The sequence below is a fragment of the uncultured Algibacter sp. genome, from assembly GCF_947495675.1.
Taxonomy (GTDB): domain Bacteria; phylum Bacteroidota; class Bacteroidia; order Flavobacteriales; family Flavobacteriaceae; genus Algibacter_B.
Window position 1 is genome coordinate 115,344 of sequence record NZ_CANLZX010000005.1, and the last position, 57,671, is coordinate 173,014.

General features: G+C 32.3%; 63 protein-coding genes (2 of these 63 cut by a window edge). 44 read left to right on the forward strand and 19 right to left on the reverse strand.

Features of this window, described 5'->3' with window-relative positions; all coding sequences use genetic code 11:
- From Q0842_RS05405 to Q0842_RS05415, 3 genes are all read right to left on the reverse strand, one after another.
- On the reverse strand, positions 1 to 1,006 hold the 5' end (the start) of the coding sequence (locus Q0842_RS05405) for a M3 family metallopeptidase (RefSeq protein WP_298495191.1). The gene continues 1,028 nt to the left of window position 1, outside the view; the window shows 1,006 of its 2,034 coding nt (coding positions 1-1,006); it begins with the start codon at positions 1,004 to 1,006; the stop codon falls past the left edge of the window.
- Positions 1,007 to 1,155: 149 nt separating this feature from the next.
- Positions 1,156 to 1,638, reverse strand: a complete 483-nt coding sequence (purE, locus tag Q0842_RS05410) for a 5-(carboxyamino)imidazole ribonucleotide mutase (RefSeq protein WP_298495195.1) — start codon at positions 1,636 to 1,638, stop codon at positions 1,156 to 1,158.
- A 2-nt stretch (positions 1,639 to 1,640) separates the two neighbouring features.
- Positions 1,641 to 2,795, reverse strand: coding sequence for a 5-(carboxyamino)imidazole ribonucleotide synthase (locus Q0842_RS05415; protein WP_298495197.1), 1,155 nt, complete (start codon positions 2,793 to 2,795; stop codon positions 1,641 to 1,643).
- A gap of 138 nt (positions 2,796 to 2,933) precedes the next feature.
- Here Q0842_RS05415 and Q0842_RS05420 point away from each other — a divergent pair, with 138 nt between their 5' ends.
- From Q0842_RS05420 to Q0842_RS05430, 3 genes are all read left to right on the forward strand, one after another.
- Positions 2,934 to 4,043 carry an adenylate kinase gene (locus Q0842_RS05420; RefSeq protein ID WP_298495200.1) on the forward strand — a complete coding sequence of 370 codons (1,110 nt, stop codon included), beginning with the start codon at positions 2,934 to 2,936 and terminating at the stop codon, positions 4,041 to 4,043.
- Between the two features lie 160 nt (positions 4,044 to 4,203).
- Positions 4,204 to 5,202, forward strand: coding sequence for a GTPase ObgE (obgE, locus tag Q0842_RS05425; RefSeq protein WP_298495202.1), 999 nt, complete (start codon positions 4,204 to 4,206; stop codon positions 5,200 to 5,202).
- Positions 5,203 to 5,316: 114 nt separating this feature from the next.
- Positions 5,317 to 5,838: a DUF4136 domain-containing protein gene (locus Q0842_RS05430; RefSeq protein ID WP_298495204.1), complete on the forward strand. Its 522-nt coding sequence runs from the start codon at positions 5,317 to 5,319 to the stop codon at positions 5,836 to 5,838.
- Position 5,839: 1 nt separating this feature from the next.
- On the opposite strand, the gene Q0842_RS05435 is transcribed toward Q0842_RS05430, so the two are convergent.
- The 3 genes from Q0842_RS05435 to Q0842_RS05445 all read right to left on the reverse strand — a co-directional run bounded on the left by Q0842_RS05435 (position 5,840) and on the right by Q0842_RS05445 (position 13,950).
- The gene (locus Q0842_RS05435; protein ID WP_298495207.1) at positions 5,840 to 7,261 is read right to left on the reverse strand and encodes a M64 family metallopeptidase; all 1,422 of its coding nucleotides are present in this window, start codon (positions 7,259 to 7,261) and stop codon (positions 5,840 to 5,842) included.
- An 89-nt stretch (positions 7,262 to 7,350) separates the two neighbouring features.
- A complete protein-coding gene (locus tag Q0842_RS05440) occupies positions 7,351 to 7,851 on the reverse strand; it encodes a hypothetical protein (protein WP_298495209.1) in 501 nt (166 codons plus the stop codon).
- Positions 7,852 to 7,866: 15 nt separating this feature from the next.
- Complete coding sequence (locus Q0842_RS05445; protein ID WP_298495211.1) at positions 7,867 to 13,950, reverse strand: MG2 domain-containing protein; 6,084 nt, start codon at positions 13,948 to 13,950, stop codon at positions 7,867 to 7,869.
- 209 nt (positions 13,951 to 14,159) lie between these two features.
- Here Q0842_RS05445 and Q0842_RS05450 point away from each other — a divergent pair, with 209 nt between their 5' ends.
- Together Q0842_RS05450 and Q0842_RS05455 are read left to right on the forward strand one after the other, a co-directional pair.
- Positions 14,160 to 15,110 (forward strand): tetratricopeptide repeat protein, encoded by a 951-nt coding sequence (locus Q0842_RS05450; RefSeq protein ID WP_298495214.1) that lies wholly within the window; start codon positions 14,160 to 14,162, stop codon positions 15,108 to 15,110.
- Between the two features lie 209 nt (positions 15,111 to 15,319).
- Complete coding sequence (locus Q0842_RS05455; protein WP_298495216.1) at positions 15,320 to 16,675, forward strand: Mur ligase family protein; 1,356 nt, start codon at positions 15,320 to 15,322, stop codon at positions 16,673 to 16,675.
- Positions 16,676 to 16,677: 2 nt separating this feature from the next.
- On the opposite strand, the gene Q0842_RS05460 is transcribed toward Q0842_RS05455, so the two are convergent.
- The 5 genes from Q0842_RS05460 to Q0842_RS05480 all read right to left on the reverse strand — a co-directional run bounded on the left by Q0842_RS05460 (position 16,678) and on the right by Q0842_RS05480 (position 20,128).
- A complete protein-coding gene (locus Q0842_RS05460) occupies positions 16,678 to 17,214 on the reverse strand; it encodes a hypothetical protein (protein ID WP_298495219.1) in 537 nt (178 codons plus the stop codon).
- 1 nt (position 17,215) lies between these two features.
- Complete coding sequence (locus Q0842_RS05465; protein WP_298495222.1) at positions 17,216 to 17,941, reverse strand: hypothetical protein; 726 nt, start codon at positions 17,939 to 17,941, stop codon at positions 17,216 to 17,218.
- A 34-nt stretch (positions 17,942 to 17,975) separates the two neighbouring features.
- Complete coding sequence (locus Q0842_RS05470; protein WP_298495225.1) at positions 17,976 to 18,452, reverse strand: hypothetical protein; 477 nt, start codon at positions 18,450 to 18,452, stop codon at positions 17,976 to 17,978.
- 158 nt (positions 18,453 to 18,610) lie between these two features.
- A complete protein-coding gene (locus Q0842_RS05475; protein WP_298495228.1) occupies positions 18,611 to 19,498 on the reverse strand; it encodes a dienelactone hydrolase family protein in 888 nt (295 codons plus the stop codon).
- A 36-nt stretch (positions 19,499 to 19,534) separates the two neighbouring features.
- Positions 19,535 to 20,128, reverse strand: a complete 594-nt coding sequence (locus Q0842_RS05480; RefSeq protein ID WP_298495230.1) for an FMN-binding negative transcriptional regulator — start codon at positions 20,126 to 20,128, stop codon at positions 19,535 to 19,537.
- Between the two features lie 88 nt (positions 20,129 to 20,216).
- Here Q0842_RS05480 and radC point away from each other — a divergent pair, with 88 nt between their 5' ends.
- From radC to Q0842_RS05500, 4 genes are all read left to right on the forward strand, one after another.
- The gene (gene radC / locus Q0842_RS05485; protein WP_298495233.1) at positions 20,217 to 20,915 is read left to right on the forward strand and encodes a DNA repair protein RadC; all 699 of its coding nucleotides are present in this window, start codon (positions 20,217 to 20,219) and stop codon (positions 20,913 to 20,915) included.
- Positions 20,915 to 22,216, forward strand: a complete 1,302-nt coding sequence (locus Q0842_RS05490; protein WP_298495235.1) for a polysaccharide deacetylase family protein — start codon at positions 20,915 to 20,917, stop codon at positions 22,214 to 22,216. Before radC ends, Q0842_RS05490 begins: the two co-directional genes overlap by 1 nt.
- Positions 22,206 to 22,895 (forward strand): YjjG family noncanonical pyrimidine nucleotidase, encoded by a 690-nt coding sequence (locus Q0842_RS05495; protein ID WP_298495238.1) that lies wholly within the window; start codon positions 22,206 to 22,208, stop codon positions 22,893 to 22,895. Before Q0842_RS05490 ends, Q0842_RS05495 begins: the two co-directional genes overlap by 11 nt.
- Before the next feature lie 71 nt (positions 22,896 to 22,966).
- The gene (locus tag Q0842_RS05500; protein ID WP_298495241.1) at positions 22,967 to 23,818 is read left to right on the forward strand and encodes a hypothetical protein; all 852 of its coding nucleotides are present in this window, start codon (positions 22,967 to 22,969) and stop codon (positions 23,816 to 23,818) included.
- 116 nt (positions 23,819 to 23,934) lie between these two features.
- Here the strand turns inward: Q0842_RS05500 and Q0842_RS05505 are convergent, their stop codons facing one another.
- A complete protein-coding gene (locus tag Q0842_RS05505) occupies positions 23,935 to 25,218 on the reverse strand; it encodes a replication-associated recombination protein A (RefSeq protein ID WP_298495243.1) in 1,284 nt (427 codons plus the stop codon).
- Positions 25,219 to 25,409: 191 nt separating this feature from the next.
- On the opposite strand from Q0842_RS05505, the gene Q0842_RS05510 reads away from it, so the two are divergent.
- Entirely contained in the window at positions 25,410 to 26,141 is a 732-nt protein-coding gene (locus Q0842_RS05510; protein ID WP_298495245.1) for a rhomboid family intramembrane serine protease, read from the forward strand.
- A gap of 24 nt (positions 26,142 to 26,165) precedes the next feature.
- On the opposite strand, the gene rlmB is transcribed toward Q0842_RS05510, so the two are convergent.
- The 7 genes from rlmB to Q0842_RS05545 all read right to left on the reverse strand — a co-directional run bounded on the left by rlmB (position 26,166) and on the right by Q0842_RS05545 (position 38,312).
- Positions 26,166 to 26,903 carry a 23S rRNA (guanosine(2251)-2'-O)-methyltransferase RlmB gene (rlmB, locus tag Q0842_RS05515; RefSeq protein ID WP_298495248.1) on the reverse strand — a complete coding sequence of 246 codons (738 nt, stop codon included), beginning with the start codon at positions 26,901 to 26,903 and terminating at the stop codon, positions 26,166 to 26,168.
- 137 nt (positions 26,904 to 27,040) lie between these two features.
- The gene (locus Q0842_RS05520) at positions 27,041 to 30,238 is read right to left on the reverse strand and encodes a PA domain-containing protein (RefSeq protein ID WP_298495251.1); all 3,198 of its coding nucleotides are present in this window, start codon (positions 30,236 to 30,238) and stop codon (positions 27,041 to 27,043) included.
- Positions 30,239 to 30,401: 163 nt separating this feature from the next.
- Entirely contained in the window at positions 30,402 to 31,265 is an 864-nt protein-coding gene (locus Q0842_RS05525; protein ID WP_298495254.1) for a hypothetical protein, read from the reverse strand.
- A 26-nt stretch (positions 31,266 to 31,291) separates the two neighbouring features.
- The gene (locus Q0842_RS05530; RefSeq protein WP_298495257.1) at positions 31,292 to 32,161 is read right to left on the reverse strand and encodes a hypothetical protein; all 870 of its coding nucleotides are present in this window, start codon (positions 32,159 to 32,161) and stop codon (positions 31,292 to 31,294) included.
- A gap of 13 nt (positions 32,162 to 32,174) precedes the next feature.
- Complete coding sequence (locus Q0842_RS05535; protein ID WP_298495260.1) at positions 32,175 to 33,611, reverse strand: SusD/RagB family nutrient-binding outer membrane lipoprotein; 1,437 nt, start codon at positions 33,609 to 33,611, stop codon at positions 32,175 to 32,177.
- 12 nt (positions 33,612 to 33,623) lie between these two features.
- On the reverse strand, positions 33,624 to 36,776 hold the full coding sequence (locus tag Q0842_RS05540; protein ID WP_298495263.1) for a SusC/RagA family TonB-linked outer membrane protein: 3,153 nt from the start codon (positions 36,774 to 36,776) through the stop codon (positions 33,624 to 33,626).
- 117 nt (positions 36,777 to 36,893) lie between these two features.
- Positions 36,894 to 38,312, reverse strand: a complete 1,419-nt coding sequence (locus Q0842_RS05545; RefSeq protein WP_298495266.1) for a hypothetical protein — start codon at positions 38,310 to 38,312, stop codon at positions 36,894 to 36,896.
- 452 nt (positions 38,313 to 38,764) lie between these two features.
- Here Q0842_RS05545 and rpsL point away from each other — a divergent pair, with 452 nt between their 5' ends.
- From rpsL to carA, 34 genes are all read left to right on the forward strand, one after another.
- Positions 38,765 to 39,139: a 30S ribosomal protein S12 gene (gene rpsL, locus Q0842_RS05550; RefSeq protein ID WP_019386263.1), complete on the forward strand. Its 375-nt coding sequence runs from the start codon at positions 38,765 to 38,767 to the stop codon at positions 39,137 to 39,139.
- A 21-nt stretch (positions 39,140 to 39,160) separates the two neighbouring features.
- Entirely contained in the window at positions 39,161 to 39,637 is a 477-nt protein-coding gene (rpsG, locus tag Q0842_RS05555) for a 30S ribosomal protein S7 (RefSeq protein WP_144115510.1), read from the forward strand.
- Positions 39,638 to 39,640: 3 nt separating this feature from the next.
- Positions 39,641 to 41,767, forward strand: a complete 2,127-nt coding sequence (fusA, locus tag Q0842_RS05560; protein ID WP_298495274.1) for an elongation factor G — start codon at positions 39,641 to 39,643, stop codon at positions 41,765 to 41,767.
- Positions 41,768 to 41,778: 11 nt separating this feature from the next.
- The gene (gene rpsJ, locus Q0842_RS05565) at positions 41,779 to 42,084 is read left to right on the forward strand and encodes a 30S ribosomal protein S10 (protein WP_007650482.1); all 306 of its coding nucleotides are present in this window, start codon (positions 41,779 to 41,781) and stop codon (positions 42,082 to 42,084) included.
- 123 nt (positions 42,085 to 42,207) lie between these two features.
- Positions 42,208 to 42,825, forward strand: a complete 618-nt coding sequence (rplC, locus tag Q0842_RS05570; RefSeq protein WP_298495277.1) for a 50S ribosomal protein L3 — start codon at positions 42,208 to 42,210, stop codon at positions 42,823 to 42,825.
- Positions 42,825 to 43,454 (forward strand): 50S ribosomal protein L4, encoded by a 630-nt coding sequence (rplD, locus tag Q0842_RS05575; RefSeq protein WP_298495279.1) that lies wholly within the window; start codon positions 42,825 to 42,827, stop codon positions 43,452 to 43,454. The genes rplC and rplD overlap by 1 nt, the downstream gene beginning before the upstream one ends.
- Positions 43,455 to 43,459: 5 nt before the next feature.
- Positions 43,460 to 43,750 (forward strand): 50S ribosomal protein L23, encoded by a 291-nt coding sequence (gene rplW, locus Q0842_RS05580; RefSeq protein ID WP_040288013.1) that lies wholly within the window; start codon positions 43,460 to 43,462, stop codon positions 43,748 to 43,750.
- Between the two features lie 10 nt (positions 43,751 to 43,760).
- Positions 43,761 to 44,588 (forward strand): 50S ribosomal protein L2, encoded by an 828-nt coding sequence (gene rplB, locus Q0842_RS05585; protein WP_298495285.1) that lies wholly within the window; start codon positions 43,761 to 43,763, stop codon positions 44,586 to 44,588.
- A 3-nt stretch (positions 44,589 to 44,591) separates the two neighbouring features.
- On the forward strand, positions 44,592 to 44,870 hold the full coding sequence (gene rpsS / locus Q0842_RS05590) for a 30S ribosomal protein S19 (protein ID WP_034043300.1): 279 nt from the start codon (positions 44,592 to 44,594) through the stop codon (positions 44,868 to 44,870).
- Positions 44,871 to 44,876: 6 nt separating this feature from the next.
- Entirely contained in the window at positions 44,877 to 45,284 is a 408-nt protein-coding gene (rplV, locus tag Q0842_RS05595) for a 50S ribosomal protein L22 (RefSeq protein WP_298495287.1), read from the forward strand.
- Between the two features lie 7 nt (positions 45,285 to 45,291).
- On the forward strand, positions 45,292 to 46,011 hold the full coding sequence (gene rpsC / locus Q0842_RS05600) for a 30S ribosomal protein S3 (protein WP_092847748.1): 720 nt from the start codon (positions 45,292 to 45,294) through the stop codon (positions 46,009 to 46,011).
- Between the two features lie 21 nt (positions 46,012 to 46,032).
- On the forward strand, positions 46,033 to 46,452 hold the full coding sequence (rplP, locus tag Q0842_RS05605) for a 50S ribosomal protein L16 (RefSeq protein ID WP_298495288.1): 420 nt from the start codon (positions 46,033 to 46,035) through the stop codon (positions 46,450 to 46,452).
- A 12-nt stretch (positions 46,453 to 46,464) separates the two neighbouring features.
- Positions 46,465 to 46,656 carry a 50S ribosomal protein L29 gene (rpmC, locus tag Q0842_RS05610; RefSeq protein WP_298495424.1) on the forward strand — a complete coding sequence of 64 codons (192 nt, stop codon included), beginning with the start codon at positions 46,465 to 46,467 and terminating at the stop codon, positions 46,654 to 46,656.
- Positions 46,657 to 46,668: 12 nt separating this feature from the next.
- Positions 46,669 to 46,926: a 30S ribosomal protein S17 gene (gene rpsQ, locus Q0842_RS05615; protein WP_019386276.1), complete on the forward strand. Its 258-nt coding sequence runs from the start codon at positions 46,669 to 46,671 to the stop codon at positions 46,924 to 46,926.
- A 2-nt stretch (positions 46,927 to 46,928) separates the two neighbouring features.
- The gene (gene rplN, locus Q0842_RS05620; RefSeq protein WP_069831953.1) at positions 46,929 to 47,297 is read left to right on the forward strand and encodes a 50S ribosomal protein L14; all 369 of its coding nucleotides are present in this window, start codon (positions 46,929 to 46,931) and stop codon (positions 47,295 to 47,297) included.
- A 15-nt stretch (positions 47,298 to 47,312) separates the two neighbouring features.
- Positions 47,313 to 47,624, forward strand: coding sequence for a 50S ribosomal protein L24 (gene rplX / locus Q0842_RS05625; RefSeq protein WP_298495289.1), 312 nt, complete (start codon positions 47,313 to 47,315; stop codon positions 47,622 to 47,624).
- Between the two features lie 2 nt (positions 47,625 to 47,626).
- Entirely contained in the window at positions 47,627 to 48,178 is a 552-nt protein-coding gene (gene rplE / locus Q0842_RS05630) for a 50S ribosomal protein L5 (RefSeq protein ID WP_298495290.1), read from the forward strand.
- A gap of 3 nt (positions 48,179 to 48,181) precedes the next feature.
- Complete coding sequence (rpsN, locus tag Q0842_RS05635; protein WP_040278732.1) at positions 48,182 to 48,451, forward strand: 30S ribosomal protein S14; 270 nt, start codon at positions 48,182 to 48,184, stop codon at positions 48,449 to 48,451.
- A 68-nt stretch (positions 48,452 to 48,519) separates the two neighbouring features.
- Positions 48,520 to 48,918, forward strand: a complete 399-nt coding sequence (gene rpsH, locus Q0842_RS05640) for a 30S ribosomal protein S8 (RefSeq protein ID WP_298339312.1) — start codon at positions 48,520 to 48,522, stop codon at positions 48,916 to 48,918.
- 17 nt (positions 48,919 to 48,935) lie between these two features.
- Positions 48,936 to 49,478 carry a 50S ribosomal protein L6 gene (gene rplF / locus Q0842_RS05645; protein WP_298495299.1) on the forward strand — a complete coding sequence of 181 codons (543 nt, stop codon included), beginning with the start codon at positions 48,936 to 48,938 and terminating at the stop codon, positions 49,476 to 49,478.
- Between the two features lie 10 nt (positions 49,479 to 49,488).
- Entirely contained in the window at positions 49,489 to 49,845 is a 357-nt protein-coding gene (rplR, locus tag Q0842_RS05650; protein ID WP_298495302.1) for a 50S ribosomal protein L18, read from the forward strand.
- Between the two features lie 6 nt (positions 49,846 to 49,851).
- Complete coding sequence (gene rpsE / locus Q0842_RS05655) at positions 49,852 to 50,376, forward strand: 30S ribosomal protein S5 (RefSeq protein ID WP_298495305.1); 525 nt, start codon at positions 49,852 to 49,854, stop codon at positions 50,374 to 50,376.
- A gap of 11 nt (positions 50,377 to 50,387) precedes the next feature.
- Positions 50,388 to 50,567 carry a 50S ribosomal protein L30 gene (rpmD, locus tag Q0842_RS05660; protein WP_019386285.1) on the forward strand — a complete coding sequence of 60 codons (180 nt, stop codon included), beginning with the start codon at positions 50,388 to 50,390 and terminating at the stop codon, positions 50,565 to 50,567.
- 15 nt (positions 50,568 to 50,582) lie between these two features.
- On the forward strand, positions 50,583 to 51,035 hold the full coding sequence (gene rplO, locus Q0842_RS05665; protein WP_298495310.1) for a 50S ribosomal protein L15: 453 nt from the start codon (positions 50,583 to 50,585) through the stop codon (positions 51,033 to 51,035).
- 14 nt (positions 51,036 to 51,049) lie between these two features.
- Complete coding sequence (gene secY, locus Q0842_RS05670) at positions 51,050 to 52,405, forward strand: preprotein translocase subunit SecY (protein WP_298495312.1); 1,356 nt, start codon at positions 51,050 to 51,052, stop codon at positions 52,403 to 52,405.
- 9 nt (positions 52,406 to 52,414) lie between these two features.
- Positions 52,415 to 52,630 carry a translation initiation factor IF-1 gene (gene infA, locus Q0842_RS05675; protein WP_007094967.1) on the forward strand — a complete coding sequence of 72 codons (216 nt, stop codon included), beginning with the start codon at positions 52,415 to 52,417 and terminating at the stop codon, positions 52,628 to 52,630.
- Positions 52,631 to 52,634: 4 nt separating this feature from the next.
- On the forward strand, positions 52,635 to 52,751 hold the full coding sequence (ykgO, locus tag Q0842_RS05680; RefSeq protein WP_013305171.1) for a type B 50S ribosomal protein L36: 117 nt from the start codon (positions 52,635 to 52,637) through the stop codon (positions 52,749 to 52,751).
- Positions 52,752 to 52,753: 2 nt separating this feature from the next.
- Positions 52,754 to 53,128: a 30S ribosomal protein S13 gene (gene rpsM / locus Q0842_RS05685; RefSeq protein ID WP_298495314.1), complete on the forward strand. Its 375-nt coding sequence runs from the start codon at positions 52,754 to 52,756 to the stop codon at positions 53,126 to 53,128.
- A 100-nt stretch (positions 53,129 to 53,228) separates the two neighbouring features.
- Positions 53,229 to 53,612, forward strand: coding sequence for a 30S ribosomal protein S11 (rpsK, locus tag Q0842_RS05690; protein ID WP_298495317.1), 384 nt, complete (start codon positions 53,229 to 53,231; stop codon positions 53,610 to 53,612).
- 194 nt (positions 53,613 to 53,806) lie between these two features.
- Positions 53,807 to 54,412, forward strand: a complete 606-nt coding sequence (gene rpsD, locus Q0842_RS05695; RefSeq protein ID WP_298495319.1) for a 30S ribosomal protein S4 — start codon at positions 53,807 to 53,809, stop codon at positions 54,410 to 54,412.
- Positions 54,413 to 54,506: 94 nt separating this feature from the next.
- Positions 54,507 to 55,499: a DNA-directed RNA polymerase subunit alpha gene (locus Q0842_RS05700; RefSeq protein ID WP_042505212.1), complete on the forward strand. Its 993-nt coding sequence runs from the start codon at positions 54,507 to 54,509 to the stop codon at positions 55,497 to 55,499.
- A gap of 59 nt (positions 55,500 to 55,558) precedes the next feature.
- On the forward strand, positions 55,559 to 56,029 hold the full coding sequence (gene rplQ / locus Q0842_RS05705; protein ID WP_298495326.1) for a 50S ribosomal protein L17: 471 nt from the start codon (positions 55,559 to 55,561) through the stop codon (positions 56,027 to 56,029).
- Positions 56,030 to 56,126: 97 nt separating this feature from the next.
- Positions 56,127 to 56,852 carry a hypothetical protein gene (locus Q0842_RS05710; protein WP_298495329.1) on the forward strand — a complete coding sequence of 242 codons (726 nt, stop codon included), beginning with the start codon at positions 56,127 to 56,129 and terminating at the stop codon, positions 56,850 to 56,852.
- An 87-nt stretch (positions 56,853 to 56,939) separates the two neighbouring features.
- Positions 56,940 to 57,671, forward strand: the 5' portion of a protein-coding gene (carA, locus tag Q0842_RS05715) for a glutamine-hydrolyzing carbamoyl-phosphate synthase small subunit (protein ID WP_298495332.1). 372 nt of this gene lie beyond the right edge of the window; the window shows 732 of its 1,104 coding nt (coding positions 1-732); it begins with the start codon at positions 56,940 to 56,942; the stop codon falls past the right edge of the window.

The following is a 57,671-nucleotide window of genomic DNA, read 5'->3' on the forward strand; positions in this document are numbered from 1 at the left end:
AGCCATCCCATTTCTGTAACTGATCAATACCATCTAACTCTTTAGCGAATTTTTCTAGGTTTTTAAATTCCCTTTTAGCGGCTGGTTTTGCTTTTTCTAGTAACTCATTTGAAAATTTAAGAACCTTTTCTGGAGTTTCTGCCATACGTTCTTCAAGAACAAAATGCGCATGTGTTTTATAACCTAAAAGTTTAGCGCGATAATGCCTTAGTTTTGTTATCTCTAAAACGTTAGCTTGGTTGTCTAAATCATTATTATTAAATGCTTTACTGCCTGCAGCTAAAGTCATTTTTTTTCTTAAAGCTCTATTGTCTGCATATGTAACAAAAGGTATATAGCTGGGGTAGTCTAATGTAAATAACCAGCCTTCTTTTTCTTTTGATTCAGCAACTTGTTTTGCCGCTTCTATGGCTCCATCAGGTAATCCAGATAAGTCATCTTCATTAGTAATTAGCATTTCAAACTTGTTAGTTTCTGCTAATACATTCTCGCCAAATTTTAATTTTAACTGACTTAGTTTTTTGTCAATCTCTCTAAGTTTAATTTTTTTCTCTTCAGGCAGGTTTGCACCATTTCTAGAGAAACTTTTATATTTTTTGTCTAGAAGTGTTGATTGTTCGGTGGTTAAATTTAATTTGTTTTTAGAGTCGTAAACTGTTTTTACACGTTTAAACAAATCTTCATTTAAAGTTATATCATTGCTAAATTCTGATAATAATGGTGATACTTCTTGAGCAATTTTTTGAATTTCTTCATTAGTTTCAGCAGAATTTAAATTAAAGAAAATACTAGAAATTCTATCTAACTGTTCACCAGAGAAATCTAGTGCTTCAATGGTGTTTTCAAAAGAAGGTTTATCAGGATTATTAACTATGCTGTCAATCTCTGCTTTTGCCATTAAAATTGCTTCCTTGAAAGTAGGTAAATAGTCTTCTGTTTGAATTATTCTGAATGGAGCGGTGTTATAATTCGTTTTAAATGGTGTTTTTAGCTTTTTTTTTATCATTCTTTCAAATAATGTGTTAAAGTTTAAATTTACTATGTATGCATAATAGATTTTGTTATATTTTTGCAGCCGATAATACTAAGAGTGACTAACTCATGAGAATTATTTGTTAATAGCTGAAAAGCCCTGAATAACTTCAGGGCTTTTTTTCATTTTAAATCTTTTGCAGATTCATTTACTTTTATTTTCAAGCCTTCTTTATAAGCAACAATTTTGTCGAGCACACATTTATCGCTCGAGCCAATAATCTGAGCTGCTAAAATACCTGCGTTTTTTGCACCGTTTAGCGCTACAGTAGCAACAGGTACACCACCAGGCATTTGAAGAATAGATAAAACAGAATCCCACCCGTCAATAGAGTTACTACTCTTTACTGGCACACCTATTACAGGTAGTGGAGATAAAGAGGCAATCATGCCAGGTAAATGAGCTGCACCACCAGCACCAGCTATAACAACGGCAAATCCTCTTATATGTGCATGCTTACCGTAATCAAATAGTTTTTCTGGTGTTCTGTGTGCAGAAACAATGTCTACTTCTACTTCAATATCAAAACCTTTTAAGATGTCTATAGCATCTTGCATAACAGGAAGATCACTTTTACTTCCCATAATTACTCCAACTTTGCTCATATTTATTCGCTTATAACTTTAATACTTTTCTTTACTTCTTCAGCGACACGTCTTGCTTCATTTAAATCTTCATTCACAATAGTTACATGTCCCATTTTTCTAAACGGTCGTGTTTGTTTTTTACCATAAATGTGAGGTGTTACACCTTCCATTTTCATAATATTTTCTATGTTTTTATAAACCACATTTCCTGTATAACCTTCTGCACCAACTAAATTTACCATAACGCCTCCAACTTTGCTATCTGTTCGTCCTAAGGGTAAATCTAAAATGGCTCTAATGTGCTGTTCAAATTGACATGTAAAACTTGCTTCAATAGTTTGATGACCAGAATTGTGAGGTCTAGGAGCTACTTCGTTTACTAAAATCTCGTCTTCTTTAGTTTGAAACATTTCAACAGCTAATAAACCAACATGATTAAATGCCTTGGATGCTTTTAATGCTACTTGTTCTGCTTTTTTAGCAACATCATTAGGTATTCTAGCAGGACAAATAACATATTCAACTTGGTTAGCTTCAGGATGAAACTCCATTTCTACAACAGGATACGTTTTCGTTTCGCCAGATACACTTCTTGCAACAATTACCGCTAATTCATTTTTAAATGGTATTAGATCCTCTGCAATACATTCACCTTTTGGTAAGCCTTCTAAATCTGTTAAAGTTCTAACCACTTTTACGCCATTACCATCATACCCAAATTGAGCTGCTTTCCAAACAAAAGGGAACTCTAATCCACCATTAGTAATCGCATCTTCAATTTCAGAGAGGTATGCAAAACGAGTAAAATCTGATGTTGGAATATTGTTATCGCGATAAAATAATTTCTGTTTTGCTTTATTTTGAATTCTTCTTAATGTTTTTGAAGCAGGATACACTTTTATGCCTTCTTTTTCAAGGGTTTCTAGTGCATCAACATTAACATTTTCAATTTCAATAGTTAAGACATCTACTTGTTTACCAAAATTATAAACAGCATCATAATCCATCAAATCACCTAAATGAAACTCATTACTAGCAATTTTACAAGGCGCCTCATTACTTGAGTCTAGAACCGACGTATAAATATCAAATTTTCGGGTGTTATACAGTAACATTTTACCTAATTGACCACCGCCAAGAATACCAAGTTTAAAATTTGAAGAAAAGTAATTCATTTAAATGCTTTTAATTAAACTTATGCATATGCTTGGCAAAAATACACTTAAATCTTAAATTAGTCCATAAATCATAAATCAAAAAATGGGTATTACTTAATCTATTGATTATCTTTGCTTTTTTAAAATTTATTACCCTTGATAAAGTTACACGACAAATATTTCAAACCTTTTGTTTCTGCAAAGGAAATTGATAACGTCTTAGAGCGTTTAGTAAATGAAATAGCGAAAGATGTTGGTGATGAAATTCCAGTATTTATTGGTATTTTAAATGGTTCGTTTATGTTAACCAGCGACTTTGTTAAAAAATATCCTAAACCATGTGAAGTAACGTTTATTAAATTAGCGTCTTATGAAGGTTTAAAATCTACTGAAGATATTCAAAGGTTAATTGGTATAACGCAAGACCTAACTGATAGAACAGTAATAATCTTAGAGGATATAATAGATACAGGTAATACTTTAAAAGAAGTTCACAGGATTTTTAAAAACGAAAAGGTTAAATCACTAAAAATAGCCACACTTTTTTATAAACCTGAAGCTTATAAAAAAGATTTTAAATTACATTATGTTGGTATTGAAATTCCTGATAAATTTATAGTAGGTTACGGCTTAGATTATGATGGTTTGGGAAGAAATTTACCAGAAGTATATCAAATAAAAGAAACTCAACACATGACAAACTTAGTATTATTTGGCCCTCCAGGAGCAGGTAAAGGAACACAAGCAGAATTTTTAAAAGAGAAATATAATTTAGTGCATATTTCTACTGGCGATGTTTTTAGATTCAATATGAAAAATGAAACTGCTTTAGGTACATTGGCTAAATCTTATATTGAAAAAGGCCAACTTGTACCAGACCAAGTAACTATTGATATGCTTAATGCTGAAGTAGAAAAAAATGCTCAAGCAAATGGATTTATTTTTGATGGTTTTCCTAGAACTAATGCGCAAGCACAAGCTTTAGATAAATTAATGGATAGTAAAGATTCCCAGATAAATGCCATGATAGCTTTAGAGGTTGATGATGAAGTTTTAGTAAAACGTTTACTAGAAAGAGGGAAAACTAGTGGAAGAAAAGATGACGCTGATGAAACTGTAATAAGAAACAGAATTAAAGTTTATTATGACGAAACAGCAATATTAAAAGACTACTTCGCAGCTCAAGATAAATATTTTGGTGTTGATGGTGTTGGAAGTATTGAAGATATTACAGAAAGGTTAAGTGCAGTAATTAATAAACTGTAATTACTTTTAAAAACAAAAATCTAATAATTAAAAGCTATAACTTTATAATTGAAGTTATAGTTTTTACGTTTTAGAACCTAATTTAAAAACTTTCGCTTTTGCGAAAAAAATAAAAGCTAAGAGTGATAAAACTTTTAACTTATAATATGTAACTTGACTTATGACTGAGGGAAATTTTGTAGACTACGTAAAAATGTTTGTGTCTTCTGGCAACGGAGGTAAAGGCTCTGTTCACTTACATCGTGAAAAATATATTACCAAAGGTGGTCCTGATGGTGGTGATGGTGGTCGTGGTGGTCATGTTATTATTCGAGGTAAATCCAATCTTTGGACTTTACTACATTTAAAATTTAAAAAACATGTTAGAGCTGGACACGGAGGGCATGGAAGTAGTGGTAGAAGTTTTGGAGCCGATGGTGAAGATGTATACATAGATGTGCCATTAGGTACTGTTATTCGAGATACAGAAACCGATGAAATACTTTTTGAAATTACCGAAGATGGTGAAGAAATAATATTAGCTGAAGGTGGTAAAGGTGGTTTAGGGAACTGGCACTTTAAAAGCTCTACTAACCAAACACCACGATACGCTCAACCGGGGATTCCTATGGAAGAGAAGTATGTTACCATGGAGTTAAAAGTTCTAGCCGATGTAGGTTTAGTAGGTTTTCCTAATGCAGGAAAATCAACCTTATTATCTGTAGTTACTTCAGCAAAACCAAAAATTGCCGATTACGAATTTACGACACTTAAACCAAATTTAGGAATAGTGAAATATCGTGATTTTCAAACTTTTGTAATGGCAGATATTCCTGGTATTATAGAAGGAGCTGCGGAGGGTAAAGGCCTAGGTCATTACTTTTTACGTCATATAGAACGTAACTCAATTCTGTTGTTTATGATACCTGCTGATGCCGATGATATTAAAAAGCAATACGATATTCTGTTAGATGAACTTAGACGTTACAATCCAGAAATGCTTGATAAAGATCGTATAATAGCCATTTCAAAAAGTGATATGCTTGATGAAGAGTTAAAAGCAGAAATGAAAATTGAGTTAGATAACGAACTTCCTATACCATACATGTTTATATCATCTGTAGCTCAACAAGGTATTACAGAGCTTAAAGATGTTTTATGGAAAATGTTGAATGCTTAGGTGAAAACATTATTTTGTTTTTGAGATATTAATTAAAACCTTTTAATTGCCAGTATATCAATAATTCAATATTGGAATAATTTTTGATTAACTTTATTTAAAAAATTAAAGTTCATGAAATTCCTTAAAACTACCATTTTAGCTATCCTAATAGTGTCATGCGCACCTATTCGCGTAAATTATGATTATGATAAAGCTACTGATTTTAGTACCTATAAAACATATCAATATTATGGTAATATGGAAACTGGTTTAAGTGAATTAGATACCAAGCGTTTATTGAATGCTATAGATGCTAAAATGGAAACCAAAGGCTTTAATGTTTCTGAAAACCCAGACTTCTTTATCGATATTAAAAGCTCAGAGTATCAGGCTGTACAAAGGCAAACCGTAGGTGTGGGTGTGGGTGGTAGCGGACGAAATGTTGGTGGTGGTATATCTATAGGATTACCAATTGGTCAGGCTAATGTTAATCGACAGATAACTATCGATTTTGTAGACGAGAATAAAAAACAACTCTTTTGGCAAGCTATTAGTGAATCAAGTTTTAATCCAAATACAACACCTGAAAAGCGAGAAACACGTTTAAATGCAATAGTAGAAAAGGTGCTTACAAATTACCCTCCAGAAAAGTAATTTATTTTTTTGTTAGCCTTTTACTAGCAATTAAAACTTTACCAGAATAGAAATTAGTTATATAAATGCCTTGACTTAAATAGCTAATTTTTAATTGTTTGTTTTCGTAATTAGATAGTGTGGTAGTATTAACAATCTTTCCATCTAGACTCACTATTTCAACTTTTAAATCTGAAATAGATTGGCTTTCAAATTCTAAATTTAAAATGTTATTTGCAGGGTTTGGATACATTGAAATATTATATGTGTTCACTTCATTTTCAATATCATTAACACCAAGCGTAGTATAGTTGATAGTCCAAGTTACGGTGTAAACATGAAAAGTATCATGATTGTCAACTCTTAAAAGATTAGAATTGTCGTTCACAACGGTTGTTAAGGTATTAACACCTTCAATTAAATCGGTTTCAGCTAAAGAAACGTCATCAACATTATTTGCATGAATTATTGTATTAAGTGTCCATTCACTATCTAAAGTATTAGGCTCGGGTTTAATTAAATTAAGCGAAAAATTTAAGGGAAACGTTGGGTTGTTAATACTGTTATTAGGTGTGTAAGCTTCAATTGGAGAAACTAAATTGTGAATTTTTTCAATAATCCCTTCTTTACAAACAGAACAAAAAGGATTGTTTAAAACTTCCATTTTACAGCTTGTATGTGGTTTGTACCAGTCAGAGCAATTTCCAGACGTACAGGTGTGTTGGTAAACGCCAATATTATTTGTTCCTAGCCAGTTGCTCCACTTTGGGTTGTTAATATTATCTACATGTGTCATATTAATTGCCTCGGCAGCAAGTAAATCTCCCGGATAATATTCGTCTTTTAAGTTAAATAAAGAATGACCTAGTTCGTGAATAGCTAATTCATCTGAACTAGCACCAGTTGAAGCCATTGGAAAGATACCGCCACTACCGCCATAATAAGGTGAGTTAACTAAAATAAGTGCTTGATCGTAAGTTGGAAAATTATCTGCTAAAACACTAAATATTTTAGCTTCTGTATTATTCGAATAATTACCATCGGCTTCATAAAAAAGCAGGAAATGATTACCATAAGCATCAAAAGTTGCATTAAAAAAGGTGTCTACGTTTGTAATTGGCACAGGCCAATTACTTTCGTAATAAGCACTTCCTATACCTGGGTGATCTGCACCACTTTCGTTTGAAGGTACTTTTATAGCATAAACATTAAAATACTCGGCGTATTCTTTTAGTGGGCTTTTGCTAAACATACTATTAGAAAAATTTGTGGCATCTGTAATAAATTTATCTAGTTCTGTTGTAGTATAGCCATCTCCCATAATAATAAGATTAATACGTTTGGCATCATCACCAGATATCTTTATAGGTTCTACATCAAAAACCTGAGCAGATAAGTATAGTATGTTTAAGCTAAAAAATAAGAAACATAAAAAAGATTTCATGTGTTTGGGTTTATTTTCTTCAATAGTCACATGTAGCTTCCATATGGTCATGATCTGGAGGTTCAACTACTAGAAATGGAAGTTTCATACTAATTAATTTGTGTTTTGATTAGGGGTTTGTTTTCGGCAAAGTTACTAATTGTTATGTATTTAGTACTATTTTGAAGTTGTAACCTTACAGTAAATTGTGTTTTGTCGAGTTTTATAACTTTGGTTTTAAAATTTTTAGACTCATCAATAAATTCTATAGTTTTAATTAATGGGTTTTTAATCCTTATTTTATGTAGCTCTTTTAAATTTTCATCAAGCTCCCGTAAAATTAAATCACCTTCTTTACCATTTTTAATAGGTTCATACTGTTTGCTTTTTAGCTTACCATCTACTATTTTTTTATTTATAAATTGAATATTTCTTTTGCCGCTTAAAGCTTGGTCAATACTATAATAAAGAAATATAATTTCTGGCGAGTGTTCTATAGTATTTTTTGTTGTGGTAGTATTTTTGTAATTCCCACAAGCCGAAAACAAAATTAAAGCACTTGAAAAGAGCAGTATTAATTTTAGTTTTTTATTTAAAAAGAGATATTTCAAATCTTAATTTTAAATTTAGTTTAAATTAGAGATAATAACTCTTGAGCCTTCACTATGACTACTAAATTCTGGGGCATACATACTTTGAATAGTTGTGATGCCATTACTCATATTACCAGCATTGTTAACACGTAAGTCGTATTCAAAAACATAAACACCTTTTGGTAAATAATCAAAAAAGAAGTTTGTTGACACATCTTTAGTGCTTTCATAATAGCCTAAACCATCTTGCCATTTATATTGACTCAAAACATTTATGGGTTCTAATCCAGATGCACGCATATCTTTCATATGGATAAATTCCATATTTCTATCAGATCGTAATTCAATTCTAACTCTAACTAAATCGCCAATTTTTAAATGGGTTTCAGAAGTGATTTCAGAAATCTCTTCACCAGTATCGGTATTCATTTTAAGGAATAGTTTTTTCTTTAATTTAAGTGGCGTCTCAGCTGAAGTTATGTTGTCTAAATCTTCAAAATATTGCCAATATAAACTTCCCCATGCGATACCTTTTCCTTTTTTAGATATAGATACTTGTCCCATTTCTGGTTTAATTTCAGAGCTATTCCAAGATGTTTTATAATAACCAGTTCCGGCTTCAACTTTTACAGCTTCTAATTTTGAAGGTTCTATGTTTTGTCCACCTATAACCACATCAACCATATCGGTTACAGATAACCAATCGCTTCCTTGTAGTAAAAGAGCATAAACAGCTTCTGTTGTGGCTTTAGTTGTTTTCCATCTATTGGTTTGCTTGTTTTTAAGGAGCCAAATTTTTAGGTTATCAATAGTTTCAGTATCGTTTTCAATGTCGCTAAAAGCCTCAATTAACAAAGCTTGAGTTTCAATGGGTGCTTGATACCAATACCACGAGTTTGTATTAGATTTCCAATACATACCTAATTCTTCAGAAGTAATACTTGTTTCTTTAAGTGATTTTAAAATCTTTGTAGCTGTTTTTGCATCATTATTTCTATGAGATGCTATAGCCATTAATCCTTTTGAATATAAAGATCTATTTAGCCAATATTTTTGTATTTGAGTTTGATAATAGTTTATTATGGTTTCAACTTCTTTTGATTTTTTTATGTCTGGGAAGAAACTTCGCATATATAAATAATGTAATTGTGTATTACTTAAATGATCTTTATTTAGGTCTACATCTTTATTGTATTTTTTTATGTTTTTGTATTCTTTAATAAATTCATTATCTAAATAGGTAATGGCTTTTTGAATCATACTAGAATTTACATCAGTACTTACGTTAAGCTTATTTAAATGGCCAAAACCATTAATAATATGCTGTGTAATGTATCGATTTTCGTAACCACCATTAAACCAGGCCCAAGCACCAGATGGTAATTGGTTGTTTTCTAGTTTTTTAAGAGCAGATTGCAATTCATTAGTCATTTTATTTAAATCGAATAATAAAGCAATACGCTTTTTTTGTTCAGTTTCGCTTTGTGCATCACGTAACCATGGTGTTTCTTGAATTAAAATAGATTTTAATTCTTGATTTTTTTCTAAGTTAGAAAGTAAAGCATCGGTATTACGCCATTGATTGAAAACGGCTTGAATTTTAGGGTTTGCATTGGCAATATGACTTGCTAAAGCATTTGCGTAGTATCTTGAAAATGTTTGTTCGTTACAATCATAAGGATATTCCATTAAATAAGGCAAAGCCTGTACTGCATACCATGCTGGGTTGGAAGTCATTTCCAAGGTTAACTTATGGTTTTTAAGTGTAGTTGAGGTATTGTTTCTTAACTTATTTAAAGTAAATGTTTTGGTTTGGTCGCTTTTAATCCACATTGGTAAAGTTTCGGTAACTAACATACGGTTACTTAAAATAGGCAAAACATTTTGCTCACCATCACCAAAATTAGCAGCTTTTGCAACAATTTTATATTGAACAGCCTGAACATTTTCTGGAATAGATAAACTCCAAGCTACTTGAGTGTTTCCTTTAGCATTAACAGAAAAGGTTTTGTTGTTTTCTGCATTATCAAGTTGAGCATTAATATCCTTACCAGTAACAGCATCCGTTAAAACTAATTGTGCTTGTCCAGAAAGGATGTTATCTGTAAGATTTGCAATTTTAGTGCTCAACGTAATTTGATCGCCTTCTCTTAAAAAGCGAGGTGCGTTTGGAATAACCATTAGTTCTTTTTGTGTAACTGTGGTTAAAGTTTGTGCTGTACTTTCTAGGTTTTTTGTGTGCGCTAATAATTGTAATTTCCATTGTGTTAAGGCTTCAGGCGTTGTAAAGCTAAAACTAATATTACCATCTTTATCGGTTTGTAATTGTGGAATAAAAAACGCTGTTTCTTGAAGGTTCTTACGAATTTGTATGTTGTTGAAGTTTGGTTTCTCTTCAATTAAATTATCAATAGCTTCTTTATCATTTGATTGTTCTGCACTTACCGAAGTTACGGCACCAGTTATAGCACTTTTCTTTTGAGTACCATATCCAACAACGACAGCTTCATCTAATTCAGCTTCTTCTGCCATCATCGCCTCAGGAGCTGCTTGAACACCAGCAACTCGACCTCTTAAGCTTTTTGAAACTCTTGAATAAAGTAAAGAATTATTATATCCAAAACTAAACCCAAACCAATTTAATTCATCATAATATTGTTGCGCATAATTAATTCGAGAATTGTTATTATAAACTCTAAAGTTTTGTGTACCAAAACTACCATAAGCATTTCTATTGCTAAACGCATAATAAATTGGAGATTGAACAGGAGTGAAGTTCCAGTTATGCGGTTTAAATTGATCTAAAGATGCGTCATACATACTTGCCAATAATTCGGCACTTACTTTTTCGCCATAAGGACCTTTAATTTTGAATTGCCAAGTTTCATCGGTTCCTGGTTGTAATTTATCTCTAAACGTGAGTGTTTCAATGTCTAAATTATTTTTAGGATATGGAACAGAAATTACTTGAGAACCCGATTTAAAACTATTAAAAGCAGCAAAACTATAATGTACTACAAAACCACCTAAGTCATCTTTTGTAACAGGGATTGCGAATGTTTTTTTGTTATCATTTAGTTTGATAATTTCTGTTTTAATAATTTTTTTATCCTTTTCTATAGATACAGTTACTGTTAAGCTTTTAGCTGCAGAACCAATTGTTATATATGCTGAGTCTCCAATATTATAAGATTGTTTATCATTAGAAATGGTGAAAAGTTGATTGTCAGCAGGGGTTTTGTCATCATTACTAAACAATGTGGTTTTAATCTCGTCTTTTACCAATTGACCAAATTTATCTTTGCTTTGTAATGTGATTATATATTCACCAGATTGCCACTTTTTTAGTTTTCCAAGATCAAGTGTTTTTGAGTCTTTGGTGTTAAACGATTTTTCTAAAACAAGTTTGCCTTTTTCCCAATTACTTGATTGATGCTCATTAGTATAAGCATCATGTGGAAATAAATTTTTGAAAACATCTTTAGATATTTCTTGATAATCTGGAGCCGCCCAAGGTCGTAATCTTAAAACAGCGTTAGGAGCGTTTAGCTTATAAATTTTAATTGTTCCTTTTGCAGGAACAAACTCACCATTAAGATTTTTAGAATCAATAGAAATTTTATGGTCTTTATTGTCTTTATCTAATATGTTATCAATATTTAAATTCGCTATTAAAGCATGATAACCAACGTTTACAATTGTGCTTGTGCTTCGGGTTTCACCATTTAAATCGGTAACATCGGCTATGATTTCATAATTAAAGGTTGGCATACTGCTCTTATCAACACTATTGTCTGGAATGGCTTTAAAAGTGATTTTAAACTCTCCTTTATCATTTGTAATAGTTTCTCCGTGTATGATTTCTTGAGGCTCACTATTTACCCATGGTCTATACCAAAAATACCAACGAGGGTATTGTACTTTTCTGTGTACTCTGTATACCACTTTAGCATCTGTAATATTACTACCAGCATAAGCTATGGCATTTCCTTTAACAGTCACAGAGTCGTTAATTTTATAAGTTCCGGATACTGGTACAAATTTAGTTTCAAATTTAGGACGTTTGTATTCTTCAACAGAAAAAGCGGAGTTACTTCGCATATATTTTCCAGAATCCGAATTTAATTCTATTCGGTGTATACCAGTTAAGCCATTACTTGGTAAAATAAACTCACCAGAAACAGAGCCAAAGGCATTAGTTTGGAGTTCTAATTTTTTAATTTCTTCATTATTTGTATTGTACAAAACAACAGATACGTTTTCCTTTTCTAAAACCTCAGAATTATTATTATCTGTTTTTATAACTATCGCTTTAAAATAAGCGGTTTGGCCAGGCCTATAAATACTTCTGTCTGTGAATAGAAACGCTTTGTAGTTTTCCTTTTGTTCTGGCAGATTATAAGTTTGATTAATGTAAAAATTACCAAAATATGCTGTATCATTTCCGTGTACAGTTTTTAACCTAACATTTCTATACCAGTTTTTATCTTTTTCAATTTTAATTTCACCTAAATTATTTGAGGTATAATTTTTAGTTATTATTTTTTGACTATTTCTAGAGTCATAGGAAACTTCAACCTTGGCATTTGTAATAGGAGTTCCATTGTTTCTATCAATAATTTGAAATATTTTATGATTTAAGGCTTCAGTTTCAACTAAAGCCATATTAGAAACTTGAAGATTTGCAAAGGCAAAGGTGTCTTTATCATTTTCATAAAAAGCAGCAACCAAAAACCTTCCATTATTAAGCTTTGGCATTAAAACCTCTGTGGCATGTGTTTGGTAGTCGTTTTCATTTTTTAACGAACTTTTCCAAGTATGATCAGCGTTTAATTTTTTTATAAAGTCAAGTTGGTCATTTTTTTTATATGTATTTAAAAATCTTTCATATTGTTTTTCTGAAACTTTATAAATATTGAATTTTAAAGCATCAATATTTTTATACCTAACCAATAAGCGTGAGTTTTCTTGAATAGGTAAAAAATCTTCAGTAGTAATTTGAAAGTTTATTTGTTTAATTTGAGATTTCAAAATGTCACATTTCTCAGCACCTTTACTTTTTGGGAATTTAGAAATAACTTGATTACACAACTCTAAGGCTTCTTTAGCTTTCCAACGTTGTTCCTCATTTATTTTAGGTTGGTAAGACAGGCTTTGTTCATGGTAAATAGAGGCTATTTCAAAATCATATAAACCAGAAACTTCATGAGACTTGTATTGTTTGCTCTCAGTACTTAAAGCCTCTAATAAAACAGCTTGTTTGTTAGTATAAGTAGCATGCTGGTGTACAAATTTTAAACGTTCAATATTTACGTATGCTAACGGAAAAGGCGATGCGTTTTGTAAATGAAATCTAATTAAATCTTTGTAAATTTTTAAGGCATTAAGTTGAAGAGACGTAGAGTCTTTTGATGTGATGTTTAAACTAGAAAATGTTTTAGCATCGCTAATATAATCAAGATTGTTAATCTCAAATTTATATGCAGGTTTAGTGATTTTAGTCTCGTTGGTTTTGTAGAATACTAAGGCGTTGTGGCTTAAAAAATCAAACAAAGTAGGTCTGTAAATCTTAGAGTCCTTTTGTGTATTTAATAAAACATTGTACTTTTTTAAAGACTCTTGTTGCAACATTAAACCATTTTCTAAAGAATTTTGAAAATGTAAATGTGTTTCATCAAAAAGGGTTTGTAAATCCCAAGTTCTAAAATCTTCAACATCTACTTTTTTAGCTGTTTTGGTACGGTTATAAAACTGCCATCTATGTTGGTTAAAATACTGCCAATATAAATTAGCTAGAATATTTTCAAGAATATTTTTTGTTGGAAATTCACTATTAGCAATGTCGGTTTTAAAGTCCTTAATAATACTTAATTGGGCATCTTCTTGTAAAACTAAAGCATACTTGCTTTTATAAAGCATTGTTTTTATAAGCTGAGGGTGGTTGTCATCTTTTTTAGCCTGTATTTCAATATCTTGAACAGTTTTTAATGCAGATTTTGTTAAACCATCAACTTCAAATTCCTCAACTTTAGTCCATAAATCCAAATAATTAGGGTTTTGGGCTTGTAATAACGTTGAAAATAGTATAATCATAAATAAAAATAGTGAGCGCTTCATGTATTTAATTTTGTCTCTAAAGTATATTCAAAAGCCGTTCCAAAAAACAATAAATTAGTAAAAGGTGGCGTTGGGTGAGTGAAGTTAAGCATTTTGTATGTAAAAAGGGAGTTATAGATATTACTAAAATTTTAAAACCTTAAGATTATCTTAATCATAAAACAAACTAAAAGCAGAATGGTTATTTTTGTGCTTACTACTTATATGTTATGAAAAAAATATGGTTTTTTTTGCTGCTTCCTATTGTGAGTTACTCGCAATTAAACCTTGATGCGATTCAAATACTTTTTAAACAAAAGCAATTTAAAAAAGCTGAAAACCAAATTGTTAATTATTTGCAATCACATCCAAATCATTTAAAAGCTACCGAGCTTTTAGGAGATGCTTACGGGTACCAAAAAAAATGGGACGATGCAATAGTAGCTTACAAAAAATTAGTAGAAGCCCAGCCAAATGTGGCTAATTATCATTATAAATACGGAGGTGTGTTAGGTATGAAAGCCTTACAAAATAAATTAAAAGCCATAGGTTTAATTGGCGATATTAAAAGCGCTTTTACAAAAGCAGCCGAGCTAGATAAAAACCATATAGATACCCGTTGGGCGTTGGTAGAATTGTATATGCAACTACCAGGAATATTTGGAGGTAGCAAAAGCAAGTCCTTAAAATATGCTCAAGAGTTAGAAAATTTATCTAAAGTAGATGGTTACTTAGCAAAAGGCTATGTAAACGAGTATGATAACGAGCCCGAACTTGCCGAAAAGTATTATAAAATGGCCATACAAGAAGGCGGGTCTTTAACCTGTTATAACAAGTTAACAACGTTTTACGAAACCAATAAACAGCCAGGCAAAGCCATACAAAACATAGAAAGTGCCCACAAAAAACTACACCGTAATGCATTACATTACCAAATTGGGAAAGTAGCTGCAGAATATAATATCGAGCTTGAAAAAGGCGAGCATTGTTTGCAAACATATCTCAATAATTATTCGCCAGAAGATGGTGTTCCTAAAGCCTGGGCACATTACCGTTTGGCCCAAATTAACGTGCACAAAAACAATAAGGAAACCGCATTAAAACATATCGATTTAGCCATAGCACAACTCCCAAAAATTAAACCTTTTTTAAAAGAAAAAGAAAAAATATTAAATCTCTAATATTTGGGCGTTACCACAAGGGTCGGGCTTTACGTTACAAGTCCTCGCCTCGTTCCTCAGCTGTGGGCTTTCCACTTCAATCCCTAACGCAAAAAACTTCCGGCTTCGGTCTTCGTGCTTCCAACTTCAATTCTTATATTTACTTCTTAATTCAATTTTCTAAAACAAGAACTAATTGAAACGAGCATTTTAGAATTCAAAATCAAAACATGAACGTACATTTTATAGCTATTGGCGGCGCTGCAATGCACAATTTAGCCTTAGCATTACATAATAAAGGATACCAAGTAACAGGAAGTGACGATACTATTTTCGAACCTTCAAAATCTAGGTTAAATGCTAAAGGATTACTACCAGAAGCTTTTGGTTGGTACCCAGAAAAAATCACCAATAATCTTGATGCTATAGTTTTGGGTATGCATGCCAAAGCAGATAATCCAGAGTTATTAAAAGCACAAGAGCTCGGAATTAAAATATATAGCTATCCAGAATTTTTGTACGAACAATCCAAGCACAAAACACGTGTAGTTATTGGTGGAAGTCACGGTAAAACAACCATAACTTCAATGATTCTTCATGTTATGCATTACCATGATAGAGAAGTAGATTATATGGTTGGCGCCCAATTAGAAGGGTTTGATGTAATGGTGAAACTTACCGAACATAACGATTTTATAGTACTTGAAGGCGATGAATATCTAAGCTCACCAATAGACAGACGGCCAAAATTTCATCTATACAAACCTAATATTGCATTATTAAGTGGTATTGCCTGGGATCATATAAATGTATTTCCAACTTACGAAAACTATGTTGAGCAGTTTAGCATTTTTGTAGATTCAATTGTAGAAGGAGGCAGTATAAATTACAACGAAGAAGATCCAGAAGTAAAGCGTGTTGTAGAAGCTAGCGAAAATACCATTAGAAAAATAGCTTACAAAACACCAGAATATACCGTTGAAAACGGACAAACATTACTAGAAACACCAGAAGGTGAATTGCCAATAGAAGTTTTTGGTAAACACAATTTAAACAACCTTGCAGGAGCCAAATGGATTTGCCAACATATGGGTATTGATGAGGACGATTTCTACGAAGCAATCTCAACCTTTAAAGGAGCCAGTAAACGATTAGAAAAAATTGCCGAAAGCAACAAAAGTGTCGCTTATAAAGATTTTGCACACTCGCCAAGTAAAGTAGAAGCAACAACAAATGCGGTTAAAGAGCAATACGAAAATCGAACACTCGTTGCTTGTTTAGAATTACACACATATAGCAGTTTAAACGCTGAGTTTTTAAAAGAATATAAAGGGGCTCTTGATGCTGCCGATGTTGCAGTAGTATTTTATTCGCCACATGCCGTAGAAATTAAAAAACTAGAAGAAGTAACGCATGAGCAAATTGCAAATGCATTTCAGCGCGACGACTTAATTATTTATACCAATCCAGACGATTTTAAAGACTTTCTGTTCTCTCAAAATTTTGAGAATAAAGCATTATTATTAATGAGTTCTGGTAATTATGGTGGATTAGATTTTGATGCTGTTAGGGGATTGATTGAGTAGTTTTATTCAAGTTTAATTTTTATGTCTTTTGGAATAAAATATTCTTTATATGAGGTATAGACAGTTTCACAATAAGCGGTAATTCTAATTAGAGAATTATTGTCAAGTAAAGTCTTGTCTATACTTTTACTCAAATTCAATTTTGGTATTTCAAAAATAATTTCTCCATTTTGTTCAAAAATTTGACCTTTAAATTTCTTTTCAAATGGATGAGTATTTGTAATGAGATACTCATTAATGATATCATTATCAATTCCGAATATTCTTGGACCTTCAATGAAACGTTTTTTTAATTCTTGATTAAAGCCAACCTCTTCTTTTTTAATAGAAAAGGAAATATCCAGATTACTATAATCCTTAAAAAAACGTATTGTTTTACCCTCTTTTTCAGGATATACTAAGATTGTTATTTCGAAAATGTCATTAATCTGGTATAAATCTTTATCTATTTCGATAAACCTTTTAGTTTCAGAGAAATCGTTTTTTGAGCAACTAGAAACTAAAATTAGTAACAGAAAATATCTTAAGGCATTTTTCATTTTAAGCTAGCTTGTTTTCTGAGATAAATGCTGGCACAACATTTTCCATTTTAGCAAAACTTAAACTAAATTCATCATTTCTAATATCATCAAGTAACCATTTACCTTCCGTATATTCCATAATCCAAACTTTACTTTCATCATTAAACCCTCTTTTACCTTGAACTATTTTTCTTGTACTCTTATTAATTAAATAATCTTCGATATTTGCAGTAATTTCAAAGGCTATTTTAGAACCTTCAAAATTATCATTGTCCGAGATTTCTAAATACAATGGTTTAATACTACTAATACTTTGCAGTTTACAAACATTTAAAAGGTTTTCTTTTTTCCATCGATCAAGATGAACAAGTTGTTGGTTCTGCCAATACCAATGATTAACATACTCTGAAACTTCCTGCATGTTTTCTTTACCCCAAGCCAGATGTACTCTACTAAAAACATTAGATACATTCTTTTCTATATTTAACCACATAAAATCTTTGTTTTTAATACCAAGTTTAGCAAGTTGTTTTTTAGCTTTTCTAACTGCTATAAACTCAATAATTCTAACATAAAATACAATGGGTAAGAAAATAATAACTAAAAGACTCATTAATAGTTTACCCCACCAAGTTTTAAATAGGGCTTTTGCTACAGTTCCACCAGGCCCAGCATAAACAGGGTCTATAAATAAAAGCAAAACAAAAATTAAAGTAATGACTATGGTTAATTTGTTGATTTTCATATTTAATAAGATTTACGGAAGATGTTTTAAAATTCTATAAAATTCTATAAAAGTCTATAAGACTAAAAAGAATTATAAATATTAAGTACTTAGCTTGTTTGTTACTTATGCTATGTTTTTTAAACCATGCTAGTGCCGGAATTAAAAATATTAAAGCAAAAATGTATTGTATATATACTTCTCCAGTATCATTTAAATAGGTTTTTCCAGATTTAACTTTGGTGATTTCTGAAGTTTCTTCGTGAAAATAAGAGGTTCTTAATATAACTTTATCTCCAATTTCAAGAGCATTAAATATATCTTCTGTGAATTGGTCATTATTACTCTCAAAATAGACGTTGTAAGTTGTTCTATCGAATTTTGCTCTATAGCTTTCGTTTTTTGAAACAACTGTAGTGGGAATATTTTTATTAGGTAAAAATACTTCAGCAAAAGTTAGTAATCCAACTAAAACAGGAATAACAGACAATATCTTAATTTGCTTGTTATATTTTGATAGATTAAGTTTCAAATTTACTTTTTGGATTTATTTAATTGAACTAAGATAATAATTTTTCTTACATATTTGAATTTGTGATATTAAAAGTAAAAACAGTAAAATTGATATCCAATTTACTCTTGTTTCTTAACTTATGAAATCTAAAATAAGTTTTTACCTTTTTATTAAAATCACTTCAACTTCTCCTTAAAAAAAGCAATAGTTCTACTCCAAGATAAATCAGCAGCTTCCTTGTCAAATCGAGGTGTTGTATTATTATGAAACCCATGATTTACGTTAGGATAAATATGAGCTGTATAAGCAATGTTATTGGCTTTAAGAACCGCTTCAAAAGCAGGTAATCCTGCATTAACTCGAGTATCTAATTCGCCATATTGTAATAATAAAGGGGCTTTAATTTTAGCAGCCTCTTCGTCAGAAGGTTGTCTTCCGTAATAAGGCACAGCGGCACCTAATTCTGGAATTCTTACAGCCAACATATTTGCCATCCAGCCACCAAAGCAAAAACCTACCACACCAATTTTACCATTACAATCTTTATGAGATTTCAAGTAATTGTAAGCTTCAATAAAATCTTCAATCATTTCATTTCTATCACGCTTTTTTTGCATGGTTCTTCCATCGTCATCATTTCCAGGGTATCCACCAAGAGGCGATAAAGCATCTGGAGCTAAGCTAATAAAACCTGCTTTGGCTGTGCGCCTTCCAACATCTTCAATATATGGATTAAGGCCTCGATTTTCGTGAATAACAATAACACCAGGGAGTTTAGTTTTACTGTTTTTAGGTTTTGAAAGTAACCCTTTTATAGTACCTCCACCTTTGGGAGATTCGTAAGTAATATAATCTGAGTCTAAAGTTGGGTCATTAGCTTTAACTAGTAAACAATCAATATAATTTGGTGACATAAAACTTAATAGCGATGATACCGTAATACCACCAACGGCATAAAGAGAAAGCTTTTCAACAAATTGCCTTCTGTTAAGTTTATTATGCGCGTAATCATCATAAAGATCAAACACTTCTTGTTTAATGTCTTCTTTTTTTAAGTCTTTCATAATAAGTGTTTTATATTTTATGTAAGTTAAGGGTTTTTAAAATATATTATCTAAAAACGCTTTTATACTATCTTTATTAGCTCTTACCAATTCCGCTCTAGCGCTTTCAATATCCTGTGGCTTTTTATCTTGTGAGAGTTTAAATTTACCTTCCCAAGAATCAATAGAAATTTCAAACATTTCAATATAATTAAGATAGGCATTCATACTTTTATTATCAGGCTCTAAAACGTATTTATGGTCTGGTGCTTCAAGAAATTCGGTCATTGTAATTAACGACTGCTTTAAAGCCTCTTTGTTTTTAATAGCTTTCACCTTGCCTTTTAAATGTACTTTTATGTAATTCCAAGTAGGTAATTGTTTAGAGGTATAAATGCTTGGTGAAATATAACATTGCGGACCCGAAAAAATAATGGTAATATCATTATCATTTTTTAAAAGTTCTGCCTGTGGGTTGTTAATATCAATATGCCCAATAAGCTTACCATTATCGTTGTAAATTAAAGGTAAATGCGTAATTAAAGGTTTGTTGTTTTTAACCGAAATTAATGTAGCTAAAGGATAGGTTTTAATTACCTCTATGAGGTGATTAATATCGTTGTCTTGATGGTGTTTTGGTGGGTAACTCAAAGTTTAAGGTATTCCCGAAATTTAGGAATCTATGATTTTAGTTAATAATTCTATTGCTTCTGAAATTTACAATATTTATCTTTAACCAATGCAAGAAAAACCATCGTCATTTTCTATAAAAAACTGGAGTCAAGACGATCAGCCACGTGAAAAATTATTAAATAAAGGCAAAGCTGCTTTAAGTGATGCAGAACTTGTTGCCATTTTAATAGGTTCTGGGAACCGAGAAGAAAGTGCTGTAGATTTATGCAAACGTATTTTGGCCAGTACAGATAATAACTTAAGTGCTTTAGGAAAACTATCCATAAATCAACTTATGGAATTTAAAGGTATTGGAGAAGCCAAAGCCATTAGTATTATTGCAGCCTTAGAGTTAGGACGACGACGTAGGGGAGAAGAGGCGCTTGAAAAAAAGAAAATCACATCCAGTTCATCTGTGTTTGAATTAATGCAACCCGTTATTGGTGAATTACAACACGAAGAGTTTTGGATTATCTACATGAATAATTCTAACAAAGTGCTTCAAAAAAATCAATTAAGTAAAGGCGGCATAACAGGTACTTTGGTTGATGTGCGGTTAGTTCTTAAAAATGCATTAGAGGTTGGAGCAACTGGTTTAATATTAGCGCACAACCATCCTTCAGGGACTTTAAAACCAAGTGAAGCTGATAAACAAATTACTCAGAAATTAAAAATTGCAGCACAAAGTTTAGATATAAAAGTTTTAGACCACCTAATTATAACAGAAAAAGCATACTTTAGTTTTGCTGATGAAACCTTACTTTAATGCTTTTAGTTTACACTCATAAAATATCACCAAGACTTAAATATGTTTTTAAACATATATGCACTCGCGTTTTGGGTGTTAATGTTAGGTTTACAACTAAAATTGAAGAGTTTATTGCACACGATAGTTTAAAAATGTCGTACACAAAACAGCAATTAAGTAGTGAGTTTTTTATTAAAAGTCATGATATTTTATTTGAACAGGGTCTTAGCGATATAGATATTAATATACATGACTGGGAAAACACAAAATGTTTCTTTTATTTGGGAGAAAAAAGTGCTTTGCCTTTTGATATTTTTTCGGCATCCTTTTATTTGCTTTCAAGATATGAAGAGTATTTACCACACGTAAAAGATGAATATGGACGTTTTACAGCTACCGAAAGTTTAGCTTACAAAGAAAACTTCTTACATCAACCCGTTGTAGATATTTGGGCTTATAAATTTAAAAAAGCTTTACAAAAACAGTTTCCAGAGTTTGATTTTCCAAAACGAAACTATCAAATAATACCAGTAATAGATGTGCCAAGTCCATATCACTATAAACTAAAAGGTATTATGCGAACCTTAGGAGGCTCGCTTAAAGATTTTGGTAGATTAAGACTTAAAAGCCTTTATGCTAGACTTATGGTGCTTCTTGGCTTTAGGCATGATCCTTACGATACTTTTAAATATTTAATTAATAGACAGAAAACATCTCAGTTTAAATTTCTTTTCTTTTTTCTAATTGGCGATTATTCTACCTACGATAAAGGGATAAATCCCAATAAAAAGAAATTTGTATCACTTATAAAACATATTGGCGATTATTCTAGAGTGGGATTAAAAATATCTTATTTTGCCATTGAAGATGAATTGCTTTTAAAGAAAGAAAAACAAAGAATAGAAGAGATTTTAAATACCAACTTAAAAGCTTCTAGGCAATCATTTTCCAAACTTAATTTACCAGAAACTTATAGAAACCTAATAGCTTTAGAAATTAAGGAAGATTATACTATGGGCTATGTAAACCATATTGGTTTTAGAGCAGGCTCGTGCACACCTTTTTTATTTTACGATTTAGATTACGAAGTACAAACACCACTTAAAATTGTACCTTATCAACTTATGGATTTTACACTTTTAAAGTATAAATCTTTACTAGACAAAAAGAAGGTTTTAAATGAAATTATTAATGAAATAAAGCAAGTAGATGGCCAGTTTGTTCCAATTTTTCATAACTATACATTTAACGATGATAAAACATGGCAAAGTTTTAAAGAATTGTTTAACTTAATTTTAGATTCTCCTAATGAAGTTTAAAAATATTACAGATGTGTTTTTTGATTTAGATCATACACTTTGGGATTTTGATAAAAACTCGGCGTTAACTTTCAAAAAGATTTTTGAAATTAATAATGTTAATATAAGTCTTGATGATTTCCTACATCATTATGAACCCATTAACTTAAAGTATTGGAGACTTTATAGAGAAGATAAAATAGGAAAAGAAGATTTACGTTATGCAAGATTAAATGATAGCTTTGAGGCTATTGGTTTTAATGTTAATATCCAATTAATCCACAAATTATCAGAAGATTACATAACGTATTTAAGCTCTTTTAACCACTTGTTTGAAAACACATTTGAAATTTTAGATTATTTAAGTTTACGTTACAACTTACATATTATTACCAATGGATTTGATGAGGTGCAGTTTAAAAAAATGAGTCATTCTAAAATTGATCATTATTTTAAAACTATAACCAACTCTGAAATTGCAGGAGTAAAAAAACCGAATCCTATAATATTTAATTATGCATTAAATTTAGCCAATACAAATGCAAGTAAAAGTGTTATGATTGGTGATAGTTATGAAGCCGATATATTAGGAGCAAAAAATATGGGTATGGACGTTGTGTTTTTCGATCTTAATAACAAGACTGTTGATAATAGTATTACACAAATTGATAATTTAATACAATTAAAAAACTTTCTATAAGTTTAACATTTAACAAATAATACTCTTTATTAACAAAGTGTATCTTTACAAACAGCATTAAAATATATATTATGAATACTAAGTTTTTTTCGATACTAATAACCTGTTTAATTGTAACATCTGTTTTTGCCCAAACTAGTGTTAATAATTATAAATATGTTATAGTTCCAAATAAGTTCGATTTTTTAAATAAAAAAGACCAATATCAAATAAACTCACTAACCGAATTTTTGTTTAAAAAACATGGTTTCGAGGCGTTAAAAGAAGGTTCTGATTATCCAAAAGATTTGATGATAAATAGATGTTTGGCTTTAAAAACGGATGTGATAAAAGGCTCTGGTATGTTTAAAACAAAACTTACAGTAGAGCTTTATGATTGTAATGATAAACTAGTTTTTACTTCATCAATAGGAGAAAGTAGAGAAAAGGAATTTAAAACGGCATATAACTTAGCTTTACGTGATGCTTTTAAATCTATTGAAGCACTAAATTATAAGTATGTGCCAAATAAAAACATTACTTCGCTAACTTCTACAAATTCATCTCAGCCTAATACTGCAGTAACAGAAGAAATACAACAACTTAAAAAAGAAATACAAAACTTAAAAGAAGAAAAGCAGCCAGAAGTAGCTGTTGTTGCTAAACCCCAAGTAGAAACTGTACAAGTAGCAACACCACAAGTTAATGAAGTTGCTGTGATACAGGGTAATACAAATGTGTTATATGCTCAGGCTATAGATAACGGATTTCAGTTAGTTGATAGCTCTCCAAAGGTTGTTTATAGAATTAAGAACACGAATTTAAAAGATGTATATATTGTTGAGGGTAAAAGTGCTATTATCTACAAAAATAATTCTGATTGGGTTATAGAGTATTATTCTGGTGCAGATTTAAAACAAGAGTCTTTAAATATTAAGTTTTAACTTTAATTTAAAAACCTAATTTGCGTTAGGGATTGCAGAGGAAAGCCCACAGCGAGGCACGAGCGCGGACTTGTAACGTAAAGCCCGACCCTTTTTTGGGTAACGCCATTAAAATTTTAATAGTTGTATTTATCTTTCCAGCGTTGTTTTAAAAACTCACGATGCGCATTTTCTCTGGCATTATTTCCTGGGTCGTATAGTTTTTCATTTTTTATTTCGTCTGGTAAAAATTCTTGTGGCGCAAAATTATTTTCGTAGTTGTGCGCATACTTGTAATTATCGCCATAACCCAGTTCTTTCATAAGTTTAGTTGGGGCGTTTCTAATTTCAAGAGGTACACTTAAATCGCCAGTTTGTTTTACTAGTTGTTGTGCTTTGCCTATAGCCATGTAAGATGCATTACTTTTTGGTGAACAGGCCAAATAGGTAGCACATTGACTTAAAATAATACGCGATTCTGGGTAGCCAATGGTTGTTACTGCCTGAAAGGCATTGTTTGCAATTACCAAAGCCGTTGGGTTGGCATTACCAATATCTTCACTTGCAGAAATTAATAGTCGGCGAGCAATAAATTTTACATCCTCGCCACCTTCAATCATACGTGCTAACCAATATACTGCACCGTTGGGGTCGCTACCTCGAATAGATTTTATAAATGCCGAAATAATATCGTAATGCTGCTCTCCTGTTTTATCGTAACGAACCGTGTTATTCTGGATTTTTTCTAAAACAACATCATCTGTAATTATAATATTATCGGTATCAAAAGAGTTTACTAAAAGTTCGAAAATATTAAGTAATTTTCTGGCATCGCCACCAGATAATCTTAAAAGTGCATGGGTTTCTTTTAACTCAATGTTCTTTTTAGAAATATGTTCGTCTGTCTCAATAGCACGTTTTAAAAGGGTTTCTAAATCCGTTTTATCAAATGCATTTAAAATATATACTTGGCAGCGCGATAATAATGCCGATATAACCTCAAAACTAGGGTTTTCTGTAGTGGCACCAATAAGTGTAATCCAGCCTTTTTCAACAGCTTGTAACAACGAGTCTTGCTGAGATTTACTAAATCTATGAATCTCGTCAATAAACAAAATGGGATTTTTAGTAGTAAACAAACCACCACTTTGTTTTGCTTTATCAATAACCTCACGAATATCTTTAACACCCGAATTAATGGCACTTAAAGTGTAAAACGGTCTGCCAGATTCTGTCGCAATTATATTAGCAAGAGTTGTTTTGCCAGTACCAGGAGGTCCCCAAAAAATCATTGAAGGAATTAAGCCCTGCTTTATATGCTGGGTTAACGAACCACCCTTGCCAACTAGGTGTGCTTGACTCACGTAGTCTTTCAAGGTTTTTGGTCGTAACCGTTCTGCTAAAGGCTCATTATAATTCATTAACACAAAATTACATGAAATTATTTAAGTTTTGGGCGTGTCCCTCGAAGAAAAATCGAGGGTCGGGCTTTTCATTACAAGTCCGCGCTCGTGCCTCACTGTGGGATTTCTATTGCAATCCCTCACGCGGGTAAATCTGCCAATTTAGCACAAAACACAAAGTTGGTTAGTTATTTGCTAACTTTAAGTCAATGAAAAATAAAGAACATTTTCAATTTTCAACAGGCGTTATAGCATACCCTGTATTTTTTGTACTAATAATTTGGTTAGTATTCTGGTTTGAAGTTCGCTTTGGGTATAATTTTAGTAAGTATGGTGTGTTTCCTCAAACAATTAAAGGGCTACGAGGTGTTTTGTTAAGTCCATTTATACATGGAGATATTAAACATATTTACCACAACACGGTACCTTTATTTGTGCTAACTACAGCATTATTTTACTTCTACAGGCATATTGCTTGGAAAGTAATAGTATTTGGTATACTACTTTCAGGTTTTCTTACATGGTGTATAGGCCGGCCATCTTATCATATTGGTGTTAGTGGTCTTATTTATGTACTAGTAAGTTTTACTTTTTTTAAGGGTGTTTTTGCAAAACATTATAGGCTTATAGCATTATCACTTCTTGTAATATTTCTTTACGGAAGTATGATTTGGTATACCTTGCCCATAGAAAAAGGTATTTCTTGGGAAGGGCATATGGCAGGTTTAATAACGGGCTTACTTTTTGCTTTAATATTTAGAAAAGAGATAGCTAAACCTAAAAAGTATGTATGGGAACAAGATAATTATAACGAAGACAATGATCCGTTTTTAAAGCATTTTGATGAAAACGGAAACTTTATTGAATCTGTTGAACCCGAAATAGAAGAGGAGCAATTTTTTATAAATTACCACTTTAAAAACGATACTAAAGAAGATTAAATTTTAATACTTAAATCTATAAGTTTATTTTAAGCGCTGTCTTACCACTTCATAAAGAAAAGCACCACAAGCAACAGAAACATTTAAAGATTCAATCTCGCCAAGTAAAGGTAGCTTAGCTTTTGCATCAACAACTTTTAAAGTAGATGGGTTAATACCTCTACCTTCAGACCCCATAATAATAGCACAAGATTCTGTAAAAGAAACATCATAAAGTGTGTCGTTTGTTTTTTCGGTTGCAGCAATCACTTTTATACCAGAGGCCTGCATATAAAATACGGCATCTTTAATATGGTCTACTTTACAAATAGGAATTTTAAACACAGCACCAGCACTTGTTTTTATAGTATCGCCATTTACTGGAGCACTACCATTTTTTTGTATAATGATACCATTTACACCTGTACATTCGGCAGTTCTAATAATGGCGCCAAAATTTCTAACATCACTTAATTGATCTAATAGTAAAAAAAGTGGTGTTTTACCAGATTCTATAACATTCATAACTAAGGTTTCCATGTCATGAAACTCAATAGGCGATATTTGTGCAACAGCACCTTGATGATTATTTCTAGTTAACCTATTCAGTTTTTCAATAGGAACGTAAGACTTGTTTATTGATTTCTTATTCAATAACGATTCTAATTCACCAAATAACTCACCTCTTTCACCTTTCTGAAGAAATACTTTATCTATTGTTTTACCAGCATTTATAGCTTCTATGATGGCCCTTATTCCGAATATTTGTGTTTGGTTTTCCATTAAGGCAAAGGTATAAAAAACGCTATTAATTAAATTACTATTATGTTTAAATACTCAAGTAGTTTTATTTGATCATATAAAAATAAAAAAGCCATCTAAACATAGGTTTAGATGGCTTTTTAAAATGTAATAAAATATTACTTAATCAATATTTTATGCGTTGTTTCAATATTATCTTTAGAAAACTTCATTAAATATAAACCAGATTGTAAACTTGTTAGATTTAGTGATGTTTCATTATTTGATAAGTTTAATTCATCAGAATACACTCTTTTTCCAGATATATTGTAAACGTTTAATTTCGCTTTTTCAATATAATCTTTAGAAACTATTTTAATGTTACCATTAGAAACAGTTGGGTATATTCTTAAATTTGAGTTAGAGAATACATTGTTTGCAGTACTTAAAGAAGCGGCTGTAAATTGACCAGAAAATACACCTCTACCCAATGTTGCTGCAAATACCATATTATCATCTCTTAGATCTAAATCTAAAACTTTTACGTTACTCATACCGTTATAAGAAGTATTCCATGTAGGACTCACGCTAGAAAAGTTGTTTGTATACCAAACACCAAGTTCAGTACCAATAATAACTTCTTCTAAGTTTAAAGGATTTTGTAAAATAGCTTTAACAGGTAAGTCTGGTAAATTACCATCTTTTTCTTGCCAAGTAGCGCCTTTATCACTTGAGTACCATACATTGTTTACACCGTAATTGTGCATAGTTACAAAAATATCGTTTTCAGATTGTCCAAATTCTAAATCAGATACACTACCAACTAATTGGTTACCGTCTAGATTTGTCCAAGTTGGTGTTGCACCATCTGCATTTTCTACTAATAACACATCTCCTAAAACGGTACCAACAAGAAGTGTTGATGAGGTTGTAGTATGAGTTGAAACAGTAAAAGCTGTAGGTGTAGTTGTTAACTCATCACTAGTTAAATCTGTTTTAGTTAATGTAGCATCACTTTTTATTCCGGAATATCTTTTAACTATGTAATTACCATCAGCAGAATAATTAGAGTATAAAATATCTAAATTAGAATCTAAAGCACCTGGGTTTATAAATGAACCATTACTTAAACTTTCATTATTGATAGTAACATCAGTTCCATCAAAACTATAAAGATTAATATTATCATTATAAACGTAGTTAGCAATTACATATCTATCCGTACCATCTTGATCAAAGTAAGTATATGCACCATCACCTCCCTGAATTTCAGTAGCACTATCTGGTCCAGCTGTATTACCATCTTCTATTAATTGAGTACCGTTATCTTGTAAACCACCAGCAAAGTTATCGCCTGAAGGAAAAGCTGTTGTTGGTCCTACACCTAAAGTATAATATTGTGCAGTATTATAGCCATTATTTCTAGCAGATATAGTAGCTCCACCATCATTAGAATAATATACACCACCATCATTACCAAATAATACTTTAGAAGCATCACCATGTCCAAAAGCTGTGATATGTTGGTCTGCATGTACACTTGATGTACCATTAGGAACATAAGCGTAAGATATTTTATTCCATGCTGTACCACTATTAGCAGATTTGAAAATATTGATACCACCAATAAACACATTACCATCGTTTGATGGGTCTACATCTATTGCTAAATCATACCATGCTTGACCATTTGTAAAATCACTTACATCTACATAAGATGAAGGATCACTTGGCGAACTAACAGTTACCGTTGCAAATGATGGTACAAATCCAGTTGTTGTTCTTCTAATGGTAACACCTCCAGTAGATAGTTGTGCTAGTACATAAACTTTTCCTGGGTTAGTTGCAGAAACAGCAATCTCTGTTCTAGCACCATCAGTAATAGCATATAATTCTGTAAATGTTGTTCCATCTGTAGATTTAAAAACTTTACCACCACCATCATTATGTATTCCATAACTAGTAGTAGACATCCAAACAGAACCATCAGATCCAATTTCAATATCTCTTGGTATATGTTTGTTTCCATTTTCTGTTAGTGGTATATTTATTTCTGTCCAATTTGCACCTCCGTCAACAGACTTAAATAAACCGTAAACATCGCCACCAACATAAGTTGTAGCATTAGAAGTTACATAACCACCTACACCAACTGCAATAAAAATTTCTGATGTTCCATTGTTATCTCTAATTTGAACATCATGTATAAATTGTGCTCCAGGTACAATTGTTCCAGTAACATTTCCTGTAGCTGGATTTAAAGAACCATTAACAGTACCAGAGCCTAAAGCTGCTTCAATAATATCACCATCTTCTTTATTAATCATTACAGCAGGAATAGTAATGCTTGCATCTTCACCACCCATTGGAATTGGTTCTCCTGATACATTATTTAACATAATAACACCTATGGCACCAGCATCTTGAGCATTTTTTACTTTTTCAACAAATGGACAATCGCCTCTTCTTATTATAGCAATTTTTCCTGTTGCATCAGGACCAAAAGCATTACAAGCTTCTGTAGGTACACCAGTAGGGTCGTTTGCAAGAATAAAATCGGCAGTTATTACAGAAGTAATTTCTGAACCAAAATTAGTTGTTGGAAAAGATTGATAATCACCCGCAACAGAACCTGGACTATTAACAGTAATGTTAGATGCTGATACAAAGTAACTATCGCCAGTTTTACCACCAAAAACATTTGTCCAAGTGTTACCACCATCTGCAGATTTCCACAAACCGTTACCACTTGTCATGGCATCAGAGCCCGTTGGAAATCCTTCTCCGGTACCTACGTAAAAAGTGTTAGTGTCATTTGGATCATAAGTAATACTAGAAATCGCTAGATTTTCTGTAATTCCAACATAAACCCATTCGGAGTTAGGACTAGAAATATTTGTGTTTTTCCATAATCCACCACTAACACCACCAGCAAAAACTGTTTCGTTAGTTGAATCGTTAGGGTCAAACATTACAGCTCTTGTTCTACCACCAACATTGTTTGGGCCTCTTTCTATCCATAAATTATCTGCTTTGTCGCCTGGTGCACGTGAGGCAAAATTAGATCTATTATCTAAAAGCTCTTTTTGAAGTTCTATAACCTTGTTAGGTGTTGGTCTCCCTAATTCTGGATTCATTGTTAAAACCCATTGTTCTTCGTTGTATTTGTTAGGTGGTATACCTAATGCTTTACGCTCTTTTTTAGAAAGCTTTAAAGATTCTTGAAAAGGGTGAGATTTTAAATGTTTTTTATGTGTTTCCTTAATGCTGTTAGCATAAGAATTAGCATCATTTTTTTTTGAGGTGTAAATAGAAATACTAATGATTCCTACAATAGCTATTAAAGCTAAAGCACCAATTTTGTAAGTTCGTTTCATCTTTTTTTTACTAAAATAGTTTAATTTTATTAAAAGTTAAAATGGAAATAGTTAATATTTAAAATAATAAAAGCCAGTAAAAATTACTGGCTTTTATAAAGAATTATATTTTTTTAATTAATTAAATAGTATTGTTACTATTCATTGTGAGTTAATCACTTAATTAAAATGCAGATAATGTATATTCATAGCCATTAGTTACTTCTAATACAACTATTAATCCACCTAATCCATCGGCTGATGATAATGTATAAGCATCACTAGATAATGATCCAGAGGTTTCAAAATATTCTTGACTCCAACTTAACGTTAAAGGAATAGTATCAGAAAAACCTAAACCAGATAAAGGATTAGAATAAAGGTCAGAAACAAGATAGTAAGTACCATCTTCTAAACCGTTTAAGTAATCTTCTTCAGGGCAAGAAGAGCTACCTAAAACATAGCCCAAAAATTCAAAAGCTTCATCATAAAGAAGTAAATCAAAATCTAAATCACAAAAAGAATCTAAAGATAAAGCACCAGATTCAGCAGTTCCATCCCAAGATAAAACTAAGTCTAAATGATCATTAATGTAATCATTTCCTATAGTTGCATTAAAGGTAAAAGGAGAAACATTAAAATTAGCTCTAGACTTTCCAGTTATTTGTATAGTTTCATCACCTTCAATATCACCTGTTTGCAAAATATCAACAGTTGCAGTTCCCATTAAAGATCCAGCAGGTATTGTTATTGTATGTGCATCATAGTCACTTGAGCTGGCAGATCCACCTACTTGAACTAAATCAATTACAGCATCAACAGGTTGAGCCTCTGTTAATGTAGCAGTAACCTCTATTTGAAAAGTCGATGCATCATCAGCGTCTATTGCGCTCTCATCAAACATTGTTGGAGAAGATGAAGACAAAGTTACTGTTGCCGGAGAATAATTTATCAAAGAGTCACCCGTGTTATCATCCTCAGAGTCACATGAAGTGAATGCTAAGCATGCCAGAGTAAATACTCCAATTTTATTTAATATATTTTTCATAATTATTTGTTCTTTATTTGAATTAATTACTGTCTTGTGTAAGTAGAAGTATAATTACTAGCTGCCCAAGAGAAGAAGTCATTAGAATTTTCAAGTATTAAAATACCAGCATCTTGATCCCAAGATCCACCTTCTATACAACCAATACCATATCCATCACAAAATGTAGGAGCACCATCATCAAAAGGTGTTACAATACCACCACAACCAACATTAAAACTACCTTCATTTTGAAGTGTAGTATTTGTTGAGCAAAATTGTAATAAACCACCATCTGCAGTTTCTGCATACCAAGATCCATCAGGATTTTGAGATATAGCTACAGTTACTGAACTAGCACAAACATTATTAGTCATTATGTAAGTTCCTGTTAAATCGTAAGAACAGTTTAAAGTAAGAGTTAATCTACCCATAGAACCATCATAGTAATATGAATCACCATCTTTTTGGTGTACTTTAAGTCTAAATGTAAATGAATCTCCAATTCTTAAATCAGATTCAGATAATCCAGTTCCAGATAAAAAGTCATCAACACTAGCTATAGTAGCAGTATATGGTAACGTTGTAGTTTCAGCAACTACACTTCCAGTAGCTTCTCCAGTAGTTTCTAAATCACCATTAAAAAATTTAACTATTTCAAATTTTTCAATGTTAGACATATCACCAGCAGTCATAGTTATAACATAATTTAAACTAGCCTCAGAAACACTAACAGGTGCTTCTTCAATTTCCATTCCTGCCATAGGCGAACCTAAAAATGACCCTTTAGATTGTGAGATATTTACTAACAAACCAGCATTATCTTTTATTTCTGCAACGGTATCAATATCTTCACCACAAGACACAATAGTAAGAACTCCCACTATTGCAAAAAACATTTTTCTTAAATTTTTCATCTTTTTCTTTTTTTTAATTTTGCCACCAAAGAGGTGTTGTTAAATTATCAGTACCTTGAGCTGCAACAGCTGCGGTATAATTTTCATTATTAAGTGACTGTTGAGATAACGGGTAGTTATATCTAGATGGTATACTAGATTCAACAGCATCAATAGCTAAAGGTAAAGCAGGAATTCCTGTTCTTCTCCATTCAGCCCAAGATTCTAGACCTTGCATGTATAAAGCAACCCATATTTGCTCAGCAATTTGAGTTAAACCATCAGTACCTCCAGCATATGTTATTACAGGAGCACCAGTAACACCATTATCAGCAACAGATGCAGCTATTCCTTGATTAAAGAAATCTCCAGCATTTCCACCAATATAACCTTTTTCTGCAGCTTCAGCCATTAATAAGCTTAAGTGAGCATAAGTCATAAAGTAATAAGGTTGTTCAGCTTCTAAATATTTAGTTCCAATTAAAGATACATTGTTAGAATCTCCGTAAAAAGAACTTCCAATATCTCTAATACCAGCAGGTTTACCAACATATCCGCCACCAGAACCATCTCCGCCAACTTCTTGAGCGTAAACAGATATTCTTGGATCAGCAGTATTTAACATATAGTTTACTAATTCTTCTCCTAAACACCATTCTGTATCACGACCTCCATTAACTAAAGTTTCAAAGAAAGGATTTGCATTAGGTGCAGCAGCTAAATAAACTAACTTAGCTTCATCATCATTACTTGAAAATAAATTTCCAGAATTAACTAAAGCTGTTAATTGTCCAGCAGCATCATAACCACCAGAAGCAGCACGCATTAATACTTTAAACTTTAAAGAAGCAGCAAATTTTTTCCATAAAGTCCAATCACCACCGTACATTAAATCTTGACTAGCATCAATAGTTCCATTACCATTTAATAAAGACATTGCTTTATCAAGCATTGCTAAAATAGCAGGATAAACTACAGTTTCACTATCATCGTAAATAGGAGTAATAATTCCAGCATCACCTTGTAATGCTTCAGACATAGGAATGTTTCCGTAAATATCTGTTAACACGTGAAAAGCATTTGCTTTTAATAGAATAGCAACACCTTCTAAATTATCATTTCCTTGCTCATTTGCCAACTCTTCCATGATAGCAGCATCTTTAGCTACTACATTGTAAAGGTTTTGCCAAACACCATCAATAGTAGTTTGTCTTGGGATATAAAGTTCATTTGTATTATAAATAGGTTTCCCAAGGTGTTGAACCCAGCAAGAACCAGTTTCACCACCATTAAATGCGCTATGAACAGTATTACCGGTACCTCTAATAACACCAGCCAATAATAATTCGGCAGGAACTTCACTAGGATCATTTGGATTTGAGTTTACTTCTTCAAATCCGCTATCGCAACCAGTAATCATAAATACTGGGCTTAACGCAATAAGTAATATTAAATATTTAAGTTTTTTCATTTTCTTTTTTTTTTAGAATTTAACATTTAAGCTAAAACCAATACTTCTTGTTGGTGGAATTTGAGCATATTCAAGACCTTGTTGACCTGTAGAACTACTAAAAGCAGATTCAGGATCAATGTGTGGTGCTTTTTTGTAAAGAATAGCTAAATTTCTAGCTGTTAATCCAAGTGAAATTTGATCTACAGCTATGTTAGTAAATAATTTAGATGGAAGTGTATAAGTTAATGAAAGTTCTCTCCATTTTACAAATGATGCATCATATACTGAAGATTCAGCAATGTTTTGAGAATATGTAGATTTAAAGTGTGTGTTTGCAGGAACAACTACATTGTTTTCAACATAACCTCCGTTTCCATCAGACATAACTCCTGTTCCAATAATTCCTGTTTCTCTTCCTTGCATAGTTTCTTCAAGAACACCAGCATATTTACCCCAAGAGTTTGTTTGAGAATAAATATCTCCACCTTTTTTAACATCTATTAAAGTTGTTAATCTTAAGTTTTTGTAAGACATGTTAATACCTAAACCACCTGTCCAGTCTGCATTAATATTACCTAATACTTTATTAGTAGGGTCTATTTGAGCAATACCATTTTCGTAGATTATATCACCATCTTCAGTTCTTTCAAATGCAGGACCGTATAAAGCACCTACAGCTTCACCTTCTTGAGCAATTACATCAACATTCCATAATCCTCCTAATACTACACGTCCATTATCTGTAGTTGGATCATCATCAATGTTTTGAGCTTCACCTACGTTTTTAGCAAAGTTTACATTTACACCTAAATTGAATCCATCAATATTTTTGATGATATCAGCACCAAGAGAAATTTCAATACCTTTATTTGTTATATCAGCAACATTATCCCAATAAGCAGTATTACCTGATGATGGGTCAATATCTTTTGCCATAATTACATCTGTAGTTTCTTTATTATAATAAGTAAAATCTAAACGTATTCTACTTTTTAATAAACGCGCTTCAAATCCAATTTCTTTTTCTACAGTATCCTCATTTTTTATGTTAGGATTCCATAAAGTACTTGGGAAAAACGCAACAGGAGTTGTTCCCCATGGCTCACCTGAAAATGAAAAGCTAGGTTCGATACTATAAGGTGCTAATGGACCTGCACTACCAGTTTTAGACCATCCACCTCTTACTTTTAAGTAAGATACAACATCGTTAGGCATATCAAAAATATCACTAATAATAGCACTACCTGTTACACTAGGGTAAAAGAAGCTATTGTTTTGTAATGGTAATACAGAAGCCCAGTCATTTCTTCCTGTAACATCTAAGAATAAAAAGTCTTTATAAGAAATCCCCATAAAACCAAATACACTATTAATTTTTCTGTCTTGTTGATCCATGAATAATTCTGAAGACACACCGTCTCTTGTATTTGAGATGTTGTATAGACCAGGAATTTGTAATTCTGGAGCAATCATTTGTAATCTGTGGTAGTTGTTAACCATGTTGTTACCACCAACGTTAGCATTAAACTTAACATCTTCTCCTATATCAGTATTATAACTTAATATGGCTTGAGAGTTAATCTCGTATCTAGTACGTTGGAATTCTTCATAAGAACCTCTTACACTTTGGTAAGTACCAAAATCACGTCTTTTTGTATCCAAAGAGCTAAAGTAATCAATACCTGTTTGAGCACTAAAAGATAATTTATCACTTATTTGATAGTTAATAGAGAAGTTTCCTAATAATCTATTTCTATCAAAAGTGTTAGTATTAGTATCTAAAGTCCAGTAAGGGTTGTTGTTGTAAGCTAAGTTCCAGTTTATTGGAGTGGCTACATCAGCACCAGCAGCAAATCCTGTAGGTAAGTTTTTGTAGTCTCTTAAAGCATTCCAGTCAACATTACGACCAGACCATACAATTTGTCCTAACTGGTTGTTAGAATCTCCATAACCTACAGATGGTAAGTTATCACTTTCAGTTTTAATATAATTTGCACTTAAACCTACTGTCCACTTGTCAGATAAGTTTAGGTTTATTTTTCCACTAAAGTTATACTTTTTCAAATCAGTATTGTAAAGAATACCTTTTTGGTCAGTTAAACCAATTGAGATTCTACCATTGTAGTCATCATTTCCTTTAGAAAAAGATAAATTGTTATTAGTAGTTAATCCAGTTTCAAAAAAGTCTTTAATGTTATCAGGTTGAGATACCCATGGTAATGCTTCACCGTTTTCAGAATTCCATTGAATAAATTCTAATCCAGCATCTAAAGCAGGACCCCAACTTTCATCAACACCACCATCGCCTGTAACACCGTCTGTAAACTCAAAATAAGTAGAACTTGGTCCTTGACCATAAGAGTTTTGATAATCTGGTAATACATATGCGTTTTCAACACTAACGCTAGAAGAAAATTCAATTCCTAATCTGTTGTTGTTTTTACCAGACTTGGTAGTAACAACAATAACACCATTAGAACCACGCATACCATAAAGAGATGTAGCTGCACCACCTTTTAATACGTTAAGTGTTTCAATATCATCTTGATTTAAATCGGCTAATCCATTTGGTGTACTATTACCTCCTGAGTCATTAGAATCTCCATAAGAAGTGTTATCCATTACAACACCATCAACTACCACTAAAGGTTGTGCATCTCCACTAATAGAAGAGATACCTCTAATTACTATTCTACTTTCAGCACCAACGGCACCAGAAGCACTAGTAACACTTACCCCAGCAATTTTACCACTTAAAGAGTTTACAATATTTGCATCTCTTACTGTAGTAATATCATCTGAAGATACACTTTGTGTAGAGTATCCAAGGGCTTTTTCGTCTCTTTTAATACCTAATGCAGTAACTACTACCTCTTCTAATGCTTCAGCATCTTCTTGTAGAGTAATATTAATTGAATTGGACGCTCCAACTTTAACTTCTTTCGTAGTATAACCAACAAAACTAAATACAAGAGTACTCCCTTGATTAGCATTTATTGAATATTTACCATCGAAATCTGAAGATGTACCTGAAGAAGTACCTTTAACTAAGACAGTAGCTCCAGGTAACGGTAAACCAGATCCATCTGATACTATACCTGAAATTGTCTTTTCTTGTGCAAACGATAGTTGCACAACCAACGCTAGTAATAGCGTTAGAATTCCACTAAACTTTGTTTTCATTTTATAATTATTTGAATTAGTCAATGCCAAAAATCATAAAATAAAGTTAATAAAACAATAAATAATGGTTAAAATTTGATAAAAACCGAGAATTTTTAAGAAAACGATAATTTTATACTAGAATTTTGCAGTCAAACTGAGATGTATTTTAGAATTTGTTAGTTTAAATTGGGTATTCTCATTTTTACCATTTGCGTAGTTAAATTTTAAAAGGCCTGCTTTTGTTAGAATTCCAAAACCAAAACCATAGCCAAAAAGTTTCTCCTTGGTATTCAATGTTTTATCCTCAAAATACCCAGCATCAATTATACTATGTAGATAAATTGAATTATTTAGTTTAAATCTGTATTCTGTATTTAGAGTGCTAAAAAATGTTGCAAATATGCTGTTTTCCTCAAAACCTCTTATGGAGTTTATACCGCCAAACCTTAATAATTCATTTTCAAAATATGTGTCTGATATTAAATTGGATCCATTAACTCTTAAATAAATGCTGTTTTTATAGTTTAATGTAAAAATTTTCAAGGCATCTAAAGTGTAAGTGGTTTGTTTTTCAATGCTCGAGTTTGTTTTTCTGTTACCAGAGCCAAATTCTAAGAATATTTTAGATCGAATTTGGAAAAGTTGGTCATTAGCTTCTGGTTTTAAGTATTGGTAAGCAAAAGTATAATGGAGTGTTTTGTAGTCAGAAATTGATGTAGAAGTATTTTTGTTAAGTAGGTTGTTTGACTCAGTTGAAATTACACCAGCATATAATTTATTCATTGAATTTACCTGGTAATGTAATTTTCCAGATTGATTTACAGTTGTAAAAGAAGAATCTCTTTTAAAAATTCTTAATAATAAATCTGCTCCTATAGGTGTTTTAAACAAATAGGGGAGTGAAATATTAGTTTCAAAGGTTTTTTGATCATTTTCATCACTCTTATAAAGCAGCCTAAAAGATTCACCAAAATTTAAATTATTGGTTAGATTTAAGTTTAGGTAGCCGTCAAATTCTAATTTATTTGTTTCTTCATTAGTTCCGAACCCTAAAAATCCATCAAATGCATTGCTTTTAGTTTTTTCTAGATATAGATATAAAGTTGTTGAGTCTTTTGAAAATAATATTTCAGGAGATTTAATTTCATTTGCAAAAATCAAGTTGTTTAATTGATTGGTTTTATTTTTAATAATGTCAAGGTTAAAAACTTGTTTTGGTTTAATCTTCAAGAAGTGTTTTAAGTAAGAACCAGGAAAGTTGTCGTAGCCTTTAACAAGTATATTGTCAATCGTTCTTTTTTCTAAAGAATTAATTGTCAGGGCAGCTTCAAGATTTGTTGAATCTTTAGTTTTTATATTGGTTAACTTTAATTTAGAAAAAGGAAGCCCTTTTTTTGATATTTCAGAATTAATAATTTGCAATGCATTCTCAGTTTCAGAAAAATTCAAAATAAAATAATCATCATAAATATCTTCTGAAACTAAATCTAAGACAGACTGGTCAATGTTAGACCTATTATAGTAAACATAAATAGATTTGAATTTTTTTTTCAAGAAAATTTGAAAATGAAAAGTAGAGTCGTGTTATTTTTATAATTTGAGAGCTTTATTTTAAAAATAAAAAAAAATAAAAAGTGTATTTTTTAATGCGGTAATTTCAGTTTTAATAGAAAAAAAATCATCGTGTGTTTTTAAATATCCTAATGAATCGATAATTTTTGTTTCTAATTCAGAATTGCCGTTAATTTTTAAATTAATGTTCTGACACATTATTTCGGTAGAAATAAGTGTATATATAATAAGGAGTAAAAAAGTAGTTTTTCGCACTTTGTTATCAACTGTTATTTGGTGTAAATCTAACGGAAAATCTAAGCTTATAATATAGCTAATGAGATTATTTTTGAAAACTCTTAAAAATTAACCAATTAGGATTTGAATTCTAAATTTTAATTTCTACATTTGCACCCCTCTTAAAAAGAGGATAATAAAATTTATATATAATATATATGCCAACAATTTCGCAATTAGTAAGAAAAGGAAGAGCCAAAATAACCAAGAAGAGTAAATCGGCTGCTTTAGATTCTTGTCCGCAAAGACGTGGTGTGTGTACTCGTGTTTACACAACAACTCCTAAAAAACCTAACTCAGCAATGCGTAAGGTAGCAAGGGTTCGTTTAACAAACGGTAACGAGGTTAACGCATACATCGGTGGTGAAGGACACAATCTGCAAGAGCACTCGATAGTATTGGTTAGAGGTGGAAGGGTAAAAGATTTACCAGGAGTTAGATATCACATTGTACGTGGTGCTTTAGACACAGCAGGTGTTTCAGGCAGAACGCAACGTAGATCTAAGTATGGTGCAAAACGCCCTAAAAAGTAATTAAAACTTTAAGAAGAAGACATGAGAAAAAGAGCAGCAAAAAAGAGACCGCTTTTACCAGACCCAAAATTTAACGACCAGTTAGTAACTCGTTTCGTTAACATGATGATGTGGGATGGGAAAAAGTCTGTCGCTTTTAAAGTATTCTACGATGCAATTGATATTGTAGACTCGAAAAAAACTGACGAAGAAAAAACAGGTTTAGAAATCTGGAAAGATGCTTTATCTAACGTTATGCCTCACGTAGAAGTACGTAGTCGTCGTGTTGGTGGTGCAACATTCCAAATTCCAATGCAAATTCGTCCAGATCGTAAAGTTTCAACAGCAATGAAATGGCTAATTAGCTATTCTCGTAAAAGAAACGAAAAATCGATGGCGTTACGTTTAGCATCTGAGGTTTTAGCAGCAGCTAAAGAAGAAGGAGCGGCGGTAAAGAAAAGAGTTGATACTCACAAAATGGCAGAGGCAAATAAAGCATTCTCTCACTTTAGATTCTAAGACATGGCAAGAGATTTAAAATATACTAGAAATATAGGTATTGCTGCACATATTGATGCAGGAAAAACTACTACAACAGAGCGTATACTTTATTATACAGGTGTTTCTCATAAAATTGGAGAGGTACACGATGGTGCTGCAACAATGGACTGGATGGAGCAAGAGCAAGAAAGAGGTATTACAATTACTTCTGCTGCTACTACTTGTACTTGGAAGTTTCCAATTGAAAATGGAGAGCCTACGCCTGAAACTAAAGGATATCACTTTAATATAATTGATACACCGGGTCACGTTGATTTTACTGTAGAAGTAAATCGTTCTTTACGTGTACTTGATGGTTTAGTATTCTTGTTTAGTGCGGTTGATGGTGTTGAGCCACAATCTGAAACTAACTGGAGACTTGCAGATAACTATAAAGTTCCAAGAATTGGTTTCGTTAATAAAATGGACCGTCAAGGATCAGACTTTTTAGGGGTTTGTCAACAAGTAAAAGATATGTTAAAATCAAATGCGGTGCCAATCGTTTTAAACATTGGTGACGAAGATGATTTTAAAGGTATCATAGATTTAGTAAAAAACAGAGCTATTGTTTGGCATGATGAAACTCAAGGGGCAACTTTTGATGTTATTGAAATCCCGGACGATTTAAAAGAAGAAGCTCGTAAGTACCGTGCATTACTTATTGAAGAAGTAGCTGGTTACGATGAGAATCTTTTAGAAAAGTTCATGGAAGATGAAGATTCTATTACTGAAGACGAGGTGCACGCTGCACTTAGAGCTGCTGTAATGGATATGGCAATCATTCCAATGATTTGCGGTTCTGCATTTAAAAATAAAGGTGTACAATTCTTATTAGATGCTGTATGTCGTTATTTGCCTTCACCAACCGATAAGGAAGGTATCATAGGTGTTAACCCTGAAACTGAACAAGAAGAAATTCGTAAGCCAAGTGTTAAGGAGCCATTTGCTGCTTTAGCATTTAAAATTGCTACCGATCCTTTTGTAGGTCGTTTGGCATTCTTTAGAGCATATTCTGGTCGTTTAGATGCAGGTTCTTATGTGTTAAATAACCGTTCTGGTAAAAAAGAGCGTATTTCTCGTATATACCAAATGCATGCTAACAAGCAAAATGCAATTGATTTTATTGAAGCTGGTGATATTGGAGCTGCTGTTGGATTTAAATCTATTAAAACAGGAGATACACTTTCAGCTGAAAAGCATCCTATAGTTTTAGAATCAATGGACTTCCCTGATCCGGTAATTGGTATCGCAGTTGAGCCTAAAACTAAGGCTGATGTTGATAAATTAGGTATGGGCTTAGCTAAATTAGCTGAGGAAGATCCAACTTTTACTGTACGTTCAGACGAAGCTTCAGGACAGACTATTATTTCTGGAATGGGTGAGTTACACTTAGATGTAATTGTAGATCGTTTAAAACGTGAATTTAAAGTAGAGGTTAACCAAGGTCAACCACAAGTTGAATATAAAGAGGCTATTACTGCTTCTGCTGATCATAGAGAAGTATATAAGAAACAATCTGGTGGTCGTGGTAAATTCGCAGATATCGTGTTTACTGTTGAGCCAGCTGATGAAGGTGTTGAAGGACTTCAGTTTGAATCTGTAATTAAAGGGGGTAATGTTCCTAAGGAATTTATTCCTTCGATTGAAAAAGGATTCAAAATGGCAATGGTTAACGGACCTTTAGCAGGTTACGAAATCGATGCTATGAAAGTTACTTTAAAGGATGGATCTTACCACGATGTGGATTCGGATCAATTATCTTTCGAGTTAGCAGCTAAATTAGGTTTCAAAAACGTTGCAAAAGCGGCTAAGGCTGTTATTATGGAGCCTATTATGAAACTTGAAGTTATCACTCCAGAAGAAAACATGGGTGATATTGTAGGTGATTTAAATAGAAGAAGAGGTCAAGTAAGTGACATGGGAGATAGAGCTGGTGCAAAAACTGTTAAAGCTACTGTGCCATTATCTGAAATGTTTGGTTATGTTACAACTTTAAGAACTTTATCTTCTGGTCGTGCAACATCAACAATGGAATTTTCTCACTATGCTGAAACACCTTCAAATATATCTGAAGAAGTAATTAAGGCAGCTAAAGGAGTTGAATCGTAAATCTTAAGAAAATGAGTCAAAAAATCAGAATAAAATTAAAATCTTACGATCACAACTTAGTAGATAAGTCTGCTGATAAGATTGTAAAAACAGTAAAGAGTACTGGTGCTGTTGTAACTGGACCAATTCCATTGCCAACACACAAGAAAATTTTCACTGTATTACGTTCTCCACACGTAAACAAGAAATCAAGAGAGCAATTTCAATTATCATCTTACAAGAGATTATTGGATATCTACTCTTCGTCATCAAAAACAATTGATGCGTTAATGAAGCTTGAGTTACCAAGTGGTGTTGAAGTAGAGATAAAAGTTTAATAATTAAACTTACATGTCCTGAGCTGCGTGCGAGGGAAAAACGGTAAAAATACAATTCAAGGCTGAAACGTATTTTCAGCCTTGAATTTTAATAACAAATAGTAATAAATTAAATAAATAATTATGTCTGGGTTAATTGGAAAAAAAATCGGTATGACCAGCATCTTTGATGAAAACGGGAAAAACATTCCTTGTACAGTAATCGAAGCTGGACCATGTATCGTTACCCAAGTCAGAACTGAAGAGGTTGACGGCTATTCTGCTGTTCAATTAGGTTTCGATGACGCGACAGAAAAAAGCGCTACTAAAGCAGACTTAGGTCATGCTAAAAAAGCGGGTACTTCTGTAAAACGCAAAGTTGTTGAATTCAAAGGTTTTGATGAGGAGTACAAATTAGGTGATGCTATAACTGTAGAACATTTCGCTGAAGGTGAATTTGTTGATATTGCAGGAACATCAAAAGGTAAAGGATTTCAAGGTGTTGTAAAACGTCATGGTTTCGGTGGTGTAGGTCAAGCTACTCACGGTCAACATAACCGTTTAAGAGCGCCAGGATCTATTGGAGCTGCATCTTACCCTGCTCGTGTTTTTAAAGGCATGAAAATGGCAGGAAGAATGGGTGGAGACACAGTTAAAGTTCAAAATTTAAGAGTTTTAAAAGTAGTTACTGAAAAGAATCTACTTGTGGTTAAAGGATGTGTTCCTGGTCACAAAAACGCTTATGTAATTATTAGAAAATAATGAAAGTAGCAGTTTTAGATATAAACGGAAAAGACACAGGTAGAAAGGCAGACCTTTCTAAAGATGTGTTTGCTATTGAGCCTAATAATCATGCAGTATATTTGGATGTTAAACAATATTTAGCAAACCAACGTCAAGGAACTCACAAATCGAAAGAAAGAGCTGAGATTTCTGGATCTACGCGTAAGATTAAAAAGCAAAAAGGAACTGGTACAGCAAGAGCAGGTAGTATTAAGTCTGGTGTATTTAAAGGTGGTGGTCGTATGTTCGGTCCAAGACCAAGAAATTACAGCTTCAAACTTAATAAAAACTTAAAGCGTTTAGCACGTAAATCTGCCTTGAGTATCAAAGCAGGAGAGAAGTCAATTACAGTTTTAGAAGACTTTAATTTTGATACTGTAAAGACTAAGAATTTTACAGCAGTTTTAAAGGCTTTAGAGCTTGATAACAAAAAAACGCTCTTTGTGTTGGGTGGGTCAAATAATAACGTATATTTGTCATCGCGCAATTTAAAAAGCTCTGAAGTTATAACTTATTCAGAAATAAGTACTTACAAGATTTTAAATGCAAATCAAGTAGTGTTATTAGAAGGAGCTTTAGCAGGAATTGAAACAAACTTAAGTAAATAGAAACAATGAATATCTTAATTAAACCTATAATCACAGAAAAAGCGACAGCTGATAGCGAGTTAAGAAACTGCTACACTTTTGCAGTGAATACAAAGGCGAACAAGGTAGAAATCAAAAAAGCGGTGGAAGCTGCTTATGGTGTTTCTGTTGAAAAAGTTCGTACTATAAATGTCCGTCCAGATCGCAGTACTAAGTTTACAAAAACTGGTATTCAACATGGTAAAACAAATGCTGTTAAAAAAGCAATTGTACAACTGGCGGAAGGTGAAATGATTGATTTATACAGTAACATGTAATTAAAGACAAATGTCAGTAAGAAAATTAAAACCAATCACACCAGGACAGCGATTTAGAGTAGTAAATGGTTATGACGCCATTACTACTGATAAGCCGGAAAAGAGTTTACTCGTTCCGAACAAAAGGTCTGGTGGTAGAAACAGTCAAGGAAAAATGACCATGCGCTATATAGGTGGTGGTCATAAAAGAAAGTATCGTATTATCGATTTTAAAAGGGACAAAGCAGGTATTCCTGGTGAAGTTGCTTCAATTCAATACGATCCAAACAGAACAGCTTTTATTGCTTTATTGAATTATCAAGATGGTGAAAAAAGATACATTATTGCTCAAAATGGACTTCAAGTTGGTCAAAATGTAGTGTCTGGAAATGAAGGTGTTGCTCCAGAAATTGGAAATGCAATGCCATTAAGTGAAATTCCATTAGGAACTATCATCTCATGTATAGAGTTGCGTCCTGGTCAAGGAGCTATTATGGCTCGTAGCGCAGGTGCTTTTGCTCAATTAATGGCAAGAGATGGTAAATTTGCTACGGTTAAATTGCCTTCAGGAGAAACAAGATTAATTCTTGCAGGATGTATGGCAACAATAGGTGTTGTATCTAATTCAGATCATCAATTATTAGTAGGTGGTAAAGCAGGTAGAACAAGATGGTTAGGAAGAAGACCACGTACTAGACCAGTAGTTATGAATCCAGTTGATCACCCAATGGGTGGTGGTGAAGGTAAATCTTCAGGTGGACATCCTCGTTCTAGAAATGGTATTCCAGCTAAAGGTTTCAGAACCCGTTCTAAAACTAAAGCAAGTAATAAATATATTGTAGAACGTAGAAAGAAATAAGACATGGCAAGATCATTAAAAAAAGGACCTTACGTTCATTATAAATTAGAAAAGAAAGTAGCTGTTAATGTTGAAAACAATAAAAAAACAGTAATCAAAACTTGGTCTCGAGCAAGTATGATTACTCCAGATTTTGTTGGACAAACTATAGCTGTACACAATGGCCGTCAATTCGTTCCAGTATACGTTACTGAAAACATGGTAGGTCATAAATTAGGAGAATTTTCACCAACACGTTCATTCCGTGGACATGCAGGTGCTAAAAATAAAGGTAAAAAGTAGTAAGCTATGGGAAGTCGTAAAAAACAAATGGCAGACGCTATTAAGGAAGCAAAAAAGCACGTTGCTTTTGCTAAACTTAATAACTGTCCTACATCACCAAGAAAAATGCGCTTAGTAGCCGATTTAGTAAGAGGTGAAAAGGTAGAAAATGCACTTAATATTTTAAAGTTCAACCAAAAAGAAGCATCTGGTCGTTTAGAGAAGTTGTTATTATCAGCTATCGCTAACTGGCAATCTAAAAATGAAGATGCTGATGTTGAATCTGCAGAATTGATCGTTAAAGAGATTAAAGTTGATAGCGGATCTATGTTAAAAAGATTACGTCCAGCACCTCAAGGTCGTGCACACAGAATAAGAAAACGTTCAAACCACGTAACATTAGTGGTTGGAGCTAATAATAACACACAAGCTTAATAAGAGTATGGGACAAAAAACAAATCCAATCGGAAATCGCTTAGGAATTATCAGAGGATGGGAGTCTAACTGGTACGGAGGAAACGATTATGGTGATAAACTTGCCGAAGACGATAAGATTAGAAAATACGTTCACGCGCGTTTATCTAAAGCTAGTGTAAGTAGAGTAATAATTGAAAGAACTTTAAAACTTGTAACCGTTACTATCACTACTGCTAGACCTGGTATTATTATCGGAAAAGGTGGTCAAGAGGTAGACAAGTTAAAAGAAGAACTTAAGAAAATTACTGGAAAAGAAGTTCAGATTAATATTTTTGAAATTAAAAGACCTGAACTTGATGCATTTTTAGTAGGATCTAGCATCGCTCGTCAAATTGAAAACAGAATTTCATACAGACGTGCAATTAAGATGGCTATTGCTGCTACAATGCGTATGAACGCTGAAGGAATCAAAATCCAAATTAGTGGACGTTTAAATGGTGCTGAAATGGCACGTTCTGAACACTACAAAGAAGGACGTATTCCTTTATCAACTTTTAGAGCCGATATTGACTATGCTTTAGTTGAGGCACACACTACATATGGTAGATTGGGTGTTAAAGTATGGATCATGAAAGGTGAAGTATATGGTAAAAGAGAACTTTCTCCGCTTGTTGGATTATCTAAGAAGCAAGGAAAAGGTGGAGCCGGAAGAGGAGGAAACAAAGGACCTCGTCGTAGAAAGTAATTTTTTATAAATTAAAGAAAAATGTTACAGCCTAAAAGAACAAAATTTCGTAAACAACAAAAAGGACGTATGAAAGGTCTCTCTGGAAGAGGGCATCAACTTTCAAGCGGTACTTTTGGAATAAAAGCAATGGACGCTACGTTTATAACAGCACGTCAAATTGAAGCAGCTCGTATTGCCGCTACACGTTACATGAAGAGAGAAGGTCAACTTTGGATTAAAATATTTCCAGACAAGCCTATCACAAAAAAGCCTCTTGAAGTACGTATGGGTAAAGGTAAAGGTGCTGTTGAATTATGGGTAGCTGTATGTAGACCAGGTCGTGTTTTATTTGAAATTGGTGGTGTGCCATTAGACGTTGCAAAAGAAGCATTACGTTTAGCAGCACAAAAACTACCAGTAAAAACTAAGTTTTTAATCGCTCGCGATTACGAAGCATAATAATTTAAGATGATGAAACAATCAGAAATTAAAGAATTATCTGTAGCTGAGTTACAAGAGAAACTTGGTGAAACAAAAAAGAGTTATTCAGACCTAAAATTGGCTCATGCAATATCTCCTTTAGAAAATCCAATTCAATTACGTTCAATGAGAAGAACTGTAGCAAGAATTGCGACTGAATTAACTAAAAGAGAATTACAATAATTCTGCTGAAAGATGGAAACAAGAAATTTAAGAAAAGAACGTATAGGAGTTGTTACTAGTAACAAGATGCAAAAATCAATAGTTGTTGCAGAAGTAAAAAAAGTAAAACACCCTATGTATGGTAAGTTCGTGTTAAAAACGAAAAAATACGTTGCACACGACGAAACGAACGATTGTAATATTGGAGATACTGTAAAGATCATGGAAACAAGACCTTTAAGTAAATCTAAATGTTGGAGATTAGTTGAAATTTTAGAAAGAGCTAAATAATTATGTTACAACAAGAATCAAGAATAAAAGTAGCAGACAATACTGGAGCAAAAGAGGTTTTAGTTATCCGTGTTTTAGGAGGTACTAAAAGAAGATATGCTTCTGTAGGAGACAAAATAGTTGTTTCTGTTAAAGATGCAACTCCTAATGGAAACATTAAGAAAAAAGCAGTTTCTACAGCAGTTGTTGTGCGTACAAAGAAAGAAGTAAGAAGACCAGACGGATCTTATATAAGATTTGATGATAACGCTTGTGTTTTATTAAACCCAACGGGTGAAATGAGAGGAACACGTGTTTTTGGTCCTGTTGCTAGAGAGCTTCGTGATAAACAATTCATGAAGATTGTATCATTAGCACCAGAAGTGCTTTAATACATTAAAAGTAAGATGACAAAGCTTAAAATAAAAACTGGAGATACTGTAAAAGTAATTGCTGGAGATCATAAAGGATCAGAAGGTAAAGTACAAAAGGTATTAATAGAAAAGAACAAAGCGATTGTTGAGGGTGTAAACATGGTTAAGAAACATACTAAACCTAGTGCACAGAATCCTCAAGGTGGAATCGTAGAAAAAGAAGCGGCTATTCATATATCTAACTTATCATTGTTAACTTCTAAAGGAGAAACAACAAGAGTTGGTTACAGAATGGAAGGCGATAAAAAAATAAGATTTTCAACAAAATCTAATGAAGTATTATAGTTATGGCATATTCACCTAGACTTAAAGAAGAGTATAAAAGCAAAGTAATTGCAGCTCTTACAGACGAATTTGGATATAAAAATGTAATGCAAGTTCCTAAACTTACCAAGATAGTTATATCTAAAGGTGTTGGAGCAGCAGTTGCAGACAAAAAGTTAATCGACTACGCAGTAGAAGAAGTAACTACTATATCTGGACAAAAAGCAATAGCTACATTATCTAAAAAGGATGTTGCATCATTTAAATTACGTAAAGGAATGCCAATTGGTGTTAAAGTAACTTTACGTGGTGAGAAAATGTATGAATTTTTAGACCGTTTAGTAACTTCTGCACTTCCACGTGTTAGAGATTTTAACGGAATTAAAGCTACAGGATTTGATGGTAGAGGTAATTACAATTTAGGAATTACTGAACAAATAATTTTTCCAGAGATTAATATTGATAAAGTTAATAAAATCTCAGGAATGGATATTACATTTGTAACTACCGCTGATACTGATAAAGAAGCAAAATCATTATTAACTGAATTAGGATTACCTTTTCAAAAAAACTAAGACATGGCTAAAGAATCAATGAAAGCCCGCGAGGTGAAAAGAGCTAAAACAGTAGCTAAATATGCTGAGAAACGTAAAGCTTTAAAAGAAGCTGGAGATTACGAAGCATTACAAAAGTTACCTAAAAACGCATCTCCTATTCGTCAGCATAATAGATGTAAATTAACAGGAAGACCAAAAGGATACATGAGAACCTTTGGTATTTCTCGTGTAACATTCAGAGAAATGGCTAATCAAGGTCTTATCCCTGGTGTAAGAAAAGCTAGTTGGTAATATTATTTAAATAATCGGGTTTAAGGTTCGAAATAGTTCGAAAACCAAGACCACAAAATCAATTCATTATGTACTCAGATCCAATTGCGGATTTTTTGACAAGAATTAGAAATGCAGTAAGAGCTAACCACAGAGTGGTTGAGATTCCTGCATCTAATCTTAAAAAAGACATTACTAAAATATTATTCGAACAAGGATATATTTTAAGTTACAAATTTGATGATTCTTCTGTACAAGGCACTATTAAAATAGCGTTGAAATACAATAAAGAAACAAAAGAACCAGTAATTAAAAAACTTCAAAGAATTAGTACTCCAGGTTTACGTAAGTATGCAGGAGCTAATGATTTACCACGTATCTTAAACGGTTTAGGTATTGCTATAGTTTCAACTTCTCATGGAGTTATGACAGGCAAACAAGCTAAAAGAGATAATGTAGGTGGTGAAGTTTTATGTTACGTTTACTAATTTAAAGCCAGAAAGAAATGTCAAGAATAGGAAATAATCCAGTAGCCATTCCAGAAGGTGTAACAGTAAACGTTAAAGATAACGTAGTTACTGTAAAAGGAAAATTAGGAGAGTTAACACAAAATTACGATTCTATAGAAATTAAGGTAGAAGAAGGAAATGTATTAGTTACACGTTCTTCTGATACTAAAGACCAAAAAGCAAAGCATGGTTTATACAGATCATTAATGCATAATATGGTTGAAGGTGTATCTAAAGGATGGACTAAAGAATTAGAATTGGTAGGTGTAGGTTATAGAGCATCAAACCAAGGACAAAAATTAGATTTAGCTTTAGGATTTTCTCATAATATTATTTTGAATGTAGCTCCAGAAGTAAAAGTAGAGACTATATCAGAAAAAGGAAAGAATCCAATTATAAAACTAACATCATTTGATAAACAACTTGTTGGTCAAGTCGCTGCGAAAATCCGCGGATTTAGAAAACCTGAACCTTACAAAGGAAAAGGAATCAAGTTTGTTGGTGAAGAAATAAGAAGAAAAGCAGGTAAATCAGCTTAATAATTAAGTTATGGCATTGACAAAGAACGAAAGAAGATTAAGAATAAAAAACAGAATCCGTAAGGTTGTTTCTGGTACAGAAACAAGACCTAGATTAGCTGTTTATAGAAGCAATAAAGAAATTTATGCTCAGATAATTGATGATGTAAATGGTAATACTATTAGTGCCGCATCTTCAAGAGATAAAGATATTAGTTCTGCGAAAGCAACTAAATCAGAAGTAGCTAAGTTAGTTGGTAAATCACTTGCTGAAAAAGCTATAAAAGCAGGTTTAGAAACTATTGCTTTTGATAGAGGTGGATATTTATACCACGGAAGAGTAAAATCACTAGCAGAAGGTGCTAGAGAAGCAGGACTTAAATTCTAAGAAATTATGTTTAAAAAATATAAAAGTGCAGAATTAGTAAAACCAGGTGGATTAGATCTTAAAGATCGTTTAGTTGGTGTACAAAGAGTTACAAAAGTAACTAAAGGTGGTAGAGCATTTGGTTTTTCAGCTATTGTTGTAGTTGGAGATGAAGCTGGTGTTGTAGGACAAGGTTTAGGTAAATCTAAAGATGTAGCTAGTGCAATTGCAAAAGCTGTTGAAGATGCTAAGAAAAACTTAGTTAGAATTCCTATTATTAAAGGTACATTACCACATGAGCAAAAAGGTAAATTTGGTGGAGCTAGAGTAAATATTATTCCTGCTGCTCCAGGTACAGGTGTAATTGCTGGTGGTGCTGTAAGAACAGTTCTTGAGGCAGTTGGTGTACATGATGTATTATCAAAATCTCAAGGTTCATCAAACCCTCACAACGTAGTAAAAGCAACTTTTGATGCTTTATTACAATTAAGGGATGCAAATGCAATTGCTAGAGATAGAGGTATTACACTTGAACAAGTTTTTAACGCTTAATAAAGACAGAAATGGCAAAAATTAAAGTAAAAAAAGTTAAAAGCGCAATCAATCGTACGCAAAGACAAAAAAGAACTTTAGAAGCTCTTGGTCTTAAAAAGATTGGTCAAGTTAAAGAGCATGAAGCTACACCAAATATTCTTGGTATGGTTGCTAAAGTTTCACATTTAGTTTCTGTTGAAGAAGCTTAAAAATATAAACTGAAAATGGATTTAAGTAATTTAAAACCTGCAGAAGGTTCAGTAAAAAACCAAGGTAAAAGAATAGGTAGAGGACAAGGTTCTGGTAAAGGTGGTACGGCAACTCGTGGTCACAAAGGAGCTAAATCTCGTTCTGGTTATTCTAAGAAACTAGGATTTGAAGGTGGTCAAATGCCACTTCAAAGACGTGTTCCTAAGTTTGGTTTTACTAACGTTAACCGTATTGAGCACCAAGGTATCAATCTTGATACATTGCAACAATTGGTTGATGATAAGAAAATTAAAGATACAGTAGATTTTGAAACATTATTCACAAATCGTTTAGTCGATAAAAATGATTTAGTTAAAATCATGGGTCGTGGAGAATTAAAAGCAAAATTAAAAGTAACTGCTCATAAGTTTACTGCTTCAGCAAAAGCTGCTATTGAAGCTGCTGGAGGAGAAGCTGTAACTATATAAGACTTTTTATAAGTATGAAATTTATAGAATCAATAAAGAATGTTTGGAAAATTGAAGAGCTAAGAAACAGAATCATAGTTACTTTGAGTCTGTTATTAGTTTATCGTTTTGGTGCCCAAGTAGTATTACCAGGTATTGATGCAGCTCAATTAGGAGGTTTAGCTGAAAAAACAGACGGAGGTTTGTTAGGTTTGCTTAATGCTTTTACAGGTGGTGCATTCGCTAATGCCTCGGTTTTTGCTTTAGGTATCATGCCATACATTTCTGCTTCTATTGTTGTACAGTTAATGGGTATTGCTATTCCTTATTTACAGAAATTACAAAAAGAGGGAGCTAGTGGCCAGAAAAAAATAAATCAGATTACACGTTGGTTAACAATAGCTATCTGTTTATTACAAGCGCCTGGATATTTAGCAAGTTTACCAGCTTTAGGAATTCCTCAAAGTGCTTTCCTTTTAGGTACAGGACCATTATTCTATTTTTCTTCAGTTACTATATTAGTAACAGGTTGTATTTTTGCAATGTGGTTAGGAGAAAAAATCACGGATAAAGGTATTGGAAATGGTATTTCATTATTAATTATGGTAGGTATTATTGCTACATTACCACAATCATTTTTACAAAATGCAGCCACTAGATTAGAAGGTGGAGGTAACGGTGGTTTAATGATGGTACTAATAGAATTTGTAATTTGGTTTGTTATTATTTTAGCATCTATTCTTTTAGTAATGGGAGTTAGAAAAATTGCAGTGCAGTATGCTAGAAGAACTGCTTCTGGTGGTTACGAAAAAAGTGCTATGGCTGGTTCAAGACAGTATATTCCATTAAAGCTTAATGCTTCTGGAGTTATGCCTATAATATTTGCTCAAGCAATTATGTTTGTACCAAGTTTAATTGGAGGATCTTCTTTCTTAAAAGAAACTGCAGCAGGAGCATGGATGCAAACAAACTATTCTGATATGTTTGGTTTTTGGTATAATTTAACATTTGCATTATTAATTATAGTATTTACTTACTTTTATACTGCAATAACGGTTCCTACCAATAAAATGGCAGACGATTTAAAACGTAGTGGAGGTTTTATACCAGGTATTAGACCAGGTTCTGAAACATCTGAATATTTAGATAAAATAATGTCTCAAATAACCTTACCAGGTTCTATATTTTTAGCACTTATTGCTGTGTTTCCAGCATTTATTGTTAAGCTTATGGGAGTTCAACAAGGATGGGCTTTATTTTTCGGAGGAACATCATTACTAATTATGGTTGGAGTTGCAATTGATACTATGCAACAAATAAATTCTTATTTGTTAAATAGGCACTATGATGGTTTGATGAAAACAGGTAAAAATAGAAAAGCAGTAGCTTAATTTTATACTATGGCAAAACAAGCAGCAATAGAACAAGACGGAACAATTATTGAGGCATTATCAAATGCTATGTTTCGTGTTGAATTAGAAAATGGTCATATCGTGACCGCACATATTTCTGGTAAAATGCGTATGCATTATATTAAATTATTACCTGGAGATAAAGTAAAATTAGAAATGAGTCCTTACGATTTAACTAAGGCTCGAATAACTTATAGATACTAATACGATGAAAGTAAGAGCATCAGTTAAAAAAAGAAGCGCAGATTGTAAGATTGTGCGTAGAAAAGGAAGACTTTACGTAATTAACAAAAAGAATCCTAGATTTAAACAAAGACAAGGGTAATTATGGCAAGAATTGCAGGTGTAGACATACCAAAAAACAAAAGAGGAGTTATCTCTTTAACTTATATCTACGGAGTAGGTAGAAGTAGAGCAAAAGAAATTTTAGCGGTTGCTAAAGTTGATGAAAGTACAAAAGTTCAGGACTGGACCGATGACCAAATTTCTGGAATTCGTGATGCTGTTGGAACTTTTACTATCGAAGGTGAATTACGTTCTGAAACTCAATTGAACATTAAGAGATTAATGGATATTGGATGTTACAGAGGTATTCGTCATAGATCAGGTCTTCCATTAAGAGGACAACGTACTAAGAACAACTCTAGAACTAGAAAAGGTAGAAGAAAAACTGTTGCTAATAAGAAAAAAGCAACTAAATAATAATTAGTCTTTAGTATTTAGACGTTGGAAGGAATCTGTTTGAAATTATAATAGTTTAGGATTCTAGCGACTATCACTAAAACTAAAAGCTAAAAATAAAATGGCAAAAACAAGCACAAAAAAACGTAAAGTTATTGTTGATGCAGTTGGAGAAGCACACGTAACAGCTTCTTTCAATAACATCATTATTTCACTTACCAATAAAAAAGGAGATGTAATTTCATGGTCTTCAGCTGGTAAAATGGGATTTAGAGGTTCTAAGAAAAACACACCTTATGCTGCTCAATTAGCTGCTGAAGATGCTGCAGGAGTTGCATCTGAAGCTGGATTGAAAAAAGTAAAGGTGTATGTTAAAGGACCAGGTAATGGTAGAGAATCTGCTATTCGTTCTATTCATAATGCAGGAATTGAAGTAACTGAAATTATTGATGTTACTCCATTACCTCATAATGGATGTCGTCCTCCTAAAAGAAGAAGAGTTTAATCCTTTATTAATTAACTGGATTTAAATAAAGCAAAGTCTAAAATTAATATCATCTGATTATCAGATGATATTAATTTTTTGCGTAAATTTGCACACTCAAAAAAAATAATTAACAAGTATTAACGAGAGATCAACGATTTTCGAAGGATAAGATTAAGACCTTAATTCATAATCACTCTCAAAACAATTTTAAAATGGCAAGATATACTGGTCCTAAAACTAAAATAGCTCGTAAATTTGGCGAAGCTATATTCGGAGATGACAAATCATTCGAAAAAAGAAATTACCCACCAGGTCAACATGGTAACAACAGAAGACGTGGGAAAAAATCTGAATACGCTATCCAATTAATGGAAAAGCAAAAAGCTAAATATACTTACGGTATATTAGAGCGTCAATTTAGAGGATTATTTAAAAAAGCTAGAGCTGCACAAGGTATTACTGGTGAAGTTTTATTACAGCTTTGTGAATCTAGATTAGACAATGTTGTATTCAGAATGGGAATAGCTCCTACAAGAAGCGGTGCAAGACAATTAGTATCACACAGACACATTACAGTAAATGGGGAGTTAGTTAATATTCCTTCATATTCATTAAAAGCAGGTGATGTTGTAGCAGTTAGAGAAAAATCAAAATCGCTTGAAGCTATTGAAAGATCACTTTCAAATTCAAGTAACGTTTATGAATGGATTACTTGGAATACAGATACAAAACAAGGAACTTATGTTTCAGTACCTGCTAGAATTCAAATTCCAGAAAACATAAACGAACAATTCATCGTAGAATTATACTCTAAATAATAAAATTAATCACATTGGTATTTGGCCAAAGGATTTATTAGTCTTCTTCAAACTTTTAAATCGCGCAACCAAATAACAATTAAAACGAAGAAATATGGCAGTATTTAATTTTCAAAAACCAGATAAAGTAATCATGATTGATTCTACTGATTTCGAAGGTAAATTCGAATTCAGACCTTTAGAACCTGGTTACGGACTAACAGTAGGAAATGCATTAAGAAGAGTTTTATTATCTTCTTTAGAAGGATTTGCAATAACTTCTGTTAGAATAGAAGGTGTAGATCATGAGTTTTCAGCAATCGCAGGTGTCGTTGAAGATGTAACTGAAATCATCTTAAATTTAAAGCAAGCTCGTTTTAAAAGACAAATTGAGGATATTGATAATGAATCAATTTCTATTTCAATTTCTGGTCAAGATAAAATTACAGCAGGTGATTTTCAGAAATTTATTTCTGGATTCCAAGTTTTAAATACAGAACTAGTTATCTGTAACTTAGATCCTAAAGTTAATTTCAATATGGAAATTACAATAGAAAAAGGTAGAGGATATGTTCCAGCAGAAGAAAACAAAAAAGCTTCAGCACCAATTGGAACTATTTTTACAGATTCTATTTACACACCAATAAAGAATGTTAAGTATAGTATTGAAAACTATCGTGTTGAGCAAAAAACAGATTATGAAAAATTAGTTTTTGAAATTATCACAGATGGGTCAATTACTCCACAAGACGCTTTAACTGAAGGTGCTAAAACTTTAATTCACCACTTCATGTTATTCTCTGATGAGCGTATTACATTAGAAGCTGATGAAATTGCACAAACTGAAACTTATGATGAAGAATCACTTCATATGAGACAGTTGCTTAAAACAAAGTTAATAGATATGGATTTATCTGTACGAGCACTTAACTGTTTAAAAGCTGCAGAAGTAGATACTTTAGGTGATTTAGTATCTTTCAATAAAAATGATTTAATGAAATTCAGAAACTTCGGTAAGAAGTCTTTAACAGAGCTTGAAGAGCTTGTAAATGTTAAGGGGTTAAACTTCGGAATGGATTTAAGTAAATATAAATTAGATAAAGATTAATTAATCATATTTTGCTCCTCGATTTACGAGTTTAGTAGCAAGATGATAAAACAAATGTCATGAGACACGGAAAAAAAGTAAACCACTTAGGAAGACAAACAGCGCATAGAAAAGCTATGTTAGCTAATATGGCTTGTTCTTTAATTGAGCACAAACGTATTAACACAACTGTAGCTAAGGCTAAAGCATTAAAGCAGTTTGTAGAGCCAATGATTACTAAATCTAAGGTTGATACAACGCACAACAGACGTCAAGTAATGGCTAAGTTAAGACAAAAAGATGCAGTAGCAGAATTGTTTAGAGATGTAGCTGCTAAAATAGCAGACAGACCAGGAGGTTATACTAGAATTATAAAACTTGGAAATCGTTTAGGTGATAATGCTGATATGGCAATGATAGAACTAGTTGATTATAACGAAATCTATAACGCTGGAAAAGAGAAAAAGAAAACTACTAGAAGAAGTAGAAGAGGTGGTTCTAAACCAGCTACTCCTCCAGTTGATACTAAAGCATCAAACGAAGAAGAGTAAATGTTAATAAACGTTAAATAAAACATAAAGGATAAACTATTTTAGTTTATCCTTTTTTTTCTTTCATAAGTTTGTATTTAAATTCAATAAATTAAATATGAAAAAAATATTTTTATTACTAGTTATTATTATAACAAATCAAACCTTTTCTCAAAATAGTGAAATTATTGGTTCAGGTACTTCGGCTTCAAACATGTATGGAGGCGTTCAAGTAAGTGCAGGATCTAATAGTGGAGTATGGATCAAGTCAAGTTCATCTAAAGCAAAAGTAGAAGGTTCATATTATTTATTTAGTAACTGGGGTAATATTGGATCTTTTTATTTAATAGGAAACGAAGGTTACAAGGTGCCAAAAGTTAATTTTAATGTTAGATTCAATCGTTTTGAAGCTAATATGGGTAATGATGGTTCTAAAGATTCAATATTTGCTTTTAATTCTCAATCAATTAAAAAAGTAATATTAGGTAGTAAAGTATTTGTAAAAAAACAAGTTGCTGGTAAAGGCTCAAATTATTTCTTAGAATTAATTCAAGAAGGAGATAAAGTGAGTTTGTTAAAATCTTATAATGCTGTTATAAGTCCTGGTACTGTTAACCCAATGACTCAACAAAAAATGAAAGCAGATAAAATTGATATAAAAACAAGCTACTTTGTTGATAGAAATGGTGAATTGGAAGAAATTAAACTTAAAAAGTCTACCATATTAAAATTAATGTCAGACAAAAAAGATGAAATAAAAAGTTTTTTAAATGAGCATAGTTTGTCATTTAAAAAAGACCCTGATATTAAGGAAATTTTCAATTATTATAACTCAATCATATAAATGTTAATAATCATTTAATATATAAAGGATAAACTATTTTAGTTTATCCTTTTTTTTTAGCAATTTTGCAAAACTTTTTAAACGAATATGAAATATCAAAAAAGACAAAAAGCCATCGTTCTTCTAGCAGATGGAACTATTTTTTACGGTAAAGCAGTTGGTAATAAACAAGGAACTTCATTCGGAGAGGTTTGTTTTAATACAGGTATGACTGGCTATCAAGAAATTTTTACTGATCCTTCTTATTATGGTCAACTCATGGTTGCTACCAATGCTCATATTGGTAACTACGGTGTTAATGATAATGAAGTAGAGTCAGATTCAATTAAAATTGCAGGTTTAATCGTAAAAAATTTCAGTTACGAATATTCAAGAGATGCTGCAGATGGTTCTCTGGAAGATTTTCTAGATAAAAATAACTTATTAGCTATATCAGATGTTGATACTAGAGCTTTAGTAAGCTATATTAGAGATCACGGTGCAATGAATGCTGTTATTTCTACTGATGTAGATAATATTGAAGGATTAAAAAAGCAATTAGCCGAAGTTCCTAATATGGAAGGACTAGAATTAGCATCAAAAGTTTCTACTAAAGAACCTTATTATTTTGGTGATGAAAATGCAACATACAAAGTAGCAGCTTTAGATATCGGAATCAAAAAAAATATATTAAGAAATATAGCAAGTAGAGATGCTTATATTAAAGTTTTTCCATACAACTCAAAGTTTGAAGATCTTGAAGCATTTAAACCAGATGGATACTTTTTATCCAATGGGCCTGGAGATCCAGAACCATTAATTGAAGCACAAAACGTAGCT

Coding starts and splice junctions, on each gene's coding strand:
- rplQ (WP_298495326.1), top strand. CDS start 55,559: ATGAGACACGGAAAAAAAGTAAACCACTTAGGAAGACAAACAGCGCAT.
- Q0842_RS05450 (WP_298495214.1), top strand. CDS start 14,160: ATGAAAAAAATATGGTTTTTTTTGCTGCTTCCTATTGTGAGTTACTCG.
- infA (WP_007094967.1), top strand. CDS start 52,415: ATGGCAAAACAAGCAGCAATAGAACAAGACGGAACAATTATTGAGGCA.
- rpsN (WP_040278732.1), top strand. CDS start 48,182: ATGGCTAAAGAATCAATGAAAGCCCGCGAGGTGAAAAGAGCTAAAACA.
- Q0842_RS05465 (WP_298495222.1), bottom strand. CDS start 17,941: ATGAAAATCAACAAATTAACCATAGTCATTACTTTAATTTTTGTTTTG.
- rpsS (WP_034043300.1), top strand. CDS start 44,592: ATGGCAAGATCATTAAAAAAAGGACCTTACGTTCATTATAAATTAGAA.
- rplV (WP_298495287.1), top strand. CDS start 44,877: ATGGGAAGTCGTAAAAAACAAATGGCAGACGCTATTAAGGAAGCAAAA.
- Q0842_RS05445 (WP_298495211.1), bottom strand. CDS start 13,950: ATGAAGCGCTCACTATTTTTATTTATGATTATACTATTTTCAACGTTA.
- rpsL (WP_019386263.1), top strand. CDS start 38,765: ATGCCAACAATTTCGCAATTAGTAAGAAAAGGAAGAGCCAAAATAACC.
- Q0842_RS05495 (WP_298495238.1), top strand. CDS start 22,206: ATGAAGTTTAAAAATATTACAGATGTGTTTTTTGATTTAGATCATACA.
- Q0842_RS05700 (WP_042505212.1), top strand. CDS start 54,507: ATGGCAGTATTTAATTTTCAAAAACCAGATAAAGTAATCATGATTGAT.
- rplF (WP_298495299.1), top strand. CDS start 48,936: ATGTCAAGAATAGGAAATAATCCAGTAGCCATTCCAGAAGGTGTAACA.
- rplR (WP_298495302.1), top strand. CDS start 49,489: ATGGCATTGACAAAGAACGAAAGAAGATTAAGAATAAAAAACAGAATC.
- Q0842_RS05530 (WP_298495257.1), bottom strand. CDS start 32,161: ATGAAAAATTTAAGAAAAATGTTTTTTGCAATAGTGGGAGTTCTTACT.
- rplX (WP_298495289.1), top strand. CDS start 47,313: ATGACAAAGCTTAAAATAAAAACTGGAGATACTGTAAAAGTAATTGCT.
- rlmB (WP_298495248.1), bottom strand. CDS start 26,903: ATGGAAAACCAAACACAAATATTCGGAATAAGGGCCATCATAGAAGCT.
- Q0842_RS05505 (WP_298495243.1), bottom strand. CDS start 25,218: ATGAATTATAATGAGCCTTTAGCAGAACGGTTACGACCAAAAACCTTG.
- Q0842_RS05430 (WP_298495204.1), top strand. CDS start 5,317: ATGAAATTCCTTAAAACTACCATTTTAGCTATCCTAATAGTGTCATGC.
- rpsK (WP_298495317.1), top strand. CDS start 53,229: ATGGCAAAAACAAGCACAAAAAAACGTAAAGTTATTGTTGATGCAGTT.
- Q0842_RS05535 (WP_298495260.1), bottom strand. CDS start 33,611: ATGAAAAAACTTAAATATTTAATATTACTTATTGCGTTAAGCCCAGTA.
- rplO (WP_298495310.1), top strand. CDS start 50,583: ATGGATTTAAGTAATTTAAAACCTGCAGAAGGTTCAGTAAAAAACCAA.
- radC (WP_298495233.1), top strand. CDS start 20,217: ATGCAAGAAAAACCATCGTCATTTTCTATAAAAAACTGGAGTCAAGAC.
- Q0842_RS05510 (WP_298495245.1), top strand. CDS start 25,410: ATGAAAAATAAAGAACATTTTCAATTTTCAACAGGCGTTATAGCATAC.
- ykgO (WP_013305171.1), top strand. CDS start 52,635: ATGAAAGTAAGAGCATCAGTTAAAAAAAGAAGCGCAGATTGTAAGATT.
- rplD (WP_298495279.1), top strand. CDS start 42,825: ATGAAAGTAGCAGTTTTAGATATAAACGGAAAAGACACAGGTAGAAAG.
- rpmC (WP_298495424.1), top strand. CDS start 46,465: ATGAAACAATCAGAAATTAAAGAATTATCTGTAGCTGAGTTACAAGAG.
- Q0842_RS05520 (WP_298495251.1), bottom strand. CDS start 30,238: ATGAAACGAACTTACAAAATTGGTGCTTTAGCTTTAATAGCTATTGTA.
- rpsQ (WP_019386276.1), top strand. CDS start 46,669: ATGGAAACAAGAAATTTAAGAAAAGAACGTATAGGAGTTGTTACTAGT.
- rplW (WP_040288013.1), top strand. CDS start 43,460: ATGAATATCTTAATTAAACCTATAATCACAGAAAAAGCGACAGCTGAT.
- Q0842_RS05710 (WP_298495329.1), top strand. CDS start 56,127: ATGAAAAAAATATTTTTATTACTAGTTATTATTATAACAAATCAAACC.
- rpmD (WP_019386285.1), top strand. CDS start 50,388: ATGGCAAAAATTAAAGTAAAAAAAGTTAAAAGCGCAATCAATCGTACG.
- Q0842_RS05525 (WP_298495254.1), bottom strand. CDS start 31,265: ATGAAAAATATATTAAATAAAATTGGAGTATTTACTCTGGCATGCTTA.
- fusA (WP_298495274.1), top strand. CDS start 39,641: ATGGCAAGAGATTTAAAATATACTAGAAATATAGGTATTGCTGCACAT.
- rpsG (WP_144115510.1), top strand. CDS start 39,161: ATGAGAAAAAGAGCAGCAAAAAAGAGACCGCTTTTACCAGACCCAAAA.
- secY (WP_298495312.1), top strand. CDS start 51,050: ATGAAATTTATAGAATCAATAAAGAATGTTTGGAAAATTGAAGAGCTA.
- rplP (WP_298495288.1), top strand. CDS start 46,033: ATGTTACAGCCTAAAAGAACAAAATTTCGTAAACAACAAAAAGGACGT.
- obgE (WP_298495202.1), top strand. CDS start 4,204: ATGACTGAGGGAAATTTTGTAGACTACGTAAAAATGTTTGTGTCTTCT.
- rpsH (WP_298339312.1), top strand. CDS start 48,520: ATGTACTCAGATCCAATTGCGGATTTTTTGACAAGAATTAGAAATGCA.
- purE (WP_298495195.1), bottom strand. CDS start 1,638: ATGAGCAAAGTTGGAGTAATTATGGGAAGTAAAAGTGATCTTCCTGTT.
- Q0842_RS05500 (WP_298495241.1), top strand. CDS start 22,967: ATGAATACTAAGTTTTTTTCGATACTAATAACCTGTTTAATTGTAACA.
- rplC (WP_298495277.1), top strand. CDS start 42,208: ATGTCTGGGTTAATTGGAAAAAAAATCGGTATGACCAGCATCTTTGAT.
- Q0842_RS05475 (WP_298495228.1), bottom strand. CDS start 19,498: ATGAAAGACTTAAAAAAAGAAGACATTAAACAAGAAGTGTTTGATCTT.
- rpsC (WP_092847748.1), top strand. CDS start 45,292: ATGGGACAAAAAACAAATCCAATCGGAAATCGCTTAGGAATTATCAGA.
- rplB (WP_298495285.1), top strand. CDS start 43,761: ATGTCAGTAAGAAAATTAAAACCAATCACACCAGGACAGCGATTTAGA.
- Q0842_RS05455 (WP_298495216.1), top strand. CDS start 15,320: ATGAACGTACATTTTATAGCTATTGGCGGCGCTGCAATGCACAATTTA.
- Q0842_RS05460 (WP_298495219.1), bottom strand. CDS start 17,214: ATGAAAAATGCCTTAAGATATTTTCTGTTACTAATTTTAGTTTCTAGT.
- rpsM (WP_298495314.1), top strand. CDS start 52,754: ATGGCAAGAATTGCAGGTGTAGACATACCAAAAAACAAAAGAGGAGTT.
- rplE (WP_298495290.1), top strand. CDS start 47,627: ATGGCATATTCACCTAGACTTAAAGAAGAGTATAAAAGCAAAGTAATT.
- Q0842_RS05490 (WP_298495235.1), top strand. CDS start 20,915: ATGCTTTTAGTTTACACTCATAAAATATCACCAAGACTTAAATATGTT.
- Q0842_RS05435 (WP_298495207.1), bottom strand. CDS start 7,261: ATGAAATCTTTTTTATGTTTCTTATTTTTTAGCTTAAACATACTATAC.
- Q0842_RS05540 (WP_298495263.1), bottom strand. CDS start 36,776: ATGAAAACAAAGTTTAGTGGAATTCTAACGCTATTACTAGCGTTGGTT.
- rpsE (WP_298495305.1), top strand. CDS start 49,852: ATGTTTAAAAAATATAAAAGTGCAGAATTAGTAAAACCAGGTGGATTA.
- rplN (WP_069831953.1), top strand. CDS start 46,929: ATGTTACAACAAGAATCAAGAATAAAAGTAGCAGACAATACTGGAGCA.
- Q0842_RS05415 (WP_298495197.1), bottom strand. CDS start 2,795: ATGAATTACTTTTCTTCAAATTTTAAACTTGGTATTCTTGGCGGTGGT.
- rpsD (WP_298495319.1), top strand. CDS start 53,807: ATGGCAAGATATACTGGTCCTAAAACTAAAATAGCTCGTAAATTTGGC.
- rpsJ (WP_007650482.1), top strand. CDS start 41,779: ATGAGTCAAAAAATCAGAATAAAATTAAAATCTTACGATCACAACTTA.